The following is a 55,075-nucleotide window of genomic DNA, read 5'->3' on the forward strand; positions in this document are numbered from 1 at the left end:
CCCGCGGTGGCAGCCCTCGTCGTGACGTTCGTGATGCGCGTCCCCGCACCCGGGCAGCGTGCCCGCTTTCTCGGACTGTGGCCGCTGCGCCCAGCGAAGCGCGTGATCTGGCTCATGGTCGCGGGCTGGCTGGTTCCGCCGCTGCTGGTGGGTCTCGGCGTCCTGCTCTCCGCCGCGCTCGGCTTCGTACAGCTCGATCTGACGTTCGCGGCCTTCGCCGCCGAACTCGAGAAGGCCGTGCCCGCTGGCACTCCGCTTCCTCCCGTCCAGATCATCGTGTTCGCCCAGCTCGCGATGATTCCCGTCGGTGGACTGTTCAACAGCCTCTTCGCATTCGGTGAGGAGCTCGGCTGGCGTGGGTGGTTGCTCCCGGCGCTGCGTCCGCTCGGCACCTGGCCAGCGCTGATCCTCAGCGGCGTGATCTGGGGCGTGTGGCACAGCCCGATCATCCTGCTCGGCTACAACTTCGGGCGCACCGACATCACCGGGGTGCTGTTCATGATCGGCGGGTGTGTGGCCTGGGGTGTTCTGCTCGGCTGGCTGCGACTGCGGTCGGCATCGGTGTGGCCCGCGGTCATCGCGCACGGCTCGCTGAACGCCGCTGCGGGCATGATCGTGATCTTCGCCGCTGCACAGCCGGATCTCGCTCTCGCCGGACCCCTGGGGGTCGCAGGATGGATCGTCGCCGCGCTCGTCGTGATCGTGCTCGTACTGACCGGTCAGTTCCGGCAGCAGCCAGAGCTCGCCGACGCCCCAGGCCGTCTGCTCTCCGCCCCGCGGTCTTGACTGACGGCGGTGGCGGGGGTTGGCTGAAGCCATGGAATCCACCCCCGCCGCCTGGTCCGAAGCAGACTCCTTCCTCGCCGAGACGCTCGTCGGTCCAGACGCGGAGTTGGAGGCGGCGCTCACCGCGCAGCGAGCCGCGAGTCTGCCCGAGATCGAGGTCGCGCCGGTCGCCGGCAAGCTGCTGAACCTGCTCGTCCGCATCAGCGGCGCGCGTCGGGTTCTCGAGATCGGCACCCTCGGCGGCTACTCCACGATCTGGCTTGCCAGGGCCGTCGGCTCCGAGGGGCGGGTCGTGACGGTCGAGGCGGAGTCCGAAAACGCGGCGGTCGCCCGCGCCAGCATCGACGCCGCGGGCGTCGGAGACCGCGTCGACATCCGGGTGGGCAGGGGAGCGGACGTGCTTCCGACCCTGGTCGGCGGATTCGACCTGGTGTTCATCGACGCCGACAAGGAGTCGAACACGATCTACCTCGACTGGGCGGCGAAGCTCGGTCATCCCGGCACCGTGATCGTGCTCGACAACATCGGGCGCGAGGGCGAGATCGTCCGCGACGATTCCGACGATCCCAAGGTGATCGGCACCCGAGAGGGACTCCGGATGCTGGGGGAGGACGCGCGCTTCGACGCCACGGCCCTGCAGACCGTGGGCGCGAAGGGCTGGGACGGCTTCGCGATCGCCGTGGTCGTCTGACGTCGGCGGGGTCAGGGACCGCGGTCCGCACCTCTCAGGCGAGTCCCTGAGCGTGTCGGGAGGCCGGGCTAGACTGGGCGCGGATCGACGACGCTCCACACAACGTTTTCCCCCTGAGCAAGGAGCACATCAGTGGCACTGATCGAGGCTGTAGGCGCACGCGAGATTCTCGACTCGCGCGGAAATCCGACCGTTGAGGTGGAGGTCCTCCTCGACGACGGCATCGTGCAGCGGGCGGCCGTTCCGTCCGGCGCATCCACGGGCGCGTTCGAGGCGTACGAGCTGCGCGACGGAGACAAGAGCCGCTACGGCGGCAAGGGTGTGCTCAAGGCCGTCGAGGCCATCATCGACGAGCTGGGACCGGCCATCGAGGGTGTCGAGGCGAGCGAGCAGCGCATCGTCGACGAGATCCTGATCGAGGTCGACGGCACCGAGAACAAGAAGCGCGTCGGCGCCAACGCCATCCTCGGCGTGAGCCTCGCAGTGGCCAAGGCCGCAGCCGACTCGGCCGACCTCCCGCTGTTCCGCTACCTGGGTGGCCCGAACGCGCACGTGCTGCCCGTTCCGCTGTTCAACGTCATCAACGGCGGCGAGCACGCCGACAACGGCATCGACATGCAGGAGTTCTTCCTCGCCCCGATCGGTGCGGAGACCTACTCCGAGGCGCTCCGCTGGGGCGTCGAGACTTACCACGTGCTGCGTGCAGAGCTCAAGGCCGCCGGCTACGCGACCGGCCTCGGCGACGAGGGCGGCTTCGCCCCCGACCTGCCCAGCAACCGCGAGGGCCTCGATTTCCTGGTCAAGGCGATCGAGAAGGCGGGCTTCACGCCCGGCACCGACATCGCGCTCGGCCTCGACGTCGCAGCGACCGAGTTCTTCAAGGACGGCGTCTACCGCCTGGACAACAAGGACTGGGACGCCGCCGCTCTCACCGAGTACTACGTCGGACTCGTCAACGACTTCCCGATCGTCACGATCGAAGACGCGCTGGCCGAAGACGACTGGGACAACTGGAAGCACCTCACCGACGCCCTGGGCTCCAAGGTGCAGCTCGTCGGCGACGACCTGTTCGTCACCAACCCGGCACGTCTGGCCGACGGCATCAAGCGCGGTGTCGCGAACTCGCTGCTGGTGAAGGTCAACCAGATCGGCACGCTCACCGAGACGTTCGACGCGGTCAGCCTGGCGCAGCGCTCCGGCTACACGGCGATGCTCTCGCACCGCTCGGGTGAGACCGAAGACACCACGATCGCCGACCTGGTCGTCGCGACCAACGCCGGTCAGATCAAGGCGGGCGCTCCTGCTCGCAGTGAGCGTGTCGCCAAGTACAACCAGCTCCTGCGCATCGAGGAGGAGCTCGGCGATGCCGCGGTCTTCGCCGGTCGCTCGGCGTTCCCGCGCTCGCAGCGCTGAGCGCACCGCAACATCGAACAAGCCGCCGATACGGCGGTGAACACCGCCGCTGAAGCGGCACGACGAAGGAGGAGCCGTGGCACGACGACCGGCTCCTCCTTCGCCGTCTCCCGCGCCGAAGGCAGCTCGGCCGTCGGGGAAGACGACCGCGAAATCGAAGAAGGCGTCCGCGCCCGTCTCGACGACGAAGGCTTCGGCCAAGACTCGTGGCGAGGCGCCGCGCGTCGATGTCCGCGAGTGGGCCTCCGGCATCCGACTCTCAGCGTTCTCCGTCATCATGCTCTCGCTGGTGGTGCTGGGAGCCTGGGTGCTCGTGCCGACACTCGGCACCTTCATCGACCAGCGTCAGAAGATCGCCGCTCTCGAGGCCTCGGTGCAGGTGAGCGAAGACCAGATCGCGGCGCTCGTCTCCGAGCGCGAACGCTGGAACGACCCCGCGTACATCACGACCCAGGCCCGCGAACGTCTTTATTACGTGAAGCCCGGCGAGGTCGTCTACCTGATCGACAACGATCTCGACCCGGCAGCTCTGCCTCGGGAGCCGGAGCCGGTGAGCGACACGCTCGAGGAGAAGCCGGCCGACTGGATGCCGCAGCTGCTGCGCACCCTCGTCGCGACAGGCCTCAGCGACACGGCAGCCGTCGCCCCCTGAGAATCGGCTCCGAGCATCTTCCCTGGCGGCTCCCCTACGCTGGTGGGGTGACCACGCCGCCGTTCCCTGCACCCACTCCCGCCGAGCTCGCCGTCGTATCGGCTCAGCTCGGTCGTTCCGCCCGCGGTGTGGTGGGCATCGCGGCCCGTTGCACCTGCGGCAACCCGACTGTCGTCGCGACCACGCCACGGCTGCCTGACGGCACGCCGTTCCCGACGTTCTACTACCTCACGCACCCCGCAGCGACGGCGGCGATGTCGACCCTCGAGGCCACTCAGGTGATGCCGGAGCTCGCCGCGCTCCTCGTTGACGATGAGGAGGTGGCAGCCGCCTACCTCTCAGCCCATGAGGCGTACCTCGCCGACCGTGCGCAGTTCGGAGAGGTCTCCGAGATCGACGGCATCTCCGCCGGCGGCATGCCTATGCGCGTGAAGTGCCTGCACGCGCTCGCAGGTCACGCCCTGGCTGCCGGTCCAGGGGTCAATCCCATCGGTGATGCCGCGCTCGCGCGCTCCTCGTGGTCGCCCTCGATCTGCCGTTGCGAAGACCCCGGCGCAGCCACCCGCGAAGTGGCGGCGTCCTCGGTATGACCGTCCGCCGGACGCTGCGCAGCGCTGCCGCCATCGTGGTGGTCGCGGCGACTGTGCTGCTCATCGGCGCCACTGCGACTCCGCCGCCGATCCCTGATGATCCGGCTGATCCCGTGCGGGCTTCGGAGTACTGGCTCGACGGCGCGAGAATCCGTGAGGCGTGGCAGACGACCCGTGGCAAGGGTGTGACGATCGCAGTGATCGATACGGGCATCGGCAAGGTGCCTGCGGTCTTCGGCGAGGCGGTGGTCGGAGGTACCGACGTGTCGGGGGCCGGTACGCCCGACGGTCGCACGCCGCTGGGCGCAGTCGACGGAAACCATGGTTCCTGGGTGGCCTCCCTCGCGGCCGGACGCGGTGCACCGGACGGCACCGGCATGATCGGTGTCGCACCGGAGGCCAACCTGCTCTCGATCTCGGTGGGTTTCGGTGCTGCTGCCGCTGTGCCTTTCACCGAGCAGGTCGCGAAGGGCATGCGATGGGCCGTCGACAACGGCGCCGACATCATCAATCTCTCCTTCACCACGAACACCCTCGACTGGGACGAGAGCTGGGACGATGCGTTCCTCTACGCGTTCGAGCATGACGTGGTGGTCGTGGTCGCTGCCGGGAACCGGGGGAGCGGCACGAACATCATCGGGGCTCCCGCGACGATTCCCGGCGTGCTCACCGTCGGCGGCGTCGACCAGACCGGAACGGCGAGCATCGAGGCTTCGACCCAGGGCATCACGATCGGGATCTCGGCGCCCAGCGAGGGCCTCATCGGGGTCTCTGCCGACGGTTCCGTCGTGCCGTGGCGAGGCACCAGTGGTGCCGCCCCCATCGTCGCCGGTGTCGCTGCTCTGATCCGCTCAGCGCACCCCGATATCAAAGCGATCGATGTCATCAACCGCATCATCAAGACCGCGATCCCGGTTCCGGATGCGGCGAAGCCACAGGATCCGCTCTACGGCTACGGGCTCGTGGATGCCGCGGCGGCGATCTCTGCGAACATCGCTCCGGTGAATGAGAACCCCATGGGAGACCTGGCCGAGTGGATCCGCGTCTTCCGTCGAGCCGCCACGGAACCGCAGCCTGAAGCGCCTGTCACACCGGTGGCGGTTGCCCCTCTCCCGGCGGCCGACGCGCCGACCGAAGCCGGTTCACCGTTGCTTCCCAGCGCGGATTCACTGCGCTACGGTACCCTGCCGCTCATTGCGCTCACCGTCCCTGGTATCCTGGTAGCGCTTGGCGTCACCGCAGCTGCCCGGCGCATCCGATCGGCGCGCATTTCCGTACGCCAAACCCCCGACTCCGAGGAGTAGTTCTTCTGTGCCTCAGAACAGCACTGTGCCCAAGATTCTGATCGTCGGTGGAGGGTACGCAGGTTTCTACACTGCGTGGAAGCTCGAGAAGCACCTGCGCAAGGGTGAGGCCGACGTGACCATGGTCGACCCGCTGCCGTACATGACGTACCAGCCGTTCCTCCCCGAGGTCGCCGCAGGCTCCATCGAAGCCCGGCACTCGGTGGTCGCGCACCGCCGTCACCTCAAGCGCACCAACGTCCTCACCGCCAAGGTGACGAACATCAACCACGCGCAGAAGGTCGCAACGATCACGCCGCCCGTCGGTGAGCCGTACGAGTTCGCGTACGACCAGATCGTCGTCACCGCTGGTGCGGTCTCGCGCACGTTCCCGATCCCGGGCATCGCCGACAACGCGATCGGGCTGAAGACGATCGAAGAGGCCGTCGCGATCCGCGACAAGGTGATGTCGAACTTCGACAAGGCCGCGGCGCTCCCGGCCGGCCCCGAGCGCGACCGTCTGCTGACCGTCGTCGTCGTCGGTGGTGGCTTCGCCGGCATCGAGGTGTTCGCCGAGCTGCGCTCGCTGGCCTCGTCCCTGGTGGGCAAGTACCCGCAGCTGAGCTTCGAGGACACGCACTTCCACCTCATCGAGGCGATGGGGCGCATCATGCCCGAGGTCTCGCTGCAGACGAGCGAGTGGGTGCTCAAGGACCTCGCCAAGCGTGGTGCCAACGTGCACCTCGACACGCAGCTGACCAGCGCGGTCGACGGCAACGTCGAGCTCTCCACGGGCGAGGTCATCCCGACCGACGTCATCGTGTGGACTGCCGGTGTCATGGCAAACCCCACCGTCGTGCGCGGCGGAGACCTCCCGGTCGAAGAGCGCGGTCGCATCCAGACCCGCGCCGACCTGCGCGTCGGCACGCCTGAGGCATTCGTCGAGGGCGCCTGGGCAGCCGGAGACGTGTCCGCTGTCCCCGATCTCTCGGGTGGCGGTGTCGGCGGCTTCTGCGTGCCGAACGCCCAGCACGCCGTTCGTCAGGCGAAGCTGCTCGCGAAGAACCTCGTCGCCGTTCTGCGCGGTGAGCTCCCGAAGGACTACTTCCACAAGAACATGGGAGCGGTCGCCGGTCTCGGTCTCTACAACGGTGTCTTCCAGTCCGGAAAGATCGCTCTCAAGGGCTTCGTCGCCTGGGCTGCACACCGTGGATACCACGGCCTCGCGATGCCGACGTGGGAGCGCAAGTTCCGCGTCATCTGGGGCTGGTGGAACAACCTGTGGCTCGGACGCGACCTGGTGAACCTCGAGACCGTGCAGAACCCGCGCTATGTCTTCGAGGAGTTCGCTGCGCGCCCGCGTCCGGCGGCTCCCGCAGCTCCCGCAGCGGACTCTGCTCCGGCCGTGAAGGATGCGCCGGTCGCGAAGGCTGCTCCGGCCGCGAAGAAGACCACGGCCAAGGCTGCTCCAGCAGCGTCGACCGAGGCAGCAGCGAAGCCTGCCGCGAAGAAGCCGGCTGCGAAGAAGGCCCCCGCGAAGAAGGCTGCCGAGCCCGTCGAGGTTGCGGCGAAGTAGTCGACTGATCGAACACCACGATCGGCCCCGTGCGCACTGTGCCGGGGCCGATCGTCGTTTCATCGAGGGAGACTCCGAGGCGACCCATAGGTGCGGCCGGTAGCCTCGTCGGAGCAAGGGGAGTACTCCCGTCTGCAGCGAAGTCGTCACTACGAGCACGAGATCGTGCTCCGGCCCGCTGGCCCGCGAGGGTGGAGGAGACCTTGGCACCCGCATCGCGGGCTGCCGAGAGAACCCTGCCGTCGTTCCGACGTCGTGGATCGCGGTGGTCCGCACCACGAAGGGACGCACTCATGGGAAAGCTCTCCCGCCTGATCGGAATGGCATCCGACGCGCTCGAGAAGAACGCCGGCTCCGGGCGCAACGATCATTCGACTGACGGATCCCGTGCGCAGGACGGATCCCGCTCGACCGACTGGGGAGGCATGCTCCGTGGCGCCGTCGACGCCGTTCGTGGGCAGGGTGACCCAGGGCAGCCGTCGAGCCAGGGCCGCTCCGCGCCGGCAGATCCGTATGCGCCGCCCGCCTCGCCCGGTGAGCGCGCGCGTTCGACGAGCGCGGCACCAGCATCTCCGAATCCGTACGCGCCGCCTGCTCCGGGAGCTCCGCGCGCTTCGCAGACGGCAACCGATGCCGATCGCGCGGCCATCGCCCGCTATGACTACCTGCTGCAGACGGCAGATCCGCAGCGGGTCGAACAGATCCACCGCGAAGCCTTCGCCCGACTGACTCCCGAGCAGCGGACGCTCGTCGAAGCGCGCATGCGAGAGGAGCTCGCACCTACCGAGCGCCCGAGGTCGTCATCGCCCGACGACCTCGCGCGTGCTGCCGGACGTGCGGAAGCCATGAAGCCGGGGCGGATGCGCGGTCTGCTGTCGCGGGTGCGCGGTGCGGGTGCCGGCGGTGCGGCGGTCGCCGCAGGTGGCGCGGCGGTCGGTCTGCTCGGCGTGGTCGCCGGTGGCGCCGTGCTCAGCACGGTGGCCGGACCGCTGCTCGAGCAGGCGGCGAACATCGGCGTCGACTTCGGTGCGTTGGCTGAGGGTATCGATGTCGAGTCCCTTGCATCCGGTCTGGATGTCGAGGGGCTTGCCGGAGGTGCAGGCGACCTGATGGGCTCCGCAGGGGATGCGGTGTCCGGGATCGGTGATGCGGCGAGTGGGTGGGGCGAGCAGCTCGGCAACCTCGGCATCCCCGGCATCGGCGACCTCTTCGGACGCTGAGCGCGGATGGTTCTCCTCACTGCGACCGAGCACGGCTTCACCGGGCTCACCGGGTTCGCCGCCGATGTCCTGACGGCGCTCGGCGACATCGGCGTGGGCGTGCTGGTCTTCCTCGAAGTGCTGATCCCACCGATCCCGAGCGAGGTGATCCTGCCGTTCGCGGGGTACCTCAGCCAGAGCGGACCCCTGAACCTGGGCTGGCTGATCTTCTGGAGCACCCTCGCGTCGTGGCTGGGTGCCCTGTTGCTCTACTGGCTCGGTGCGGCGATCGGTATGGACCGGGCCGTACGAATGCTCGCGGCGACACGGCTGGTGAGTCGTTCCGACCTGGAACGAGGATCGGACTGGTTCGTGCGCAGCGGCGCCTGGACTGTCTTGGTCGGACGGATGGTGCCGGGTGTGCGCAGCCTGATCTCGATTCCCGCAGGCGCTTCCCGCATGAACCTCGTGACGTTCAGCGTCTACACGGTCATCGGCAGCGGGCTCTGGAATGCGCTTCTCCTCGGAGTGGGCGCGGCCCTCGGCACGCAGCACGAACAGCTGGAGGAGTACCTCGGCTACCTCGACTACGCCGTGTACACGGCGATAGCAGTGGCCTTCGTGGTCCTGGTCTTGCGGAGAATCCGGGAGGCCGCGGGGGAGCGGAAGGCAGTCGCCGAGGTCGAGGACTGAGCGCTGTGGTGCCCCCGCTGGGACTCGAACCCAGACTGAAGCGATTTTAAGTCGCCTGCCTCTGCCATTGGGCTACGGGGGCCTCGTCGCCAGCCTATCGCCGCCCTCGGATGCGACGCGGTGCCGCCGAGGGTGATCCGGAGTACGAGGAGGCCTTAGGGTGGGGGAGTGCTCGACCTCATCGACGAACTGAGCCCCGTCCATGGTGCGCCTTCGGTCGCCCCCGAATGGGAGGACCCGGCCCGCTATTGGCCGCGCCTGTCGGCCGTGACGGGACACCTGCCCGCACCGGTCGCAGTGATCGACCGCGAGGCGCTCCGCTACAACGCGATGGACCTCCTGGTGCGCGCGGGCGGCCTCCCCATCCGCGTCGCCTCGAAGTCGGTGCGGGTGCGAGCCGTTCTCGACGCCGTGCTGAAGCTTCCCGGATTCCACGGGATCCTCGCCTTCACGCTCGAGGAGGCGCTCTGGCTCGCCGAGACCCACGACGACATCATGCTCGGCTATCCGACCGTGGATCGTGCGGGTCTGGAACGCCTCTTCGCCGACGAGCAGGCGGCGCAGCGCATCACTTTGATGGTCGATGACCTCGTCCACCTCGACCTGATCGACAGCGTCGCCGGTCCCGGCTCGCGTCCGGAGCTCCGGGTCGCCATCGATGTCGACGCTTCCTGGCGATCCTCGCTCCTCGGCCATATCGGCGTGCGCCGTTCGGCATTGTTCAGCGCGGGAGAAGTGGCAGCCTTCGCCCGAAAGGTCGTCGCACGCCCGGGATTCCAGCTCGTCGGACTGCAGATGTATGACGCTCAGATCGCCGGGCAGGGCGATGACGCAGGGCCGGACGCGCCGCTGATCCGCATGGTGCAGGCACGCTCGCGCAACGAGCTGCGGGAGCGCCGGGCAGCCATCGTCGCCGCGGTCGGCGCGATCGCTCCGCTGGAGATCCTCAACGGCGGTGGGACCGGCTCGCTCGAATTCACCGGGAGCGATGAATCCCTCACCGAAGCGAGTGCAGGCAGCGGGCTCCTCGGCGGCCACCTGTTCGACGGCTACCGCTCCTTCCGCCCCGCGCCGGCATCCGCGTTCGCCTTCGACGTCGTCCGGCGTCCGGCGACCGACATAGCCACGGTTCTCGGCGGAGGGTGGATCGCGTCCGGCCCTGCGCTCGCCTCACGCCAGCCGCGAGCGGTGTGGCCGGAGGGCCTCCACACGCTTTCCCGCGAGGCTGCCGGCGAGGTGCAGACACCGCTCCAGGGTCCAGCCGCGACATCGCTCGGAGTGGGGGATCGGGTCTGGTTCCGCCACGCCAAGAGCGGCGAACCGGCCGAGCGCATCGAGAGCTACCACCTGGTGTCGGGCGACGAGATCATCGACGAGCTGCCGACCTACCGCGGTGAGGGAAAGGCCTTCCTGTGACGCGGATCGGCGGCACCTGGCAGAACTGGGGTCGCTCGGCCTCGGTGCGGCCCGTCCGCGTGGAGCGTCCGCGCAGCCCGGAAGGCGTGCAGCGCGCGGTGGTCGCGGCAGTGAAGCACGGACTCCCCGTCAAGGCCGTCGGCGCCGGACACAGCTTCACCGGAATCGCGGTCGCACCGGGCGTCCTGCTCGAGCTCGATGACCTCCAGGGACTCGTCTCGGCCGATGCCGCCACCGGGCGTGTGACCCTGCTCGCAGGCACGCGACTGCACCGGATCCCCGCACTGCTCGCCCCGTTCGGGCTCGCGATGGAGAACCTCGGCGACATCGACCGGCAATCGATCGCAGGGGCCGTCTCGACCGGCACACACGGTACCGGTGCCGGGTACGGCGGACTCGCCACCCAGGTCGTCGGCGTCACGATGGTCACTGCCGCCGGAGAGTTCCTCCGCATCGACGACCAGCATGAGAGCGACCTGCTTCCCGCGGTGGCGCTCGGGCTCGGTGCCCTCGGAATCATCGTCGAGGTGACCCTCCAGTGCGTCCCCGCATTCGTGATGCACGCGATCGACGAGCCGGTTCCGTTGGACGATGTGCTCGCGACGCTCGACGAGCGCGTCGCCGCATCCGATCACTTCGAGTTCTACTGGTTCCCGCACACGGAAGTCGCACTGACCAAGCGGCAGACGCGTCTGCCGGAGGCGACCGTGCGAAAGCCGCTTCCCGTGGTCGGACGATGGATCGACGAGACTCTGCTCTCCAATGGGGTCTACCGGGCAGTGTGCGCCACGGGCCAGGTCATCCCCGCGATCACACCGTCGTTCAGTCGACTCGCTGTCAAGCTCACGGGGGATCGGGAGTACACCGAACTGTCTCATCGCGTGCTCATCCAGAGCAGGACCGTGCGATTCCGCGAGATGGAATACGCGCTTCCGGCCGAGAACGTCGTGCCTGCCTTCCAAGCGGTGCGCGCACTCATCGCGCAACGGAAGTGGCGGATCGAGTTCCCGATCGAGGTGCGTTTCGCCGCCGCTGACGATCGCTGGCTGTCGACGGCGCATGGCCGTGAGAGCGCCTACATCGCGGTGCACCGCTACTGGCGCGCCGACCCGACCGAGTACTTCGGGGCGGTGGAAGAGATCCTGCTCGAGTTCGGTGGCCGCCCGCACTGGGGAAAGCTCCACACTCTCACCGCGGAGACCTTCCGTGAGCGCTACCCGCGCTTCGACGACTTCGTCGCATTGCGCGATCGGCTGGATCCGGATCGTCGATTCGGGAACCGGTATCTCGAACGCGTCCTCGGCGCCTGATACGACCGCGGCGGCTGCCGCGCATGCCCAGTCCACGTGCAGACTGCGCGTCTAGGATGAGAGAAACACGAGGAAGGGTGGGCCTCTGATGGAATGGCTCGTGCCGGTACTGATCGTTGTCGGAGTGATCCTGCTCGTCGGCATCTATCTCTGGGCCACGTACAACTCGCTGGTGCAACTGAACGTCCGCGTCGACGAGGCGTGGAGCGGTATCACGGTGCAGTTGAAGCGACGAGCCGACCTCATCCCGAACCTCATCGAGACGGTCAAGGGGTATGCCTCCCACGAGAAGGCGGTGTTCGAGAACGTCACCCGTGCGCGCGCCGAGACACTGTCAGCCGGTGGGCCTGGCGAGGCCGGCATCGCCGAGGGGCACCTCCAGCAGGCGCTGCGCAGTCTCTTCGCGGTCGCCGAGGCGTACCCGCAGCTGCAGGCGAGCACGAACTTCCTCCAGGTGCAGCAGGCTCTGGTCGACACCGAAGACAAGATCCAGGCCGCACGCAGGTTCTACAACGGCGGCGTACGCGAGCTCAACACCAAGATCAAGGTCTTCCCGAACAACCTGTTCGCCAAGGGGCTGGGCTTCTCCGAGCGCGAGTTCTTCGAGGTGGCCGACAGCAGCGCCATCTCCGAGCCGCCGCGCGTGCAGTTCTGACGAGACCGTCCGTCACCACGCCGACAGCACGACTCCGTCGGCGGTGAACGACGCCTCGCCCCGCAGGCTCCAGGAATCCGTCCGGTAGGTGACAGTGCGGGCGGCGCCGTCTTGGCCGATGCCGGTCACGGTGGCCACGAGCACTCCACCCTCCGCGGTGAATTCCGTCGACGTCAGTGCGATCGTCGGCGACTCGTCGATGCGGTAGTCGATCTCGGTCACCTCGCGGAACTCCGTGCCCCACGGAATCCGGATGCCACATCCGTCTGGCACTTCGCTGCCGGGCGCAGTACAGGTCTCGAGATGCTCGTCGAGCTGGGTCTGTGCGGCCGTGGTCGCTTCCGGTCGTAGCTCGGCATTCACGGCCGCGGTGACTGCAGCGCCGGGCAGCAACGGCACCGTGGTCGCGCCGGAGAGCAATGCCGACGGTGCGGCCGCTACCGTATAGGCCGCCGGCAGCAGCGCGATCTCCTTGCTGATGGGTGTGGTCGCCGCACCGATCGCGACGTCGGAGCCGATCGTCGACTGGGCGGTCAGCGTGCCGAGGCCTGATTCGTCGACGGTCCAGCGTCCGTCGACCGGAATCAGCGTCAGCTGTGCAGTGCGCTTCTCGCCGTCGAGGCGGAACGTGACGTCGACGTTCGCCGAGTCGCCGTCTTCCCGGACCGTCGTCACCACGGCTTCTTCGATCAGCGCGGTTGCTGAGTCGAAGGCGTCGAGTGCCGTCGCCGACACGGTGATCCCGGTCGCAGCCACGGCATCGGGGTCTCCGGATTCCAGGGCGTGCAGATATCCGAGCGCTGCGTCTTCGGGCGTGGGTGGACGGGTCGTCGACTGCCAGAACCACAGTCCGGCGGCGATGACGACGAGCCCGGCGGCACCGCCGATCAGCCACCACCGACGCCTGCTCATCCGATGCCCTCTCGTGCGTGCACGTGACGGCGAACGGAGGGACCGACCCCCGCGCCGGCCGTCAGCGCCGTATGCAGAGCTGCGGTGGCGTCGCCCCAGCCCGAGACCGATACGTGCTCGAGACCCTGCCACTTCGCGGCGAGAGTCAGTTCGGCGGCGATGGGTTCGGCGTCGCCGGCGCGCGCCTGGGGCTCCCACCAGGCTGACTGCACCTGCAGGGTCGACGTCGAACGATCGGCCTTGAGATCGACCCGCGCGACGATGCGGTCGCCGACGAGAACGGGCAGCGAATAGTAGCCGTATCGGCGCTTCTCAGCCGGAACGTAGATCTCGATGCGGTAGTCGAGCTCGAAGGCGCGGAGCGCCCGATCCCGGAACCACACCACCGGGTCGAAAGGTGTGAGCAGGGCTGCCGTGTCGACCTTGCGGGGGAGGACGGCGTCTCGATGCCGCCAGGCGGGGAGCGGCCGGCCGCCGCGGTCCCAGCCGCGCACCTGCACCGGAAGCAGCTCGCCGGTGTCGACGAGATCGGCGATCGATCGGGCGACGGCGGTGCGATCGCGGATCCGGTAGTAGTCGGCGAGGTCGGATTGCGTCGCCACGCCGCTCGAACGAGCCGCGCGGCGCGTCAGCTCGAGGATCGCGTCGGCACGGGAGATCTGCTGTGAACGGATGCCGTCGGGGATGACGTGCTCGGCCAGGGCGTAGGTGCGCTCGAACCCGCGGCGCCCGCTGATCGCGACGTCTCCGGTTCGCCACAAGTGCTCGAGGGCGAGTTTCGCGTCGTCCCAGTCCCACCAGGTTCCGCGTTCGCGAGGCGCGTCGTCGCGGAGATCGGCCGGGCGCAGCGGACCGCGGGCGCGCAGCTCATCCTGCACCCATCGCACCGTTCGAGCGTTGCTGCTCATCCACGAGTCCTCTCCGGCCCACCGCCTGCGGAAGTCCTCCATGCGGAACTGCCAGAGCGGCCAGTCCTCGATCGGGATGAAGGTCGCCTCGTGGGCGAGGTATTCCACGTAGTGGGTGGTGCGGGAGAGGAAGACGCGGTCGAGCAGCGCGGGCTCGTAGGCGCCGAGGCGGGAGAACAGGGGCAGGTAGTGAGAGCGCGCGAAGACGTTCACCGAGTCGATCTGGAGCACGCCGAGCCGGTCCATGACCCGGTGCACGTGCCGCCCCGAGACCGAGGCCGGACGCGCGCGGGTGAAGCCCTGAGCCGCCAGGGCGATGCGGCGAGCCTGGGCGGAACTGAGGGTATCGGTCACATCGCCAGGGTATCGTCGGCCACCGACACGGGGTGCGGGGGAAAGGATGCGTCCAACGGCATACGGCATGACCGTAGACTTGGGCGATGAGCGAGGACCAGCGACCCCGGCTGCGAGATCTCTTCCGTCCGCGCCCGGTCTCCACCGACCGCACCGTGACGACCGAGGCCGACGAGGCGGTGCCCCTGCCCCTTCGGATCACCGCGAGCTACGCCTGGCGGCTGCTGCTGATCGCGGCGGCCATCGGTGTCTTCATCTGGCTGGTGATGACGCTCAAGCTCCTGGTCATCCCGCTCATGGTCGGCATCCTCATCACCGCCCTCCTGTGGCCGGCGTTCTCGTGGATGCTGCGACGCGGACTTCCGCGCTGGCTGGCGATCGCGATCTCGCTCATCGGAACGGCCGCGATCGTCACGGGACTGATGTGGCTGGTGGTCTGGCAGGTTCGAGAGCAGCTGCCAGACGTGCAGAAGCGCTCGACCGAGGCCTTCGACCAATTCCAGGTCTGGCTGCACGAAGGGCCGCTGAGCCTCTCCGACACTCAGATCGCCAACTTCGTGCAACAGGGTCTCGACTTCCTCACCGAGCAGACGCAGGCGCTGTGGACCGGGGCACTGGCGATCGGCACGACCGTCGGGCATGTGGCGACGGGGGCGGTGCTGGCGCTGTTCATCCTCATCTGCCTCCTGGCCGATGGCGCCGGCATCTGGCGATGGACCCTCCGGATCTTCCCGCGCAACGCCCGCCCGGCCGTCGACGGTGCAGCCCGCAACGGCTGGACCACCATCGTGAACTACGCCCGTACACAGATGTTCGTGGCGACGATCGATGCGATCGGCATCGGGCTCGGCGCATTCCTGCTCCAGGTGCCTCTCGCGCTGCCGGTCGCCGTATTGGTGTTCCTCGGCTCGTTCATCCCGATCGTGGGAGCGGTGGTGACCGGCGCGGTCGCGGTGTTCCTGGCGCTCGTCTACAACGGGCCCTGGATCGCGCTCTGGATGCTCGTGGTCGTTCTGGCGGTCCAGCAGATCGAGGGGCACATCCTGCAGCCGATCCTGATGGGCTCAGCGGTCAAGGTGCATCCCCTCGCCGTCGTCCTCGTGGTTGCCGGAGGCGCGATGATCGCCGGCATCCCGGGAGCTCTCTTCGCCGTGCCGCTCGCGGCCTTCGTGAACGTCGCGGCAGTGACCATCAGCACCGGGTCGTGGCGCACCGGCGCCGGCCCTGGCGGAGACCTTATCTGGAGCACAGTACCGCGCGAGCGGAGACGGAGGAATCGATGAGCGAAGTCCCCAGCCTGACCGAGTTCGAACAAGCAGCTCAGAGTCTGGCTGAGGTGATCTCGCACACGCCGACGCTGCCGTCGCGAGCTCTCTCCGACATCCTCGGAGTCCCCGTCCTGTTGAAGATGGAGAATCTTCAGCGCACGGGGTCGTTCAAGATCCGTGGTGCGGCGTACCGGTTGTCGAAGCTGAGTGCTGAGGAGCGCTCTCGCGGAGTCGTCGCGGCCTCGGCCGGAAACCATGCGCAGGGCGTCGCGCTCGCGGCGCAGGAGCTCGGCATCTCCGCCACGATCTTCATGCCGCTGGGCGTTCCGGTGCCGAAGCTGCTCGCCACGCGTGGCTATGGTGCAGAGGTCGTGCTCGAGGGTGAGACGGTGGCGACTTCGCTGCGCCTCGCCGCCGAGTTCTCCGAGCGCACCGGTGCCATGCTGATCCACCCGTTCGACCATCGCGACGTCGTGATCGGGCAGGGAACTCTCGGGCTCGAGCTGCTGGAGGATGCGCCCGACGTCGACACCGTCGTCCTGGGCATCGGAGGTGGCGGGCTCATCGCCGGTGTCGCCGCCGCCGTGAAGGCGCGCGCCGCCGAGCTCGGGCGCACGGTCCGGATCATCGGTGTGCAGGCGGAGAACGCCGCCGCCGTGCCGCCGTCGCTCGAGGCGGGCGAACCTGTCGACATCGTCACACGTCCGACGATCGCCGACGGCATCCTGGTCGCGCGCCCCGGCGCGATCCCGTTCGAAATCATCAAAGATCTCGTCGACGAGGTGGTCACGGTCTCCGACGACGACCTGGCGCGCGCGATCCTCATCCTGCTGGAGCAGGCGAAGGTCGTGGTCGAGCCCGCAGGAGCCGCCGGCGTGGCCGCGATCCTGGCCGGCAAGGTGTCGGCGACGGGGACCACGATGGCGGTGCTGTCCGGTGGCAACATCGATCCCCTCCTGCTCCAGCGCGTGGTCTCGCACGGGCTCGCGGCCTCCGGCCGCTACCTCACCATCCGCATCCCGTTGCCCGACCGTCCAGGTCAGCTCGCCCGAGTGTCCGAGCTCGTCGCCGAGGCAGGTGCGAACGTGATCGAGGCGATGCACACGCGGCATGGTCACGGACTGCAGATCAGCGACGTCATCCTCGAGCTCAGCGTCGAGACGCGTGGCCCCGAGCATTCGGAGCACACGCTCGACACGCTGCGCCGTGCCGGCTTCGAGCCCATCCTCATCGCCGACTGAGCACGACCGCCCGACCACGCAGAAGCGCCCCCGCGTCCGAGAGGATGCGGGGGCGCTTCTGACGTGGCGGCTCAGCCCGTGTAGGTCTCGACGTTCACGATCTCGACGCTGATCGAGCGGCCGTTCGGAGCCTCGTACGAAGACTTCTCGCCGACCTTGAGGCCGAGGATGGCCTGTCCGAGAGGGCTGGCTTCGCTGTACACGTCGTGGTCGCTGCCTGCGGCGATCTCACGGCTGCCGAGGAGGAAGACCTCTTCGCCACCGGCGACCAGCGCGGTGACCACGGTGCCGGGCTCGACGATTCCGCGGCTGGCCGGAGCCTCGCCGACCTTGGCGGTCTTCAGCAGGCCCTCGAGCGTGCGGATGCGGGCCTCCTGCTTGCCCTGCTCATCCTTCGCGGCGTGGTATCCGCCGTTCTCCTTGAGGTCGCCCTCTTCGCGAGCCGCCTCGATGCGCTTGGCGATCTCGTCGCGGCCGAAGGTGGACAGGTGCTCCAGCTCGGCGACGAGCCGGTCATACGCTTCCTGCGTGAGGAAGGGAACCTGAGCGTCGGTGGACATGACGAAGCTCCTTCTTTCGGTATCCCTCCGACGTGCTGCGGGGGATATGCCAAGACGCCCTGGCACGGTGCCAGGGCGTCGTCTGTCTGGCACGAGTCTAGGCGACCCAGCAGGTGTTCACCAAACCTGTGGTGGCCTCGGCGACGGTCGGGATGGTGACCGATCGCGCCTGCGAGTGGCTGTCTCCGGCCTCGATCTCGACGATCTTCCAGCCGACGACGCCGAACTCCTCATCGAGTGCTTCGACGGCGCACACGACGTTCTTGCCCTGCACGCCGGTGACCTGGAAGCTGATGTTCACGGAGTGCTCGTCGACGAGCTCGAAGCCCAGATCGTCGGCGTCGACGGATGCCATCGACTGGGCGACGGTCATCCAGCTGAAGGCACCGACGATCAGCAGTGCGACCGCGCCGCCGATGATCCATGGCGTCCGCCGTCGTCGGGTTCGGCCATAGCGTTCGTCGAGCTCTTGTGCGGTCGTCACAGGTGGGTCTTCCGGTCGTTAGGCTGGTGTTACCAGGTTATGCGACCTGCGTACGAAAGGTCGATTCATGCTCGCTCTGTCCGAGACCCCGATGCCGACACCGAGCATGACGGTCGATCCGGTGTCCGTCACTCCGGGGTTCGTCGGCTTCGCCGCGATCGTCCTGGTCGTGATCGCAGTGATCCTGCTGATCTGGGACATGAACCGCCGCATTCGTCGTGTCCGGTACCGCGAAGAGGTTCGTGACGAGCTGGATGCCGAAGAGGCCGCGCGGGCCGAGGGCGACACTGCTGCTCCCGGAAAGGGCGCGCCGACCTCCGACGGCCCTGCCGCTCCTGACGTCGACGGCGAGAAGCCCACCCGCTGACCGGCCGTTACGGCGCGCCCAGCGAGGGCGACAGCGGTGCCAGCGCGATGAGCAGGCACGCCGTCCAGTGGCACAGGAACGCGAGCACCGTGCACACGTGGAAGATCTCGTGGAAGCCGAAGTGGCCAGGCCAGGGGTTGGGCTTCTTGAGTGCGTAGACGATCGCGCCTCCCGTGTAGAGGAGTCCGCCCACGATGACCAGCACCATCATCGCGAAGTTGGCGTTCATGAGGTCGACGATGTACATCACCGCGGCCCAGCCGAGCAGCAGATAGAGGGCGACATACAGCCACCGCGGGGCGTTGATCCAGAAGACGCGGAAGAGGATGCCCACCAGCGTTCCTCCCCAGACCAGACAGAGCAGCAGCACGCCCTTCTCCGGCGGCAGTGCCAGGACGGCGAGCGGGGTGTACGTGCCGGCGATGAGCAGCAGGATGTTGGCATGGTCGATGCGCTTCAGCAGCACCTTGACCTTCGGCTGCCAATCGAAGCGGTGGTACAGCGCAGAATTGCCGAACAACAGCAGCGACGTGAGCATGAACACGGCGGAGGCCCATTTCGCCGGTGCGCCGTCGGCCACGATGATCAGCACGATCCCCGCGATGACGGCCACGGGGAAGGTCCCGGCGTGGATCCACCCTCGCCAGGTCGGCTTGATATCGACCGCCGCATCCACTTCCGCAGCTTCCAGCAGAGGCAGCTGGGGGACGTCGGGGCCGGAGGGCTCAGGAGTGCTCACGTGCTCACTCTAAGCCGATGCGCATACCCGGCAGGGCACATATCCTCGGCGTCCGCGCAGGGTGCCGAACGCTCCGGCACGATAGCGTAGGGAGGTGATGTCACGCGAGAGCCCGGGGCGAGGGCCGCTGTATCGGCTCTACACCAACCGGCTGCGCCGCCACCTCGATTCCGCATCGGTGCCGCATCATGTCGCGATGATGATCGACGGCAATCGTCGATGGGCACGCCAGCTCGGGTTGGACACTCCAGCCGAGGGGCATCGCGCGGGCGCTGCGAAGATGCGCGAGTTCCTGGGCTGGTGCGACGAGCTGGGTGTGCGCGTCGTGTCGCTGTACCTCCTCTCCAGCGACAATCTGCGCAAACGCGACTCCGGCGAACTCGCCGACCTCATCGAGATCATCGCCGAACTCGCCGTGGCGGTGTCGCAGGAGGAGAACTGGCGCGTGAAGCATGTCGGTCGCGCCGACATCCTGCCGGACGAACTCGCTCGCGTGCTCGCCGACGCCGAGGAGCGCACGAAGGATCACACGGGTCTGCACGTGAATCTGGCCGTCGGCTACGGCGGGCGCAACGAGATCGTCGACGCGGTGCGCAGCATCATCACGAAGCATGAGGCCTCCGGCGGCACGATGGAGGATCTCGCCGCACACCTGACTCCCGAGATGATCGGCGAACACCTCTACACCGGCGGGCAGCCCGACCCCGACCTCGTGATCCGCACCAGTGGCGAGCAGCGGCTCAGCGACTTCCTCCTCTGGCAGAGTGCGCACAGCGAGTTCTACTTCGTCGAGGCCTTGGGTCCGGATCTCCGTCAGGTCGACTTCCTGCGCGCGATCCGCGACTACGCCGATCGGGACCGGCGCTACGGTCGCTGAGTGGGCACCTGCGGGAGCTGTCCCCGTGCCAGACTGACGCAGTGAGCACTTTCCAGGACTATGTCGACACCTTCGACAACGAGTCCGGCTATCTGAACTGGGCGGCCTTCGGTCCGCTGTCGCCGTCCGTCCGTGAAGAGGTCTTCGCCGACGCCGACCTGCTCGGAAGCGGACGACCTTCCTCTCTCTCCCTGGTCGCCGAGCGCATCGATCAGGCGCAGGAGCTCGTCGCCGAACTGCTCGGCGGAGAAGCCGGCGACGTCACCCTGCAGCCATCATCGACCAACGGCCTCATGCATGCGCTGTTCGGCCTGTCCGGGGCGGTGATCGCGAGCACTGCGGAGTTCCCGAGCGTCAGCCTGACGGTGGAGCGCGCCGCGACGGCATCGAATCACGCCGTGACGCCGCGGTGGATCACGCCGCACGACGGACGGGTGACTCCTGAAGCCATCGCCGAGGCGCTCGATGACGAGGTGGTCGCCCTGGCCGTGAGCCACGTCGACTTCCGCACCGGATACCGCGCGGATCTCGCGGCGCTGCGCGAGGCCATCGGCCCCGATCGTCTGCTCATCGTCGATGCCGTCCAGTCGTTCGGCGTGATCGACGTCGACTACGCGGCCGCCGATGTAGTGGTCGGCCATGGCTACAAGTGGCTGCGCGCCGGCCGCGGCAGCGCGTTCGCATGGTTCTCGCCCCATGCGAGGGAGCGCATCGTCCCCGTCCTCTCCGGGATCACCGGCACGACGGCCAGCGGTCTGTTCGTCGACGAACTGCCGGCGCCCGCGCCATCCGCCCGGGCCTTCACGATCAGTCAGCCGGACACACTCGCCGCCGGTCGACTCGCCATCGGGGTGCGCGACGTACGCGATGCCGGTGTCGCCGCCATCGAGGAACGGGTCGCGGAACACGTCGACACCGTGATCGAGATCGCCGATCGGCACGGAATCGACGTGAGCTCACCGCGTGAGCGCACACAGCGGGCGGGGATCGTCGCGCTCGCCCCGGAGGAGCCCGCGCGGCTGGCCGCCGCCCTCGCGAACGCCGGGATCGTCGTCACGGCTCGCGGCTCCTCGGTGCGGATCGCTCCGCATGCGGGCACGGATGCGGCGACCTTCGACCTCCTCGACGAGACGCTGCATGCATTCGGCAACGAGACGTTCACGAGCGCGTAACGAAACGCTGGCGTGTCGAAATCGGGTTAAGCACCATCACGGTCGTACGTTCTAGGCATCGGGCAAGGAGCCCGATCGAGTCGGCCTCAGGTTGACGGCTCGTGACCCCCTGGTCGACTCGTTCGAATAGCCGGGATTCCCCGGGTCGGGAGTGGGTCGTGACCACACGTACAGCGCAGCAGTCCACCAGCACCGCGCAGCAGTCCACCCGTAAGACATCGAGGCGAGCAACCTCCGCTGATTCTGATCAGGATCTGCGCACCTATGTGCTCGACACCTCCGTGCTCCTGAGCGATCCGCAGGCGTTCTTCCGGTTCGCCGAGCACTCCGTCGTCCTTCCTGTCGTCGTGATCTCGGAGCTCGAGGGCAAACGTCACGATCCGGAGATCGGCTACTTCGCGCGGCAGGCCCTTCGCCACCTCGACGACCTGCGCATCGAGCACGGACGGTTGGATTTCCCGGTCGAGGTCGGTGAGGGAGGGACCCTCCGCGTCGAACTGGCGAACACCGACTCCTCGGTTCTCCCGGCGGGCATCAGGCTCAGTGACAACGACACGCGCATCCTCTCGGTGGCCATGCACCTCGCGCAGGATGGACAGGACGTCACGATCGTCTCGAAAGATCTGCCCATGCGGGTCAAGGCGGCATCTCTCGGCCTGCGCGCCGAGGAGTATCTCGCCGAGCAGGCGGTGGACTCCGGGTGGACCGGCATCTCGACGCTCAATCTCACCGGCGACGACATCAGCGACCTGTACGAGAGCGAGGTCGGCATCAGCGAGGAGGCACGCGGGCTGCCGGTGAACACCGGACTGATCATCCACTCCGAGCGCGGCTCCGCGCTCGGCCGGGTCACCGGCGACGGCGAGTACCGACTGGTGCGCGGCGACCGAGACATCTTCGGGATGCACGGCCGTTCGGCAGAGCAGCGTATCGCGATCGACCTGCTTCTCGATCAGGAGGTCGGCATCGTCTCCCTCGGCGGACGCGCCGGCACCGGCAAGTCGGCGCTCGCGCTCTGCGCAGGACTCGAGGCGGTGCTGGAGCGGCAGCAGCAGAAGAAGATCATCGTGTTCCGGCCACTGTTCGCCGTCGGTGGGCAGGAGCTCGGCTACCTCCCCGGTGACCAGGGCGAGAAGATGGGCCCCTGGGGGCAGGCGGTGTTCGACACTCTGGGTTCGGTCGTCTCCGGCAACGTGGTCGAGGAGGTCATCGAGCGCGGACTGCTCGAGGTGCTCCCGCTGACCCACATCCGTGGTCGTTCACTTCACGACGCTTTCGTGATCGTCGACGAGGCGCAATCGCTCGAACGCAATGTGCTCCTGACGGTGTTGAGCCGCATGGGCCAGAACTCGCGCGTCATCCTCACCCACGACGTCGGCCAGCGGGACAATCTCCGCGTCGGCCGGCACGACGGTATCGCCAGCGTGATCGAGACGTTGAAGGGACACGACCTCTTCGGTCACGTGACCCTGACGCGCTCCGAGCGCTCGGCGATCGCAGCCCTCGTCACCGAGCTCCTGGAGGGTGGAGAGCTCAGCTGACGACGGATGACAGCGGATGCGGCGTGGGCAGAGCTCCGCGGCATCCGCTGTTTCGTGCGTGCGCGGTGGGTGCGCGGGCCCGGAGACGAAGGATGCCGCGAGGAACGAGTCCTCGCGGCATCCGGTGATGCGTGTGGGCGGATCAGCCCGGGTGCGTCATCGACAGGAGGTCGAGCTTCTCGTCGAGCTGCTCGAGGGTGAGGTCGCCGCGCTCGACGTAGCCGAGGTCGATCACGGCGTCGCGCACCGTGATGCCCTTGGCGACCGAGTGCTTGGCGATCTTCGCCGCGGCCTCGTAGCCGATGAGCTTGTTCAGCGGCGTCACGATCGAGGGGCTCATGCCCGCGAATGCGGCAGCGCGCTCGACGTTGGCCTGCAGGCCGTCGATCGTCTTGTCGGCGAGCACGCGCGAGGCGTTCGAGAGCAGACGGATCGACTCGAGCACGGCCGTGCCCATGACCGGGATGGCGACGTTCAGCTCGAAGGAACCGGAAGCGCCGGCCCAGGCGACCGTCGCGTCGTTGCCGATCACGCGGGCGCACACCATCAGCACGGCCTCGGGAACGACCGGGTTGACCTTGCCGGGCATGATCGAGGAACCCGGCTGCAGGTCGGGGATGCGCAGCTCGCCGAGTCCCGTGTTGGGACCGGAGCCCATCCAGCGCAGGTCGTTGTTGATCTTGGTCAGCGAGACCGCGATCGTGCGCAGTGCGCCGGAGGCCTCGACCAGGCCGTCGCGGTTGGCCTGCGCCTCGAAGTGGTCCTTGGCCTCGGTGATGGGCAGCTCGGTCTCGGCCGCGAGCAGCGCGATGACCTTCTGCGGGAAGCCGAGGGGCGTGTTGATGCCGGTGCCGACCGCGGTGCCGCCCAGCGGAACCTCGGCGACGCGGGGGAGGGCCGACTGCACGCGCTCGATGCCCAGGCGGATCTGACGGGCGTAGCCGCCGAACTCCTGGCCCAGGGTCACCGGTGTCGCGTCCATGAGGTGGGTGCGGCCGGACTTGACGGCGTCCTTCCACAGCTCAGCCTTCGCCTCGAGGGCCACGGCGAGGTGGTCGAGCGCGGGGATGAGCGTGTCGATGAGCGCCTGGGTGACCGCGATGTGCACCGAGGTCGGGAACACGTCGTTCGACGACTGCGAGGCGTTGACATGGTCGTTGGGGTGGACGGTCGCACCGAGGATGCGCGTCGCGAGGGTCGCCAGCACCTCGTTCATGTTCATGTTCGACGAGGTGCCGGAGCCGGTCTGGTATGTGTCGACCGGGAACTCGGCGTCGAAGGTGCCTGCGGCAACCTGGTCGGCAGCCTGGGCGATCGCGTCGGCGATGGCCCCGTCGAGGGTGCCGAGCTCCTTGTTGGCGAGCGCTGCTGCCTTCTTGATCCGGGCCAGGGCGGCGATCTGCGTCGATTCCAGCCCCTTGCCCGAGATCGGGAAGTTCTCCACGGCGCGCTGCGTCTGCGCTCCGTAGAGCGCATTCACGGGCACCCGCACCTCACCCATGGTGTCGTGTTCGATGCGGTACTCGGTGTCGGTCATTCCGAACCCTCCTTGGTTGCGGGGTCAGTCCCCTGGATAACGGCGTCATCGGTGTCGATCCCGACCGTGATCACGGGCACGGCGGTGCCCTCGGCCAGACGGTAGTTGGCGCCGACGATGCCCAGGCGGCCGGCACCGACGGCATTGCTGATGACCTCGGACGACTGCAGCAGATCGCTCACCGTGTTGCGCAGGTGCTCGATGCCGACGAGTTCCGAGTCGATGTCGGCGACGGTGGTGCCGCCGTTCTCGGCCAGGACCTTCCGTGCCGCAGGGACGATCGGTGCGATCAGCTTCCAGATGTGCGGAGGCAGGGGAGCGGCGTCGATCGCCGTGCCGTCGATGGCGGCGCGTACCGCTCCGCAGGAGTCATGTGCGAGCACCACGATCAGCGGCACCTCGAGCATCGCGACGGCATACTCGAGGCTCGCGACGATCGACTCGCCGATGACCTGTCCGGCGTTGCGCACCACGAACAGGTCGCCGAGGCCCAGGTCGAAGATGATCTCGGCGGCGAGACGCGAGTCGGAGCATCCGAACAGCGTCGCGACCGGATGCTGCGCGGCGGTCAGATCTTTGCGTCGCGCGACGTCCTGGTTGGGGTGTCGCGGCTCATCGCTGACGAAGCGACGGTTGCCCTCCTGCATCTGCTGCCACGCGGCGGCAGGGGTGAGCGGGTGCGTCATGAAGCCTCCGAGATGGTGCGGATCTGCGGAATGAGAGACTCGGCGAGTTCGGCGGTCGAATCGGCCGAGCGCGAGCCGTAGAGCAGGATGTAGTCGTCGCCGGCCTGTGTGCCGACGGCGTAGGTGACGTTGGCGTTGGATTCTGCGCTGCCCGGCTTGTAGACGTCCCAGTCGAGGCCGCCGATGCGCACCGTGTCGGTCGGAGCGATGCCGTTCAGGCGTTGCGGCGCCCACGAGGAATCGGCGTCGAAGGCCTGCGTGACCTTGATGAAGCCGCGCTCCTTGTCGGACTTGGGGGCGAGAGTGACCTCCCACACGACGGTCGCGCCACCCTGCATCTCTGCGCCGTTCGCACGCCAGAAGTCGCCCAGCTCGGGGATGAGGACAGGGCTGTCCATCGAGGACTCGACTCCCGCGGCGATCCCGGCGACGTCGAGAGGCTTGGGCTGCACCGGCTCACCGCGAGGGACCGCGAAGATGATGACGGCGACCACGGCGACGGTGACCAGCAGGGCGGCGATGAGGTTCCGGAAAGTCTGGCTGGAGCGGTACGCCTTGCTGGAGGCTGCCTTGCGGGCGGCTGTTTCGTCGGCGGTCTCGGGGCGGCCGAGCTCGGCGATGATGGGGGGCTGCTTGCTCATGACTCTCCAGCCGGGGCATCGGCGTCGGACGCTGCGGCTCGCGCGGCATCCAGTCGGCGCTTCGCACCGAGGAGCCACTCCTCGCAGCGGGCTGCCAGTGCTTCGCCGCGCTCCCAGAGGGCGAGCGAATGCTCGAGGGTCGGGGATCCCTGTTCGAGCTCCGCGACGACCTTGACCAGCTCGTCACGGGCCGCCTCGAACGACAGCGTGTCCACGGGGGTGTCGTTCAGGGCGCTCACTCCTCCATCTTACGTCGTGCGTCGCCGGCGCTCGGCTCAGACGTCTTCGGCGATCTCGCCCTCGGAGCGGGCGGTCAGTGAGCCCCGGTCGAGGGTGATCGTGAGCGCGCTCCCGGCCGGAGCATCGGCGGCGTCGCGCAGGATGACGCCGCCGTCGAGGTGGGCGATCGCATAGCCGCGTGCGAGTGTCGCTGCGGGGGAGAGTGCACGGAGCGACGCGCGAAGCTCGCCGGTGCGGCGTCCGGCTTCGTCTATGTGTCTGCTCACTGTGTCCCGGCCGCGGGCGAGCAGGAGCCAGGTCTCCTGGGCGCGTGCATCGATGATCGGGGCGGGGGAGCGCAGGACAGGGCGCGAGCGCAGCTGATCCAGCTGGGCGATGTCGTGTGAGAGGCGCTGTGTGAGGCGCGTGGTCGCGCGGGAGCGCAGCTGCGCGATGAGTGCACGCTGCTCTCCGACATCGGGCACCACACGCTTCGCGGCATCGGTCGGTGTCGATGCCCGGAGGTCGGCGACGTCGTCCAGAAGCGGATGATCGTTCTCATGCCCGATCGCGCTGACGACGGGAGTCGATACCGCCGCGACCGCTCGCACGAGCTTCTCGTCGCTGAAGCCAAGGAGAGTCTGCGGATCGCCGCCACCGCGAGCGATGATGATGACGTCGACCTCGGGGTCGGCATCGAGTCGAGCGAGGGCTGCGAGGGTGTCGGGCACGCAGCGCTCGCCCTGCACGGCGGCGTACTCGGTGCGGAAGCGCACCTGCGGCCAGCGCAGCTCGGCGTTGCGATGCACATCCTTCTCGGCGTCGGAGCGTTCGCCGGTGATCAGTCCGATCACGTGCGGAAGAAACGGCAGGCGCTTCTTGCGGGAGGGGTCGAACAACCCCTCCTGTCGCAGCTGCACGCGAAGCTTCTCGAGGCGCTCGAGCTGATCGCCCAGCCCTACATGCTTCATCGCCGAGACCGCGAAGCTGAAGTCGCCGGCCTTGACGAAGTAGTCCGCCTTCACCGCGGCCACGACATGATCGCCGACCCCGATATCGGAGGGGATGCGCCCGCGCACGCTCGACCACACCCGGATGGAGATCTGCGCGTCGGAGCGGGTGTCCTTCAACCGCGCGAAGACGTTGCCCGCGCGCACGTTCCAGGAGGTGATCTCGCCCTCGACCCAGACGGTGTTCCACCGCGCGATGAAGTCGCGGATGGTCGCGTTCAACCTCGTTACAGAGGTGGGTGCATCGGCACTGGAATCGCGGGGTGCGACGGAGTCGGCCGGCGGCGTCTCGCCCTGGCCCGTCGTCGCTTCGAAGACTGTCATCCGCTCCCGTTCCCGACCCCTGAACCTCTCCGGCCCCGCACAGCTGCGCGACGGTAGAATTCAAGGGTGACTTCGACTGCCGTTCATCTCCCCGTGCCCCGCCTTCCACGAGTGCGTGCGGCGGCCGGGCGGCTTCAGGATAACCCGGTGGCCGGACACAAGCGGGTTCTGCTCGCCGCACCGCGTGGATACTGCGCCGGTGTCGACCGTGCCGTCGTGGCCGTCGAGAAGGCGCTCGAGCGCTATGGCGCCCCCGTCTACGTGCGCAAGCAGATCGTGCACAACATCCACGTCGTGACCGAGCTCGAGACGAAGGGTGCCATCTTCGTCGAAGAGGTCGACGAGGTCCCCGAAGGAGCGCACGTCGTCTTCAGCGCGCACGGTGTCTCGCCTGCGGTCGTCAACGCAGCCTCCGATCGCGGACTCCACGCGATCGATGCCACCTGCCCGCTCGTCACCAAGGTGCACCGCGAGGCCGTGCGCTTCGCACGAGACGACTTCGAGATCCTGCTCATCGGCCACGAGTGGCATGAGGAGGTCGAGGGCACCGCAGGTGAGGCTCCCGATCACGTCACCGTCGTGAACTCACCGGAAGAGGCCGACACGGTCGTCGTGAAAGACCCGAGCAAGGTCGTCTGGCTCTCGCAGACCACCCTCTCGGTCGACGAGACCATGGAGACGGTCAACCGCCTGCGCGCGCGCTTCCCCGACCTGCACAACCCGCCGTCCGACGACATCTGCTATGCCACGCAGAACCGCCAGGTCGCGATCAAGAAGGTCGCCGCCGGAGCCGACCTCGTGATCGTCGTCGGCTCTTCCAACTCGTCCAACAGCGTGCGTCTGGTCGAGGTCGCACTCGAATACGGGGCGAAGGCCGCCTATCGGGTCGACTACGCCGAGGAGATCGAGCAGGAGTGGCTCGACGGTGTCGAGACCGTGGGCGTCACCAGCGGTGCATCCGTGCCCGAGGTGCTGGTGCGCGAGGTGCTCGATGCGATCGGCGATGCCGGCTACCGCGATGTCGAAGAGGTGAAGACGGCAGAGGAAGACCTGATGTTCTCACTGCCCAAGGAGCTCCGTCAGGACTCTGCAGGTCAGCGTGATGCTCGGGCTCTCGGCGGTCGTGCTTCTGGAGGAGGCGCTTAGCGTTGAGCGCCGCGGAGGCGGAGCCCACCCTCATCGGGTCGGTGCAACGCGCGCTGCGACTGGTCGACATCGTCGCCAACTCGCCCCGCCCGCTTCCGCCGAAGATGCTCGCGGCGATCACCGGTCTGACCCCCGGGACCACCTACAACCTCGTCCGCACCCTCGTTCACGAGGGTTACCTCACCTCTGAGCCGGACGGGCTCCTGCTCGGCACCCGGTTCCCCTCCTTCCAGCAGCAGATCGGCGCGCGGGGCGTCTTCCTCGCTCGGGTGCGGGCGGCGCTGCGCGAAGTGACGGAAGATGTGGGTGCGACGGCGTACCTTTCGCGGTTCGACGACGGGGAGATGCACCTGGTCGACATCGTCGACGCGGTCCGCAACCCCCGGATAGAGCTGTGGGTGGGACTGCAGTCCAGCGCGCATGCGACCGCGTTGGGGAAGCAGATCCTCGCGGACCTGCCAGCGGCCGACCGGCTGGACTACCTCTCCAGGCACCGACTGGTGGAGCTCACGGCGCGCACGATCAGCGATCGTCGGACGCTGTTGACGCAGCTGGAGCGATCGCCGGGGTGGGCGATCGATCAGGAGGAGTACGCGATCGGCGCGACGTGCGTGGCCGTGCCGGTGATCGCTCCCGGTATCACCGCGTCGCTGGCGATCTCGCTGCCCGCGGATCGCGCCGTAGTCAACCGTGAGCTCGTGTCGACCCTCCAGCGCACGGCCAGACGGCTCTCGCTGCAACTGGGGGCAGACCTGCTCGGCGGCGGAGACTCCGGAGCAGAGTTCACTATCTGAAGTAAGGCCCCTGGTGCTTCGGCATGCGTTTTCCTACTATGTAGAGAGTAGCGGCATACATGAACGCTACCGATCGCCTCAAGCGTCCCCAGCGCTGGCGGTCAATCTGGATGAGGAGCGTCCCCAGCGCACCACATCCGCGGCCCCGAGAAGTCCCCACTTCTCCGGGGCCGCTATCGTCTGCGGGCTTCACACGCTGTGAGCCGGCCCGAGGTTGTGCCGTTAGCATTGCGGGATGACCGATCAGCGGCCCCAATACGGCGAACTCGCGACCCCCGAGGAGCAGCGACGAGCCGCAGGTCTGCCGCCTCTCGAGGAGATCGTGGTCGAGCCGCTCGCTGCCGCACCGGCTACGAATTCAGCGCCGGCTTCGAGTTCAGCGCGAGTGGAGCAGGCGGCGAGCGAGCCTTCCACGAATCGGTCTCACCCGATCGACCGCTTCGTGACGATCGCGATGCTCGCCTACGGGTTGATCAACATCGTCATCACGGGCTTGTCGTACCTCGACCTGCCGAGCGTGATGAACGAGACCATGAAGGTCCTCGGCATCGAGGGGGAGTTCACCAACTTCGCCCAGGGCAAGACCTGGGGAACCATCGCCGCAGTCCTGCTCGCCGTCGGATGGTCTGTCACCGCAGCGCTCTCGATCCGACGTCTGCGTCGGGGGCGTATCACCTGGTGGATCCCGATCACGGGCGCGATCGTGACCATGATCGTGGTGTCGATCTGCATCGCGGTGCCGATGATGAACGACCCCGCTTTCATCGCCCATCTCGAGCAGATGACGACTCCCTGACCTCACCCCGTTGCTGTCTGCTCGGCGGGGCATCTGAGACACGCAGGAAGGGCCCGGCAATCATGCCGGGCCCTTCCTCATGTCTCGCGACGGATCAGCTCTTGGACTGGCCGTAGGAACCGAGCTGACGGGTCGACTCGACCACGCGTGCAGCCATAGCCGTCTCGGCGACCTTGCCCCAGGCGCGCGGGTCGTACTGCTTCTTGTTGCCGACCTCGCCATCGACCTTCAGGACGCCGTCGTAGTTCTTGAACATGTAGTCGGCGATCGCACGCGTGTACGCGTACTGGGTGTCGGTGTCGATGTTCATCTTGATGACGCCGTTGGCGACCGCGAGGGCGATCTCTTCGTCCGTGGAACCCGAGCCGCCGTGGAAGACCAGGTCGAGGGGCTTCGCACTCGTGTTGTACTTCGCGGCGACCTGGGCCTGGATCTCGCCGAGGAGCTCAGGACGCAGCTTCACGCCGCCGGGCTTGTAGACGCCGTGCACGTTGCCGAAGGTGAGGGCCGCGATGTAGCGTCCCTGCTCACCGAGACCGAGTGCCTGCACAGCCTGGTCGACGTCGGCGAAGGTCGTGTAGAGGGCGTCGTTGGAACCCTCGTGCTGCACGCCGTCCTCTTCGCCGCCGACGACGCCGATCTCGACCTCGAGGATGGCATTGATGTTCTTCATGCGGGGGAGGAGATCCTTCGCGATCTCGATGTTCTCCGCGAGGGGAACTGCCGAGCCGTCCCACATGTGGGACTGGAAGATCGGGTTGCGACCCGCCTTGACCTCTTCCTCAGAAGCGGCGATCAGCGGCTCGACGAAGCCGGCAAGGGCATCCTTCGGGCAGTGGTCGGTGTGCAGTGCGACCGTGACCGGGTAGTTCTTCGCGACCTCGGTCGCGAAGCGGGCGAAGGCGAGAGCCCCCGTCGCGCGAGCCTTCACGGTCTGGCCTGCGAAGTAGTCGGCGCCACCCGTGGTGACCTGGATGATGCCGTCGGAGCCGGCCTCGGTGAGGCCCTGGAGGACGGAGTTGATCGTCTGCGAGCTGGAGACGTTGAATGCGGGGTACGCGAAGCCGCCGGCCTTCGCGCGGTCGAGCATTTCGGCGTACTGATCCGGGGTGGCGACGGGCATGAGAACTCCTGCGATAGGGGAAGCCGGGACAATTGCCACTCTATCGGGGCGTGCGCGCTGGTACCGAAGCCGGAGGCTCGCCTGTGCGCCACGGCATCTGTTCAGTTGTTAAGAATCGCAATTCCTTCTTCGGATCCTCCCCGAAAACCGGGCTGTTCGGAATCGTGGATGACTAGGCTGACCGCATGGTGAGTCTGACAGCGGATCTGAGCCCTCTTCGTCCCGACCGTAACCTCGCGATGGAGCTGGTGCGTGCGACCGAGGCAGCGGCCATCCGCGCGGTGCCGTTCATCGGGCGCGGCGCGAAGGAGGCAGCCGACGGTGCTGCCGTCGACGCCATGCGCGCGTTCCTCGGCACGGTCGACTTCCAGGGGCGGGTCGTGATCGGCGAGGGCGAGAAGGACAACGCCCCCATGCTCTTCAACGGCGAGGTCGTCGGCACCGGCCGCGGGCCGCTGTGCGACATCGCGGTCGACCCGATCGATGGCACTTCCCTCACCGCTGCGGGCCGACAGAACGCCCTCTCGGTGATCGCCGTCTCAGACCGCGGCACGATGCTCGACGCATCAACGGTCTTCTACATGGACAAGCTCGTCACCGGCCCGGCAGGAGTCGGGGTCGTCGACATCCGCCTGCCCATCGGCGAGAACATCCGCAAGCTCGCCGGTGCGCTCGACAAGCCGGTCGATGAGATCGTCGTGTCCGTGTTGAACAGACCGCGTCACGAGCAGCTGATCCAGGAGATCCGCGATGCGGGCGCCGGCACTCGCCTGATGAGCGACGGCGATGTGGCCGGCGGCATCAACGCCGCGCGTCACGACGCTCGCACCGACATGTGCGTCGGCGTCGGCGGCAGCCCGGAGGGCATCGTCACCGCCTGTGCGATCAAGGCGCTCGGCGGACACATCCAGGGGCGTCTCTGGCCGCGTGACGACGATGAGCGCCAGCGCGGGATCGATGCAGGTCTCGACATGGACAAGGTCTACGAGGCCGACGACCTGGTGCAGGGGAACAACACCATCTTCGTCGCCACCGGCGTCACCGACGGGCAGCTCGTGGCCGGCGTGCGCCGTGAGCGCGGCTTCGTGTACACCGAGAGCGTCGTGCTCCGTGGTGCTTCCGGAACCCTCCGCCGCATCGCCTCGGAGCATCTCGTCTCGAAGTGGCTGTGATCGTTCGCACGATTCGCGGCGCCTGACGATCGGCGGCGAGAACTGCGGCATCGTTATCGAGCCGGTATCGCCTCGCAGTGGCACGATCCACGGTTCTCGGGAGCGCCGTGTCACAATTGTCACTGGGTTTGTCGCCGTCGACGGAGCCGCCAGGCACCGCAGGCACAGGAGGGCGAACAGATGGCAACGCAGCACACGAGTGGTTCGAAGACCGCCCCGACGAAGATCGTCACGACGAACACGGGGCGCATTCTCCGTGTGAGCGCCGATGCTGAGTCTGTGGCCCCTATGCCTTCGGTCACGGCTCCGGCCGCCCCGGTCGTCGACCCCGCGCGCCGCGCCGACGTGCTCTTCCGCGTCCGCCGCGACGAGGGTCACGAGATCAGTGCATGGTGGATGATCGGGGCCTTCCTCGCCACCAGCGGTCTCGTCATCCTGCTGCTCAGCGGCGTCCCTGGCATCGCCTGATCGACTCGCCGCCGGCTGTTCGCGGAATCGTCGCATCGCCGTTCGGACCCTGAACCGCAGTCGACCGCGTCACTCTTCGTCGAACCGAAGCCGCACGTCGCCCACATCTGCACGGGCTGTCGCGGGCCGCGTGCTCTCCGGCTCGAGTGCGTTGCCCTCCGCCGCATAGTCGCGTGGGGCGTCGTCTTCCGCCGCGATCAGCTCCGGTGCGGTGAATCGTCTGGCTGCACTCGTGGCCACCGCGGGAGCCGTCGCGAGAGCAGACGCATCGACGCCGGGGAACTGACGTGCGGTGACGAGCACACGAGTCTCGAGTGATCCCGCGAATCGGTTGTAGCTGTCGACCGTCCGCTCCAGGGCACGGCGCAGATCGTCGGCGTGTCCGGCGAGAGTACCCAGGCGGTCGTACAGCTGCGTTCCCAGGGCGAGCAGGGTGCGTGCCTCGGTCGACACCTCTTGCTGCGTCCAGGTGAAGGCCACTGTCTTCAGAACCGCCCACAGGTTGACGGGGGAGGCGAGCGCCACCCGTCGGCTGAAGGCGTAGTCGAGGAGGGTCGGGTCTTCATCGATGGCCGCTGACAGTAGAGACTCGGTCGGCAGGAAGCAGATGACGAACTCGGGACTCGCGTCGAGACCGATCCAGTAGGCCTTCTTGGCCAGTGCATCGATGTGCGCGCGGACAGCCTTGACGTGCTTCTGCATCAGGCTGCGGCGCTGCGGCTCGTTGGCGTCGCCGCCAGGGAGTGCGGAGGCCTCGAGGTACGCGTCGAGGGGGACCTTGGCGTCAACGGCGATCGAGCTGCCGCCCGCGAGCCGGATCACCATGTCGGGCCGTCCCTGTCCGCGGTCGGACGAGATCGTGGCCTGCAGGTCGAAGTCGATGTGCCGTGTGAGGCCCGCTGCCTCGACCACGCGGCGTAACTGGGTCTCGCCCCACACGCCGCGCGTGGCGGTGGAGCGCAATGCACCTGCGAGTGACTCCGTGGTCGCTCGCAGCGCCTCGTCGGACTCTTGAGCGCGGCGCAGCTGTTCTTCGAGCGTGCCGAACTGCGCGTGCCGCTCCCGCTCGATGGCGGTGACCTTGGTCTGCATCTGCTGCAGGCTCTCCCTGACCGGTGCCAGCGCCGTCAGCACGGCGTTCTGCTGCTGCACCCGCTGCGCCTCGGCGCGCTGCTCGTCTCGTGCATGTTCGACGGCGTCGCGATACAGGTCGTACTGGCGGTCGCGGTCATCGCGGGCAGCCGCCAGCTCGGCCTGAGTGCGTGCGAGATCAGCGGCCCCGCGCCCGGCACGCAGGAACCAGCCGATGGCGACACCCGCCGCGAGAGCGACGAGGAGAAGAACGACAGCCAGAGCATCCATGTGTTCATGATGCGGCCGGCATCCGACATTCCGAGGCCGCCGCGCACAGACGCGGCGCGGAGGGTCAGGCGACGGCGCGCTCCAGCGCAGGCACGACGGGTGCCACGGGGGCGGTGACGCGCAGGCTCAAGGCATCGGCGAGCGCGAAGACATCGGCCGCGCCTGCCCTGGCTGCCGCGTCGATGACAATCTGGGCACAGGCGCGGGCGTCGGCGAGGGCATCGTGGTGCGAGAACTCCTCGAACCCGGCGGCCGCCGCGGCGATCGGCAGACGGTAGGAATCGAGCGTGTACGTCTTGCGGGCGACCTGCAGGCTGCACAGTGAGCGGTAGGGCGGGCAGAGCTGCCCTGTCGCCTCCGAGGCGCGACGCAGCACGTTGAGGTCGAAGCCGGCGTTGTGGGCGACGAGCACGTCTGCTCCGGCGAAGGCACACAGGCGGTCGAACTGGTCGACCCAGGTGGCAGCGGAGAGCACGTCTTCAGGCTGGATGCCGTGGATGCGCACGTTCCATTCCTGGAACTCGTCGTGTCCGGGTGGGGGCTGGATCAGCCATCCGGCGGTGGCGACGACCTCACCGCCGCGCACACGGACGAGTCCGACGGAGCAGGCGGAGGCCGGACTGGAGTTCGCGGTCTCGAAGTCGATCGCAGTGAAGTCCAGTGGCACATCCCCACTTTCCCCCGCGTGCTCGGAGACGGGTCGGAGACTCGCCGTATGCTGGCGACATGGCTGAGGACATGGCGACGTCGTTCGGAGCGCAGGCCGGGGATTACGAGCTCGGCAGGCCCGAATACCCCTTCGAGGCGGTGGCCTGGATGCTCGAGCAGATGCCGGCTGATTCCCGCCGTGTCGCCGATGTCGGCGCCGGAACGGGCAAGCTCACCCGGGTGCTCGCCCAGGCGCCCGACGCCGAGGTCGTCGCGATCGACCCCGATCCGGAGATGCTCGCCACCCTCCGTGGCGCGGTGCCGGGAGTTCCCACGTTCGTCGGGACGGCGGAGCAGTTGCCGCTGCCGGATGCGAGCGTCGATGCGGTCGTGCTGGGGCAGGCGTGGCACTGGGTCGATCCGGTCGCGGGGTCGGCCGAGATCGGTCGCGCGGTGCGCAGCGGGGGAGTGCTCGGCCTCATCTGGAACATCCGCGACGACCGCGTCGAATGGGTACGGCGGCTCACCGAGATCATGCACGGCAGCCACGCCGAGATCATGCTCGCCGAGGGAGACCCGGTCCTCACCGCTCCGTTCGGCCCGCTCGAGCAGGAACGCTGGGAATGGGTGCGGCCCGTCACACGAGACGTGCTGCACCGGATGGCGGCATCGCGCAGCTACATCATCACCGCTCCGGATGAGGAGAAGGCACGCATCCGCCGTGACCTGGACGAGCTGTTCGACGAGCTCGACCTGCACGGCGGCGCGACGATCGACCTTCCCTACGTGACGAGGGCGTACCGCGCTGTGCGTGACTGAGGTACAGCCTTCCGTGGGACACCCAGCGCCAGCCAGGTAGACTCGTGCCCCGTGGCTCTCACTATCGGCATCGTCGGCCTGCCCAACGTCGGCAAGTCCACCCTCTTCAACGCACTCACCAAGAACGACGTGCTCGCGGCGAACTATCCGTTCGCGACGATCGAGCCCAACGTCGGCGTGGTGAACCTGCCAGACCCCCGCCTGGAGAAGCTCGCGGAGATCTTCGGCAGCGAGCGGATCCTCCCCGCAGCGGTGTCGTTCGTCGACATCGCCGGCATCGTGCGCGGTGCGAGCGAGGGGGAGGGGCTCGGCAACAAGTTCCTCGCGAACATCCGTGAGGCCGATGCCATCGCGCAGGTCGTCCGCGGATTCGCCGACGATGACGTCGTGCACGTGGACGGCGCGGTGAACCCCGCTTCCGACATGGAGACGATCAACGCGGAGCTCATGCTCGCCGACCTCGAGACCGTCGACAAGGCGATCAGCCGCTACGAAAAGGAAGTCCGCGGCAAGAAGATCGAGCCCATCGTGCTCGAGACCGCGAATGCCGCGAAGGATGCTCTCGAGCGCGGCGTGCTGCTCTCCGCCTCCGGCATCGACCTGACACCGATCCGCGAGCTGGGTCTGCTCACCGCGAAGCCCGTCATCTTCGTCTTCAACGTCGACGAGGCCGTGCTGACGAACGACGCGCGCAAGGCTGAGCTCGCAGCCCTGGTCGCCCCGGCGAAGGCCATCTTCCTCGACGCGAAGATCGAATCCGAGCTCATCGACCTCGACCCCGAGGACGCGGCTGAACTGCTCGCCTCGACCGGACAGGACGAGTCCGGCCTCGATCAGCTCGCCCGCATCGGCTTCGACACTCTCGGCCTGCAGACGTACCTCACCGCAGGCCCGAAGGAAGCTCGCGCCTGGACGATCCCCAAGGGCTCGAAGGCGCCGCAGGCCGCCGGTGTCATCCACACCGACTTCGAGAAGGGCTTCATCAAGGCCGAGATCGTCTCGTTCGACGACATGGTCGAGACCGGTTCGGTCGTCGAGGCCCGCGCCAAGGGCAAGGCGCGCCTCGAAGGCAAGGACTACGTCATGCAGGACGGCGACGTGGTGGAGTTCCGCTTCAACAACTGAGCGGGACAGCGTGATCGAAGGCAGACGCCTGAGGTCATATTTTGAGGAAGATGCCATCTATGTCCAGCTCAGGCAAGTTGGCTATGGATCGTCGTGCCCATTCCGGGTCGATCACAGCTTGAGCGTGTGTGATCTGAAGTTGGGCTTCTTTCATTGTGTAATGGAGCAGCTCCGTCCAGTAGACAAGTTCTACGTTTCGTCTCGAGCTCCTGACGGCCCTCAAGAAGGCCGTGGCGCTTTGATGCAAGCTATCCATGCATTCATACGCTGGCATGTAAAAGCCCACAGGTCGTGGGCCATGGAGGAAGACGCCCAAGGAGTCCGCGGCGGCTGACTTCATCGATCCGCTATGCGATGCATGAACGTGGTGACTGGCGTTCGAAAAGCGGGAGCTTGATACGACATTTCCGTATGCTCTGCTTATGTCCGCGTATGTTACCCGACGGTTGTCGAAGGCCGGCGATGCCCAGCCGTATGGTCTGGCCATGGAGACTCCATGTCGCTGGATGACGCGCTGATACTGCTTATCTATTATTTGGATCGTCTCAGCAGTGAGGCCGCGAATATGGCCGTCCTCTTTCCGTCGCCACATTTCCACATGGTGACTTGCCTCGAATCGTTTTGCGATCTCGGTGCTGCTCCGCTCGATGAACGTTGCAATGACGCCGAGCTCGACTACGGTCCGCATGCGGGCTTCAGCGCCGTCCGGAAACCCGCGTTCGAGCAATGCAAAGGTTTCGTTGGTTGCGGTCATGGCCCGTTGGAGTAGTCCTGCCAAAACCTCTGCTTTCCGACGTGGGCGCCCCTGCTGGAGCCAGCGAGAGCCCGCGGACGCCAATACATGGCCGCAGATTGATAGATAGGCCGAGACGAAGTCCAATGATTCGTCTAGAAGCTCAGCGACCGAGTCGCTTACCAGGTCTGGAAACGCACGTGCGGCCGAGCCAAGCTCCGCGAGGTCCTCTGGAAGATACCAGTCCAGATTCTCAAGAAAGTCACGGGCCTTTTCGCGCGGATCAGCGTTCGGAGTTCGACGACTGTAGGAGGTGATACTCCCCGCGATTCTCTGCGAGAGTTTTTTCAGAAGCGCTCGCTCAAGATCGACCATCTTCACTGCCGGATCTGCTTCGGCTGACCGCCTGTCTCCTGCAGATGTCCTCATGGCTGAAGTATGCCGGTTTTGCGCAACTGTATGTTCGCGATCGGCAGCGCCCGCGCTCGGGTGGGAAGCTTCGAAGTTAGTGCTCGGCGTATCGAAAGAACGCAGAGCAGCCAACGGTCTCACGACTACGCAACGTGGTGGAGGTCCGCTTCAACGACGAGAGCTGTCGTCTCGTGGTAGGTCGGGCTGAGCGGCACTGTGGCTGCATACGTCCCGTCAGCACGGACTATTGAGTCGCCCCAGGTGTTATCGATTTCGAGGCTATGGAGAAGTGGCTCGGCGCCTGCGGGTGTTGGCCGTTTAGCGGACGAGGCGTACCGCCGATTCATCAGTAACGGCTGAACACACAGTTCCTGTACGGTGAGAGCGCCAGAAGATTGCTGGCGTCGGGAGCCCCGGGGGACGATATGAGCAGCATCGAGGGCGTGGACTACACGAACTGGGATTGGCTGCCGCGGGCGGCCAGTGAGGTCGAGAGCTACGTTCTGCGATTGCTAGCCGAGTCCGGCGTCGAGCCGCACGACGTGTCCGCGCGAGCGAAGTCGATAGCGTCGTTCCAGCGGAAACAAATCGCGAAACAGTACCCCGACCCCATCGGACAGATCACTGACATCGTCGCGATCCGGATCATCACCTACTCGAACACCGATCGGGATCGAGCCCGAGAACTAATCCGTTCCCGATTCGCTGTCCTGCCGGGAGAGGATCGGAACCCAGGCGAGGAAAAGCCGCCGCACCTGCGCGGATACGACTGCCTGCACATCGTCGTCTCGGGGGAAACAGACGACTACGACTCTGATTGGGTAGTCTCCGGGGGTGATCTCGAGCGGTACTTCACGACGTTTGGGGGGCTCGAGATCCAAATCCGCACAGTGGCCGGCCACGCGTGGGCGGAGTTCGAGCACGCAAGGCGCTACAAGGGCGCTCAGTACAATGCGATCAGCGAGCAAGACCAGGGGACGATAGATCAGCTGTTCGGCGCGGCGTCCGACGCACGACGCGCGCTCGACGAGACCTTCGTGGCAATCGATCGGATTCTTGCTCGACCGACCGTAGATATCGAAAGCGCGCACATCGAGACGCGCGTCGAGCCGGACCCCGCGCCGGGGGAGGTTGCATCAACCGCCCTGGATGCAGTCACGCTCTCACAATTCATGAAGACGCGGTTCCCGAACGACTCCGACGGGAGCGATAAGGGCGTTAGTTTCGGAATCGAACTAGCGCGAGCAACCGGCATAGATACCGTCGAGGCCTTGGAAGCGGCGTTGGAAGATGTAGATAGCGACCAGGTGCGCGCCCTAATGGAGTCAGGTGTGTCTGTCACTCGGGTACGGCGCCTGGACGACGAACTTCTCGCGCACTTCGGGCAGGACTACATCAACAAGACCCAGCACGCGGGGTACGGGAAACACCGAGCACTGCAGCTTGAGTGGCGCTATGACCGGTTGCGAGGAAAGACTCGGTACAGGACATACTTGCTGCTCGGAGAAGCACGTCCGACCGAACTTGAGGCAGGGCCCTACACTGCGGTTGGTGCGCTTCGCGAAGTTGCACGACTACTAGCGCACGCGCGTGGGGTCGATACAGTTCTCACGTCAGGACTGATCGCCTCGGAGCCGAACCTTCCGCCGGGTGCCCGGGCGAAGAAGATCGCACTGGAAGGCGACGCGGCGCTCTGGGTCGCGTCGAACCTGAACCGAGAGGCGTCCGAGCAACTGATGCTTCAGCTATTGGATCGGGCGCGCCCCGTTGATCTACGGATCGCGCGCGGGGATGTGGTCGTCGCTGACGGTCAAGCTGTACATCACCGCCAACAGGTTGATGGGCATTGATCAGGCCGAAACAGAACACTCAGGTAGTGCGTCCAATGTCAGGAGCTGTGGATGGGTGATGATTCGCCAAGCGGGTCCCTGACGTCGGATCGGAGACGAAACACACTCCTCATCCGCATCTGCCTGATCATCGTGATCCTCGGGCTCGTCGTGAGCGGGGTTACCGCCTTCCCCCTGCGCGAAGAACTGATGCTCGGGCGCGACATCCTCAACAACACGGGCCTGAGCGCGACGTTCCCAGACCTCGCCTTCTGGGTGCACAGGGTCGCAGAAGGACTCGACATCACGGGCACCGACTACCCGTTCCTCGCCTACGGAACGGACTGGCTGGCATTCGCGCATCTGGCGATCGCGGTCGCCTTCGTCGGGCCGCTCATCGATCCGGTCCGCAACGTCTGGGTCACCATCTGGGGTCTCATCATGTGCGCGGGCATCGTTCCGCTCGCACTGATCGCCGGTGCGATTCGCGGCCTCCCGCTCGGCTGGCAGCTCATCGACATCTCCTTCGGCGTCGTCGCGGCCGTGCCTCTCACCATCGCGCTCGTGCTGACGCGCCGGCTCGCGAGAGCGAAGGCCGCCGCCCTCTGAGAGAGTGCGTCCGCGTGCCACCCCCGTGGGGTGACAGGATTGACGGATGACCGCAACACTCGTGGCCCAAGGGCTGGCCGGCGGGTACGGCCACCGCACCCTGTTCGACTCGCTCGACCTGACCGTCACCGCGGGTGATGTGGTCGGCCTCGTCGGAGCCAACGGAGCCGGGAAGTCGACCCTTCTCAAGCTGCTGGCGGGTGTCGACGAGCCGCAGGCCGGCACGATCCGGCTCGCACCGGCAGATGCCTTCGTCGGCTGGCTTCCCCAGGAGCACGAGCGGATCGTCGGTGAGAGCGTCGCCGACTACATCGGCCGTCGCACGGGCTGCACGGCCGCGACCGGAGACATGGATGCCGCCGCTGCTGCCCTGGGCGACCCGAGTCTTGCTGCTCCCGGCACAGACCCCGCCGACACGTACTCGGTCGCGCTGGATCGCTGGCTGGCGAGCGGTGCCGCCGACCTCGATGAGCGGCTTCCCGTCGTGCTCGCCGAGCTCGGACTCGACCTGGGCGACGACCCGGCCGACGCCCTGATGACCGCTCTGTCAGGCGGGCAGGCGGCCCGCGTCGGTCTCGCCGCGTTGCTGCTCTCGCGCTTCGACATCGCGCTGCTGGACGAGCCGACGAACGACCTCGACCTCGACGGGATCGAGCGGCTCGAGGCATTCGTGCGGGGGCTCCGCGGCGGTGTCGTGGTGGTGAGCCACGACCGTGAGTTCCTCGCCCGCTGCGTGACCAGGGTGCTGGAACTCGATCTCGCGCAGAACAGCAACCGGGTGTTCGGCGGCGGCTATGATGCGTACCTGGAAGAGCGGGCCACGGTCCGTCGCCACCAGCGTGAGAAGTACGACGAGTTCGCCGACAAGAAGGCCGACCTCGTCTCGCGCGCCCGCACGCAGCGGGAGTGGTCGAGCCAGGGCGTGCGCAACGCGATGAAGAAGTCTCCCGACAACGACAAGATCAAACGCAAGGCCTCGGCCGAGTCGAGCGAGAAGCAGGCGCAGAAGGTGCGTCAGATGGAGAGCAGGATCGCCCGACTCGAAGAGGTCGAGGAGCCGCGCAAGGAGTGGCAGCTCGAGTTCACGATCGGTTCGGCGCCGCGTTCCAGCTCAGTCGTGTCGACGCTGAGCTCGGCCGTGTTCCGGCAGGGATCCTTCCAGCTCGGCCCGGTGTCGCTCCAGGTTAACGCGGGGGAGCGGATCGGCATCACCGGCCCCAACGGCGCGGGGAAGTCGACGCTGCTGCGAGGGCTGCTGGGGCGGCAACTTCCCGACGAGGGAACGGCGAGTCTCGGCGCGAGCGTGCAGATCGGCGAGATCGACCAGGCCCGTGCACTGCTGGTCGGCACGCAGCCGCTCGCCGTCGCCTTCGAGGAGCTCGTTCCGGAGATGGCGTCAGGCGAGGTCCGTACCCTCCTCGCGAAGTTCGGACTCAAAGCCGATCACGTGACACGCGCCGTCGATGAGCTCTCGCCGGGTGAGCGCACGCGCGCGGGTCTGGCACTGCTGCAGGCACGCGGCATCAACCTGCTCGTGCTCGACGAGCCGACCAACCACCTCGACCTGCCCGCGATCGAGCAGCTCGAACAGGCACTCGAGTCCTACGAGGGAACGCTGCTGCTGGTCACCCATGATCGGCGGATGCTTGCGACCGTGCAGACCGACCGGCAGTGGCGGGTGGAGGCCGGGCAGGTCGTCGAGGTATGACGAGCTTCGTCATCGACAATGTCCCGCACGAGAGTCTGACCAGGAACGACCTGGCACGGCTGCGGGCGCTGTTCGACGCCGAGTACTTCTCCGAGTTCGGCGTGTGGGATCCCGATCAGCCCTACGGCTATGCACCCCATGACTTTCACCTCATCGCCAGACTCGGCGACGACGTGGTGGGTCACGTCGGTTGGGCGCGGCGGACGATCGGCGTCGGTGCGGCGGAGGTCGTGGTCGCGGGTGTCGGTGGGGTGCTGATCTCCCCGCGCGCACGAGGGCGGCGTGCCGGTGCCCGACTCATGGCGCACGCAGCCGCATCGATGGCGGATAGCGGGGACATAGAGTTCGGCTACCTCGGGTGCCGTGAGGAGGTGGTCGCCTTCTACGAGTCGTGCGGGTGGCACCGCGTCTCCGCAGCGGAGCACTCGATGGATCGCGCCGGTCAGCCCACCACGCAGCCTCCGGGGCTGCCGATTCTGACACTTGCGCTCGATTCCCCACCGCGCAGGTGGCCCGAGGGCACGATCGATCTTCGCGGACGGGCCTGGTAGCCGTCAGCCGAAGCTGATCCGGCGTCCGCGTCTCACTGACCGCCCGCTCGGGATACGCTGGAACACGGCGGCTCCGGCCGCGGTTCGGTCGCTGGCGTCCGCCGTGGACGTTCCGCCTGAGTACCTGACACCGAAGGCACGAGGAGATTGACGCCGATGACCGACACCCAGATCTTCGAGCCCGACGGCCGCGCGATCCCCTTCGTCGATGAGGGTGACGGGCCCGTCAAGCTCGTCCTCATCCAGGAGCGCGATCTGGCGGCTGATGTTCTCGGCGTCGTCGCGCACTACCTCGCTGAGGAAGCGGGCTTCCACGTGCTGCGGATCGGCCACCGCGCCGAGACCAAGCATGAAGAGGTTTCCCTCGACGACCGGGTCGAAGATGCGCTCGCCGTGATCGATCACGTCGGACTGGGCGACACCTGGATCGGTGGTCATGGCTTCGGTGGCACCGTCGCGCGGGCCTTCGCCCTGGCGCACGCCGATCGCGTGAACGGTCTGGCGCTGCTCGCTGTCGAAGAGAACGACACCCCGCTCGCACCGGTCATGCCGGTTCTGATCATCCAGGGCACGGGCGACTTGGTCACTCCGTTCGCCAACGGCGAGCAGCTGCAGTCCACGGCACCGGAGCGCGCGAGCGTGAAGAGCATCGACGGTGCAGATCACCTGTTCCCGATGACGCACCCGATCGAGACCGCGGTCGTCATCGAGGAGTACCTCGACTGGGACTGAGTCCCTAGCGGCCCCGTTGCTCTAACGGCCTGTTGCTCTAACGACCCTGTCGCTTCTTGTACGGCTTCGGCTGCCCCTTCACCGCGGGGGTGCGACCCTTGCCCTTCGATGCCCTGGCCTTGCCTCCCGCAGGAGCGGGCGCGTTGCGAACCGGCTCCGGAGCTGCAGCGACCTCGGCCTTCGCCTCCACCAGGAGGAGTTCTCCGACGGCGGTCAGTCTCGTCTGACCTTCACGATGGATGACCGGGTGCCCGATCTCTTCCTCGATCTTGTCGATCGACGTGTAGAGCGAGGCCAGGGGGATGCCGAGCTTCTCGGCCGCCCGCGGAAAGTGCTGCTCCTCTGCAAGGACGACGAAACGGCGGAGCAGGGAGATCTTCACGGTGGCCTTTCGACGGTTCGCACGAGATTGCGAAGCCTCTCCAGGTTACGCGGTCTACACAAACGGATGCCGCGACCGAGTCGGCCGCGGCATCCGGAATTCTTCGGTCAGGCGACCTGTGGCATGACCGCGAAGGACACGGAGCCTTCGTCGTCGACGCCGGCATCGAGGATCTTGTCGTCGAGCGCCGCCACAGCGGACTCATCGAGGAAGAGGCGGGTGCCTGAGATCTCGACGACCTGATCCTGGGGCTCCGGGTCCGCAGCGACGAGCACGGCGAGACGCGCACCGCCTTCTGCGCCCTGTGGCTCGGTGGAGTGGATGCGGAGCCCCGCATCAGGGGCGTCGGTCTGACGGCTCACGAGGGTCGTCACGATGGCGGAGGCGTTGTCGGTGAGGGTGAGCACGAGACTCTCCTTCCGGTTGGGGCATGCCACGGTCGCGACATGTCCGGGCTACGATGCCCGACCTCGGAGATCGGCTCAACCCCCTTGCGCGGATTCGGAGGAGGCTCTTACCCTGCTCGCAGCTGCTTGCGCAGAAACACCTGCTCGGTACCGTCGCCATCGGGAACACGCTCGTGCTCCTCGTACCCGCAGGACTCGTAGAGGCGGATGTTCGCCTCGCTCAGGCTTCCGGTGAAAAGCTCGGCGACATCCGCCCCCGATTCCTTCTCGGCGCTTTCGAGCAGCAGCTTTCCGATTCCCTCGCCCTGCATGTCGGGAGCGATCGCGATCCTGCCGATCAGGAGCAGACCGTCCCTCACGACGTAGCGGATCGCGCCGACGAGGCGACCGTGGATGCGCGCGGTCAGTCCGGACTCGGATCGGAGCTCTGCCTCCAGTTCCGCGAGCGTCTGCGTGAGTGGCGGCATGTCGACGCCTCCATAGATCGCCGCCTCCGACACGAAGGCCGCGCGCTGCACGGTCAGCACCTCGCCGGCGTCGTCGTCGCTGATGGGGGAGATGGTGATCTCCGGGTGTGTTGTGCGGTGGCCTTGGTTCACGATGTCTGCGTCACTCACTCGAGTCACATTCCGGGTTGCGTCCGCTCGGTGTCAACCCCCTCGCCCGGGTTCGCGGCGCGAGCTAGCGTCACCGGCAGGAGGTCACACCATGGCTGAAAGCACGACGACCAAGAAGACCGGCGGCTCGACGAAGGGCGCGGCGAAGACGACCAGACAGCAGAACGCCGAGAAGGGGTTCACGGCCTCGACGACGTTGGCGAACAACCTGCAGGCGGTGCTCGTCGACCTGTTGGATCTGGCGATCCAAGGAAAGCAGGCGCACTGGAACGTCGTGGGGCGCAACTTCCGCGACACGCACCGTCAGCTCGACGAGATCATCGACGATGCACGGACGTTCAGCGACACGATCGCAGAGCGCATGCGCGCCCTGCATGCCGTTCCCGACGGGCGCAGCGCAACCATCGCGAAGACCACGTCGCTTCCTGAGTTCCCCGCGGGCGAGGTGTCGACGACGGAGACGATCGACCTCGTCACCGAGCGCCTCGAAGCTGCGGTGGGAACGGTGCGCGACGTGCACGACGCCGTCGACGAAGAGGACCCGACCTCGGCCGACCTCCTGCACGCCATCATCGAGCGGCTCGAGCAGTTCGCCTGGATGGTCAGTGCGGAGAACCGGAGCCCAGCGGGACGCTGAGCGTCCTCGCTCCCGCGAAGAACCGCGTCATTCCGGCGCGGTTCCGCGGGTGAGGGGCTTGCCCCGCATGACCCGAGGCAGTGCCACCCACAGGGCTGCCACGAGAACGAGCGCGGCGACGAGAGCGATGATCCCCGCGGTGCGGTTCACCGTGAAGTCGACGATCAGGGTGGTCACGCCGATGGTCAGGGCACCGATCACGATCAGGTCGGTGCGCACGATCCGGGCGGCGATGCGGACGAGGTCGGGCTTGCGACGACGCCCGAACAGTGCCCGATGCATCCCCACCGGTGCGAGGGCGAGGATGGTCGCCACCGCCGCGAGAGCGACGAGGACGACATACAGATCGCGCTGGAGCTCGTCCATGTCGGTGAATCGCGGTTGGAAGGCGACGGCGAGGAGGAACCCGGTCAGGATCTGCGTACCCGTCTGCATGACGCGCAACTCCTGCAGCAGCTCGTCCCAGTTGCGATCCGCGCGCTCGTTCGCGGTCTCGTCCCGCCCGTCGGCACGGTCGTCGAGACCGTCCTCACGACCAGATGGTTCTGATGTCATGCACTCAGTGTGGTTTCCCCGCTCGGGTGCTGTCCAGACGTGTGCCCCCGCAGAACGAAAGAAGGCATGATGACGCTCCCGCCGATCCGCGACTGGTGGACCGAACTCACTGACGAGGGACGCCGAGCGGTGCTCGACAGCGAGACCCCGCATCTCGATGAGGCGGTGCGCGAGGAGATCCGTGTGATCACCGGTGCCGTGGTCGGCATGGTGGAGCCCCTCAGCGACGACGACCTCGAGTACGCTCGCGCGCACGCCGCGCCGGAGGGCTGAGCGCCCCGGCTGTGCCGCTTATGCGGCGTCGGGCTCCGTCGTCTCCGACCCCTCTTCGCGGAGCCGCGGCTCCGTGCGACGTTCCGGGCGGACTCCGGCCTTGTCGGCGTAGAACGCACGGATCCGGTCCATGTCTGCCGCGACATCGCCGGTCAGGTCGATCGTCGGGCCCAGGCCGCTCGTCATGGTGGTTCGATCGACGAATCCCAGGGTCACCGGCATGCCCGTCTCACGTGCGATCCGGTAGAAGCCCGATTTCCAGTACTCATTGCCCCCTCGGGTTCCATCGGGCGTGACGACGAGGCCGAAGACGGTGCCGTCATGGACCTGCCCGACGACGTCTTTCACCACGCGCGCAGGGTCAGTGCGATCGACGGGGATGCCGCCGAGGCGCCGCATGATCGGGCCTCGCCAGCCGCGGAAGAGGCTCTTCTTGCCGAGCCAGTGCACGTCGATGTCGAGCCGCCATGCGATCGCGAGCATCAGGACGAAATCCCAGTTCGAGGTATGGGGCGCCCCCACGAGCACGGTCGGGCGGGTCGGTGCAGCCTCGCTCACGAGCGTCCATCTGCTGAACGCCCAGAACATGCGGGCGAGAACTCGTTTGACCATGGATCAACCGTAGGGGAGAACGGCTGTTCGCCCGCTGTCGACGTACCTCGGGCGGGTTCGGCGCCACCCGCTCTGCGCAGGCGTACGATCGAGGGATGAAGAAGATGCAGCAGGACTCCGTGCAGCAGGACGCGCCCATCGGGCTGCAGCCGCTCCTGGACTCCCTGAACCTGCTCGAGGGCGACGCCGCCGGCTATTGCAGCAATGGCGTCTGCCAGTTCCCCGCCCCGAAGAGCGAGTAAGAGGCAGACGCCATCGCAGGCCGTCTACGGGCGGTCAGTGGCCGCCGTGGAAGCCCTCGCCGGCGTCGTCGGCGGGCTTGCGGACGAACGGGCTGAGCGCCACCGCCGCGAGCGAGATGATCGCCGCGATCAGGAATGCCATGCGTGCGCCGGGAGCACCGGCGACCGCGGTCGACAGGCCCTCCTGCTCGCCCGCGTGCAGGATCGACGAGTACGTCACCAGCAGCAGCGCCACACCGGCAGCGCCGCCGACCTGCTGCAGCGTATTCAGCACCGCCGACCCGTGCGAGTACAGCGAGCGCTGGAGCGAACCGAGCGATGCGGAGAACAGCGGCGTGAACGACATCGCGAGTCCGACGGACATGACGGCCTGCACGATGATGAGCACCCACCACACGGTGTGCTCGCCGACGGTCGAGTAGTAGAACAGCGCAGCGGAGACCATGATCGTGCCGGGGATGAGCAGCGGGCGGGTGCCGCGCGCATCGTAGACGCGCCCCATGATCGGACCGAGCAGACCCATCAGCAGTGAGCCTGGGAGCAGGATCAAGCCGGACTGGAGCGGGTTGAGGCCGGCCACGTTCTGCAGGTACTGCGGAAGCAGTGTCAGGGTGCCGAACATCGACAGCGCCAGGATCGACATGATGATCACGGACAGCGTGAAGTTGCTGGAGCGGAACACGCGCAGGTCGAGCAGAGCATCGTCGATGCGCTGCAGCACGAGCTGACGCCAGACGAACAGTCCGAGCGACACTGCGCCGACGACCAGCGAGATGATGCCGGTGGTCTCGCCCGATCCACCCTCGCCGCCGAACTGGCTGAGTCCGAACACGATGCCGCCGAAGCCGAGAGCGGCGAGCGGGATCGAGAGCACATCGAGCGGCACCTTGCGGGTCTCGCCGAGGTTGGTCATCCACTTCACACCCATGAAGAGTGCGATGAGGGAGATCGGGAGGATGATCGCGAACAGTGCGCGCCAGCTGGCGAGCTCGAGCACCGCACCGGCAAGGGTCGGACCGATAGCCGGGGCGAGCGAGATGACGAGACCGACACGGCCCATCATGCGACCACGGGACTGCGGCGGGACCACGTTCATGATCGTCGTCATCAGCAGCGGCATCATGATGCCGGTACCTGCCGCCTGGATCACACGGCCGACGAGCAACACGCCGAAGCCGGGCGCGACCAGTGCGACGAGAGTGCCGAGTGAGAAGGCGATCATCGCGGCGATGAACACCTGGCGGGTCGTGAACCGCTGGAGGATGAATCCGGTCGTCGGGATGACCACGGCCATGGTGAGCATGAACGCACTGGTGAGCCACTGGCCGAGCTCGGGCGGGATGCCGAGATCAGTGTTCAGATGCGGGATCGCGATCCCCATCGTGGTCTCGTTGAGGATGGCGACGAAGGCGGCGACGAGCAGCAGCCAGATCACCCGCATGTCCTTGCGTGAGATCTCGCCCCCTGCCGGTGCGGGGGTCGTCGAGATGGAGCCGGTATCGACGGCAGACATGGGCGGCCTCCAGGGCGAAGAAGAAGTGGAAATCGCGAGAGTTCGCAAGAGTCATTCAGCGTAACGGCCACCACGGACATTTCATTCCGAACTCACAGATATCCGCTGACGGCGGAGACACCGGCCCTCGATGTCGTCACGCCTGAGTACGCTGGCGCCATGAGTATGGGTGGCGGTATGGGCGGCGGGCAACGCGGCGGCTTCCGCGGGGTCGACGAGGGTGCACAGCGCAAGCTCAACGCCGAGGCCCCGCGCATCAGCGGCCTCGGAACGCGAGTGGTGTCTCTGTTCCGTCCTTACAAGTGGCGCATCGTCTTCACCGGCATCCTCGTCGTCATCGGTGCAGCCATCGCCGTGGTCCCTCCTCTAATCGTGCAGCGCATCTTCGACGACGCGCTCTTCCCGGTCGCCGGAGGAGGCCCGCACCTCGAGCTGCTGGGCTGGCTCGTCGCCGCGATGATCGGGTTGTTCTTGATCTCCGCCGTCCTCGGAGTCGGGCAGACGTGGCTGACCTCGACCGTCGGCAACAGCGTCACCGGCGACCTGCGCGTGAAACTGTTCGAACACCTGCAGGCGATGGAACTCGGCTTCTTCACGCGCACCAAGACCGGAGTCATCCAGTCCCGGCTGCAGAACGACGTCGGCGGCGTCTCAGGGGTGCTGACCAACACCGTCACCAGCATCCTCGGCAACGTCGTGACCGTCATCGCCTCGCTCGTCGCGATGATCCTGATCGACTGGCGTCTGACGCTCATCGCGGTGATCATGATGCCGTTCCTCATCTTCGTGCAGCGTCGGGTCGGTCAGGTGCGGGCGCGCATCGCGGGGGAGACGCAGGAGTCGCTGTCAGAGCTCACCTCCATCACGCAGGAGACCCTGAGCGTCTCGGGCATGCTGCTGTCGAAGGCCTTCAACCGCCAGCGCACCGAGTCGGCGCGCTACCAGGCCGAGAACCGCAATCAGGTGACGTTGCAGGTGCGCCGGGCCATGAGCGGGCAGGGATTCTTCGCGGTCGTCCAGGTGCTGATGGCGAGCGTGCCGGCGGTCATCTACCTCGTCTCCGGTTACCTGATCGCCGGGGGCACCGGGGCGATCACCGCGGGAACGGTCGTCGCCTTCACCACGGTGCAGGCGCGACTGCTCATGCCGCTGATGGGGCTCATGCGGGTATCGCTCGATCTGCAGACGTCGTCTGCTCTGTTCGCGCGCATCTTCGAGTACCTCGACCTGGTGCCGGAGATCGAGGATGCACCGGACGCGATCACGGTCGACGAAGCACCGGGACCGAGAGGGCGCCTGGAGTTCGCCGATGTCGTGTTCCGCTATCCGGACGCGTCGGTCGACGCCCGCCCGACGCTCGACGGGGTCTCGTTCGTGGCGGAGCCGGGGCAGCATGTCGCGTTCGTCGGGCCGTCTGGTGCGGGCAAGACCACGATCCTCTACCTGGCCCCACGACTGTATGAGTCGAAGGGCGGCGCCGTGCTGTTCGCCGGTGCCGACGTGCGCGCGCTCACGCAGGAGTCGATCATCGACCACGTCGGCATCGTGTCGCAGGAGACGTACCTGTTCCACGCGACGATCCGCGAGAATCTTCGCTACGCCAAGCCCGACGCCACGGAGGAAGAGCTGATCAGGGCGTGCACGGCCGCCAACATCCATCACATCATCGCCGGGTTCGAGCAGGGGTACGACACCGTGGTCGGTGAGCGCGGATACCGGCTCTCCGGCGGCGAGAAGCAGCGCATCGCGATCGCCCGTGTGCTTCTGAAAGACCCTCCGGTACTCCTTCTCGACGAGGCCACCTCCGCGCTCGACACCGTCTCGGAGCGTGTCGTGCAGGAAGCGCTCGACGAGGCGGCGAAGGGGCGCACGACTCTGTCGATCGCGCATCGGCTCTCGACTGTCATGGGTGCGGACATCATCCACGTCATCGAAGCGGGCAGGATTGTCGAGTCCGGCACGCATCCCGAGCTCTTGGCACTGGGCGGACTCTACGCCGAGCTCGCCGCCCAGCAGGTGGCGGCGTCGCGCGTGCTCGACACCGAGGTCGCGCTCGAGGAGGCCGCGACCGGTGGCATCCGTGCGCCGCTCGCAGATCGCCGTGCCGATCGGGCGCCCGTCGACTCCGCCGGTGCCGACGCGGTAGCCGCGATAACCGCGGCAGTGCCCCTGCTCGCCGAGCCCCGCCCCGACGAGCGGGTCTATCCGCCTGAGCCCTGAGCCTGAGCCCTGGGCCCTGCCGTGTGCAGGTGTCTGGCTCAGTGCACCGACAGCCCGCCGTCGACGAACAGTGAGTGACCGGTGACGTAGCCTGAGCCCGCGCCTGCGAGGAAGACGGCGGCGCCGGCGAAGTCGCTCGGCAAGCCGTTGCGGCCGATCATCGTGCGAGCGGCGAGCTCCGCGATCTTCACCGGATCCTGCTGCAGGCGGGCGTTCAGCGGGGTGAGCACGAACCCGGGAACCAACGTGTTGCTCGTCACTCCGGTGCCACCCCAGGCTTCGGCCTCTGAGCGCATCAACGATTCGACCGCGCCTTTCGACGCACCGTAGACGCCACTGCCGACGAACGCGCGGTGGGCCTGCTGGGAGCTGATGTGGATGAGCCGGCCGTACCCGCGTGCAGCCATGCCCTGCGCATACCGTTGGCCGAGCAGGAACGGTGCGAGGGCGTTGACCGTCATGGTCGCATCCCAGTCGGATTCGGTGATCTCCGCGAACGGCGGGCGGATGTTGATCCCTGCGGAGTTCACCAGGATGTCCGGTTCGCCGAAGGGCTCGACGGCTGCATCGGCGACGGCGTGGATTCCGTCCCGCGTGCTGAGGTCTCCGACGACCCCGGCGACACGACAACCGTGCCCGCGCAGCTCGTCGACGGTCTCCCGGATGCGGTCCTCGCCGCGGGCGACGACGACTGTCGCTGCTCCGGCGCGAGCGAGTGCGGTGGCGATGCCACGGCCGATGCCGGAACTGCCGCCGGTCACGACCGCGGTGCGGCCTTCGAGGGAGAAGAGGGAGGCGATGTAGTCGCTCATGGGGTCACCGGGGTCCGTCGATCAGGGGAGCAGCGTCACCACGCGAGCGCGGCGGCGATGGCGGGGTCGGGCACGGCATCCGCGAACTCGGGGAGTGCCCGCAGCTCGGCGATGAAAGTGTCGACCTCGGCCGCGTAGGCCGGGTCGGGGTGGCTGTTCGCGATCTCGAGAAGCGGCGCGACGTCCATCGCGAGGATCAGTTCGATCCGGGCGGTGACCGACGCGCGCGCCCCGGCTTCGTGCAGCACCCGGATGCCCCCACGAAGAGCCGTCAGATAGTCGCGCAGCACCGGCAGCTGAGCCTTGCCCTGCGTGATCGAGGTGCCGTCGGCCCGGAGGCGCCACTGCACCACGACGTCGGGGATCACATCGAAGGTGCGTGCTCTGGTGTACATGAGCTGTGCGACCACCTGATCCTCGTACGCGACGCCCTCGGGGAAGCGGAGGTCGTGCCAGAACGCGGTGCGGCTCACCTTCGACCACGCGACGATGTTCGACACCGCCTGCGGGTGGGCGGCGAGAGTGGTACCGAGCCTCTCCGGGGCCGTCGCCGCCGCCACCCAGGGCTGCACGCGGCCGGCGACGTATCCCACGCCCTGCGCACGCGAGCGCACGTAGGCGCCGGCGACGAAGTCGCTCCCGGTCTCCTCGAGAGTCCCCGTCATCCGGGCCAGGGCATCCGGAGCCAACTCGTCGTCGGCGTCGAGGAACCCGAGATACCCGGTGTCGACACGCTCGAGCCCGATGTTTCGAGCGGCGCCGAGGCCGCGGGATGCCGCATGGTGGATCGTCGTGAACCTGCTGTCGACGACTGCGGCCGCGTCGAAGATCGCTCCCGTCTCATCTGTCGAGCCGTCGTCGATGAGGATCGCATGCCACCGCGACTCGGTCTGCGCGCGGAGGGATTCGAGTGCTGCCGGAGCGAAGGCGGCGATGTCACGCCCTGGAACGATCAGCGTCACGATCGGGGCGGAGGCGGTCACCAGCCGAGTCTATGGCCGTGCATCATCCCCGGGCCGCGCGCACGGATTCCGCGACGAGTGCTGCCAGCCGCTCCGGAGCATCTTCGGGCAGCGTCTCGCGTCCGAAGGTGAATCGGACGGAGGTCTGCGCCACCTCAGCGGGCACGCCGCAGGCGAGGAGGACGTGCGAGGGCTCGTCGCTGCCCGCAGCGCACGCCGAGCCGCTCGACGAGATGACCCCGCGGCGCTCCAGCTCGAGGAGCACGGACTCTCCGCTGGTGCCGGCGAACGTGAAACTCGCGGTCCCGGGAAGGCGCTGCACGGGGTCGCCGGTGAGCGCGGCCTCGGGGACGCCGGCGAGCACCAGGGAGATGAACCGCGCCGTGGCGGATCCGACGCGAGCGCTCACGGCTTCCCGTTCATGTTCTGCGAGCTCCAGGGCAGTCGCGAGCCCGACGGCCCCCGCCACGTTCTCGGTGCCGGAGCGTCGTCCGCGTTCCTGACCGCCACCGTGCAGCAGCGGCTCCACGGGCACGCGTCCGCGCACGGCCAGGGCGCCGATGCCCTTCGGTGCGCCGAGCTTGTGTCCGGCGATCGACACGGCATCGGCTCCGAGCCCGCTCAGGGGAAGCCACCCGGCAGACTGCACCGCATCCAGGTGCAGCGGCACGCGGGCGGCTCGTGTGACCGCTGCCAGCGCCGCCACGTCCTGGACCGTGCCGATCTCGTTGTTCGCGTGGCCGATCGAGACCAGGGCGGTGTCGTGCATGATCGACTCGGCGACGGACTCCGCTGCGATCCGGCCACCGGAGTCGACCGGCAGGAACGTGACCTCGACCGCATGGAAGCGTCTCAGATAGTCGGCCGATTCGAGGATCGACTCATGCTCGATCGGCGAGATCACCAGATGCCGTCGCCCCGCCTCCAAGGCCGCGAGCACGATGCCCTTCACCGCGAGGTTGTTCGCTTCGGTGCCCCCTGCGGTGAACACGACATCACCCGTTCGCATCCCCAGCACGCGGGCGACCCGCGCACGGGCGTCGTCGAGAGCGCCCGCCGCGGCTTCGCCCGCCGTGTGATGGCTGGACGGGTTGCCGAAGACTCCGGTGAGATATGGACGCATCGCTTCCAGCACCTCCGGTCGCACCGGGGATGTCGCGGCATTGTCGAGATAGAGCATGTCGAGGTAGAGCATGTGCTCAGTCGATCCGCAGATCCAGGCCCAGGTCGAGTGCGCGCGCCGAGTGGGTCAGCGCGCCGACCGAGATCACATCGACGCCGGTGCGGGCGATGTCGCCGACGGTGTCGAGACTCACTCCTCCCGATGCCTCGACCGTCGCCCGGCCGTCGATCAGCCGTACTCCCTCACGAAGATCGTCGAGGGAGAAGTTGTCGAGCAGCACGGTGTGGGCGCCTCCGTCGAGGACCGCCGGGATCTGGTCGAGACGGTCGACCTCGACGACGACGTGCGTCGTGTGCGGCAGCTGCGACAGAGCTTCGCGCAGCGCCGTCGCGAGGTCGAGCCCCGAACGCATGAGCACGGCGAGGTGGTTGTCCTTGGCCATCACGGCATCCGACAGTGAGTAGCGGTGGTTGCGGCCGCCGCCCGATGCCACCGCGTGCCGTTCGAAGGCGCGCAGACCCGGGGTCGTCTTGCGGGTGTCGGCGATACGCGCATCCGTGCCGTCGATCGCGGTCACGTAGGCGGTGGTGAGAGTCGCGATGCCGCTCATCCGCTGGGTGAAGTTCAGCGCCACGCGCTCGGCGGTGAGGATGCTGCGCGCCGAGCCCGAGACGGAGGCGAGGACGTCGCCCGCCGCGAAGTCATCGCCGTCGCCGACATGGAGGTCGACCGCGAGGGCCGGGTCGGTGAGCAGGAAGGCCGCGGTGAAGACCTCTCCACCGCTGAAGACCCCAGGCTCGCGTGCGACGAGATCGGCGGTGGCGGTGGAGTCCGCGGGCAGCAGTGTCGTGCTGGTGAGGTCGCCCCAGGGAGCATCCTCTTCGAGAGCGGCGCCGACGACGCGGGTGAGGGTGGCTTTCGTGAGCATCAGACGGTCTCCAGGATCGATGGACGGGACTGCGGCGTCGGGGTGTCGCCTGGCGGGCGGGCGTCGATGCGATGGTGGGCGCCGATCGACTCGGTGCGGGTCAGCGCCGCCGCGGCCGTCGCTTCGGCGAGGAGCAGCAGGTTCGCGTCCTCATGCGCGGCGACGGTCGATGGATCGGGGGTCGACGCAGCCCACGCACGTACGGTGTCGAGCGCATGCGCGAGCCCGTCGTCGGTGCGCAGCAGTCCGACTTCATCCCACATGAGCTGTTGCAGGTCGGCGCGGGAGAAGGCGCCAAGGGCTTCTCGCCGCTGCGTTCCTCGTACGGAGATCGGAGGGAGGGGCGAAGTCGAGCGGGTCCGGTCGTCGAGCGAGTGCGGCGGGACGGAGCGCTCTGTGGTCAGCGCGGCAGCGGCGCGAGCCCCGAACACCGCGCCTTCGAGCAACGAGTTGGATGCGAGCCGGTTGGCTCCGTGAACGCCCGTGCGAGCGACCTCGCCGACAGCGAAGAGTCCGGGAAGCGTCGTCCGGCCGTCGAGATCGGTGACGACACCGCCCATCAGGTAGTGCGCAGCCGGTGTGACGGGAATCGGTTCGCGCGACCAGTCGAAACCTCGTTCCCGCGTCACTCGGTCGATGGTCGGGAAGCGTCGTGCGAGAGT

Annotated in this window: 59 protein-coding genes and 1 tRNA gene (2 of these 60 only partly in view); 34 read left to right on the top strand and 26 right to left on the bottom strand. The window is 67.4% G+C overall.

The genetic code is table 11. The annotated features are described in order from the left end of the window. The 9 genes from CQ040_RS05255 to CQ040_RS05295 all read left to right on the top strand — a co-directional run. On the top strand, positions 1-786 hold the 3' portion of the coding sequence (locus tag CQ040_RS05255) for a CPBP family intramembrane glutamic endopeptidase (protein WP_105526666.1). 165 nt of this gene lie to the left of the window's left edge; only the last 786 of its 951 coding nucleotides appear in the window; its start codon lies off the left edge, out of view; it ends in the stop codon at positions 784-786. 31 nt (positions 787-817) lie between these two features. After that, a complete protein-coding gene (locus CQ040_RS05260) occupies positions 818-1,477 on the top strand; it encodes an O-methyltransferase (protein WP_105526665.1) in 660 nt (219 codons plus the stop codon). A gap of 132 nt (positions 1,478-1,609) precedes the next feature. Then, positions 1,610-2,890 (top strand): phosphopyruvate hydratase, encoded by a 1,281-nt coding sequence (eno, locus tag CQ040_RS05265; protein WP_105526664.1) that lies wholly within the window; start codon positions 1,610-1,612, stop codon positions 2,888-2,890. Between the two features lie 76 nt (positions 2,891-2,966). Next, entirely contained in the window at positions 2,967-3,542 is a 576-nt protein-coding gene (locus tag CQ040_RS05270) for a septum formation initiator family protein (RefSeq protein WP_181156750.1), read from the top strand. 47 nt (positions 3,543-3,589) lie between these two features. Next, complete coding sequence (locus CQ040_RS05275) at positions 3,590-4,132, top strand: DUF501 domain-containing protein (protein WP_105526663.1); 543 nt, start codon at positions 3,590-3,592, stop codon at positions 4,130-4,132. Next, positions 4,129-5,436, top strand: a complete 1,308-nt coding sequence (locus CQ040_RS05280) for a S8 family serine peptidase (RefSeq protein ID WP_105526662.1) — start codon at positions 4,129-4,131, stop codon at positions 5,434-5,436. The genes CQ040_RS05275 and CQ040_RS05280 overlap by 4 nt, the downstream gene beginning before the upstream one ends. Positions 5,437-5,461: 25 nt before the next feature. Beyond that, positions 5,462-6,991: an NAD(P)/FAD-dependent oxidoreductase gene (locus tag CQ040_RS05285; RefSeq protein ID WP_105526738.1), complete on the top strand. Its 1,530-nt coding sequence runs from the start codon at positions 5,462-5,464 to the stop codon at positions 6,989-6,991. Between the two features lie 293 nt (positions 6,992-7,284). Further along, on the top strand, positions 7,285-8,211 hold the full coding sequence (locus CQ040_RS05290) for a cation-transporting ATPase (protein ID WP_105526661.1): 927 nt from the start codon (positions 7,285-7,287) through the stop codon (positions 8,209-8,211). 6 nt (positions 8,212-8,217) lie between these two features. Beyond that, complete coding sequence (locus CQ040_RS05295; RefSeq protein ID WP_105526660.1) at positions 8,218-8,883, top strand: DedA family protein; 666 nt, start codon at positions 8,218-8,220, stop codon at positions 8,881-8,883. A gap of 6 nt (positions 8,884-8,889) precedes the next feature. On the opposite strand, the gene CQ040_RS05300 is transcribed toward CQ040_RS05295, so the two are convergent. Then, positions 8,890-8,965: transfer RNA gene (locus CQ040_RS05300), tRNA-Leu, on the bottom strand. A gap of 86 nt (positions 8,966-9,051) precedes the next feature. Between CQ040_RS05300 and CQ040_RS05305 the strand changes: the two genes are divergently transcribed. The 3 genes from CQ040_RS05305 (at position 9,052) to CQ040_RS05315 (ending at position 12,264) form a co-directional block, all read left to right on the top strand. Beyond that, positions 9,052-10,299, top strand: coding sequence for an alanine racemase (locus CQ040_RS05305; protein ID WP_105526659.1), 1,248 nt, complete (start codon positions 9,052-9,054; stop codon positions 10,297-10,299). Further along, positions 10,296-11,609 (top strand): D-arabinono-1,4-lactone oxidase, encoded by a 1,314-nt coding sequence (locus tag CQ040_RS05310; RefSeq protein ID WP_105526658.1) that lies wholly within the window; start codon positions 10,296-10,298, stop codon positions 11,607-11,609. The genes CQ040_RS05305 and CQ040_RS05310 overlap by 4 nt, the downstream gene beginning before the upstream one ends. A gap of 88 nt (positions 11,610-11,697) precedes the next feature. Then, positions 11,698-12,264: a LemA family protein gene (locus CQ040_RS05315; RefSeq protein WP_021199536.1), complete on the top strand. Its 567-nt coding sequence runs from the start codon at positions 11,698-11,700 to the stop codon at positions 12,262-12,264. Positions 12,265-12,276: 12 nt separating this feature from the next. Here CQ040_RS05315 and CQ040_RS05320 read toward each other — a convergent pair whose 3' ends face one another. After that, complete coding sequence (locus tag CQ040_RS05320; protein ID WP_105526657.1) at positions 12,277-13,176, bottom strand: hypothetical protein; 900 nt, start codon at positions 13,174-13,176, stop codon at positions 12,277-12,279. Beyond that, positions 13,173-14,438 (bottom strand): winged helix-turn-helix domain-containing protein, encoded by a 1,266-nt coding sequence (locus CQ040_RS05325; protein ID WP_105526656.1) that lies wholly within the window; start codon positions 14,436-14,438, stop codon positions 13,173-13,175. The genes CQ040_RS05320 and CQ040_RS05325 overlap by 4 nt, the downstream gene beginning before the upstream one ends. An 86-nt stretch (positions 14,439-14,524) precedes the next feature. Between CQ040_RS05325 and CQ040_RS05330 the strand changes: the two genes are divergently transcribed. After that, entirely contained in the window at positions 14,525-15,721 is a 1,197-nt protein-coding gene (locus CQ040_RS05330) for an AI-2E family transporter (RefSeq protein ID WP_028503802.1), read from the top strand. Beyond that, positions 15,718-16,947: a threonine ammonia-lyase gene (gene ilvA / locus CQ040_RS05335; protein WP_028503803.1), complete on the top strand. Its 1,230-nt coding sequence runs from the start codon at positions 15,718-15,720 to the stop codon at positions 16,945-16,947. The genes CQ040_RS05330 and ilvA overlap by 4 nt, the downstream gene beginning before the upstream one ends. 71 nt (positions 16,948-17,018) lie before the next feature. Here ilvA and greA read toward each other — a convergent pair whose 3' ends face one another. Together greA and CQ040_RS05345 are read right to left on the bottom strand one after the other, a co-directional pair. After that, positions 17,019-17,507 carry a transcription elongation factor GreA gene (greA, locus tag CQ040_RS05340; protein WP_028503804.1) on the bottom strand — a complete coding sequence of 163 codons (489 nt, stop codon included), beginning with the start codon at positions 17,505-17,507 and terminating at the stop codon, positions 17,019-17,021. 97 nt (positions 17,508-17,604) lie between these two features. Further along, the gene (locus tag CQ040_RS05345; RefSeq protein WP_105526655.1) at positions 17,605-17,991 is read right to left on the bottom strand and encodes a DUF4307 domain-containing protein; all 387 of its coding nucleotides are present in this window, start codon (positions 17,989-17,991) and stop codon (positions 17,605-17,607) included. 67 nt (positions 17,992-18,058) lie between these two features. Between CQ040_RS05345 and CQ040_RS05350 the strand changes: the two genes are divergently transcribed. After that, positions 18,059-18,358: a hypothetical protein gene (locus CQ040_RS05350; RefSeq protein ID WP_105526654.1), complete on the top strand. Its 300-nt coding sequence runs from the start codon at positions 18,059-18,061 to the stop codon at positions 18,356-18,358. A 7-nt stretch (positions 18,359-18,365) separates the two neighbouring features. Here CQ040_RS05350 and CQ040_RS05355 read toward each other — a convergent pair whose 3' ends face one another. Then, positions 18,366-19,097 carry a hemolysin III family protein gene (locus CQ040_RS05355; protein WP_105526653.1) on the bottom strand — a complete coding sequence of 244 codons (732 nt, stop codon included), beginning with the start codon at positions 19,095-19,097 and terminating at the stop codon, positions 18,366-18,368. A 97-nt stretch (positions 19,098-19,194) separates the two neighbouring features. On the opposite strand from CQ040_RS05355, the gene CQ040_RS05360 reads away from it, so the two are divergent. From CQ040_RS05360 to CQ040_RS05370, 3 genes are all read left to right on the top strand, one after another. Next, on the top strand, positions 19,195-19,974 hold the full coding sequence (locus CQ040_RS05360; protein ID WP_028503808.1) for an isoprenyl transferase: 780 nt from the start codon (positions 19,195-19,197) through the stop codon (positions 19,972-19,974). A gap of 41 nt (positions 19,975-20,015) precedes the next feature. After that, complete coding sequence (locus CQ040_RS05365; protein ID WP_105526652.1) at positions 20,016-21,146, top strand: aminotransferase class V-fold PLP-dependent enzyme; 1,131 nt, start codon at positions 20,016-20,018, stop codon at positions 21,144-21,146. A 158-nt stretch (positions 21,147-21,304) separates the two neighbouring features. Further along, complete coding sequence (locus tag CQ040_RS05370) at positions 21,305-22,687, top strand: PhoH family protein (RefSeq protein WP_028503810.1); 1,383 nt, start codon at positions 21,305-21,307, stop codon at positions 22,685-22,687. 142 nt (positions 22,688-22,829) lie between these two features. Here CQ040_RS05370 and CQ040_RS05375 read toward each other — a convergent pair whose 3' ends face one another. From CQ040_RS05375 to xseA, 5 genes are read right to left on the bottom strand one after another with little or no spacing between them, the layout of a single operon-like run. Next, on the bottom strand, positions 22,830-24,224 hold the full coding sequence (locus tag CQ040_RS05375; protein WP_105526651.1) for an aspartate ammonia-lyase: 1,395 nt from the start codon (positions 24,222-24,224) through the stop codon (positions 22,830-22,832). Further along, positions 24,221-24,910: a carbonic anhydrase gene (locus CQ040_RS05380; protein WP_105526650.1), complete on the bottom strand. Its 690-nt coding sequence runs from the start codon at positions 24,908-24,910 to the stop codon at positions 24,221-24,223. Before CQ040_RS05380 ends, CQ040_RS05375 begins: the two co-directional genes overlap by 4 nt. Beyond that, on the bottom strand, positions 24,907-25,551 hold the full coding sequence (locus CQ040_RS05385) for a DUF4245 family protein (RefSeq protein ID WP_105526649.1): 645 nt from the start codon (positions 25,549-25,551) through the stop codon (positions 24,907-24,909). The genes CQ040_RS05380 and CQ040_RS05385 overlap by 4 nt, the downstream gene beginning before the upstream one ends. Continuing rightward, positions 25,548-25,790 (bottom strand): exodeoxyribonuclease VII small subunit, encoded by a 243-nt coding sequence (locus tag CQ040_RS05390; protein ID WP_028503815.1) that lies wholly within the window; start codon positions 25,788-25,790, stop codon positions 25,548-25,550. The genes CQ040_RS05385 and CQ040_RS05390 overlap by 4 nt, the downstream gene beginning before the upstream one ends. 36 nt (positions 25,791-25,826) lie before the next feature. After that, positions 25,827-27,104: an exodeoxyribonuclease VII large subunit gene (gene xseA, locus CQ040_RS05395; protein WP_105526648.1), complete on the bottom strand. Its 1,278-nt coding sequence runs from the start codon at positions 27,102-27,104 to the stop codon at positions 25,827-25,829. Positions 27,105-27,197: 93 nt separating this feature from the next. Here xseA and CQ040_RS05400 point away from each other — a divergent pair, with 93 nt between their 5' ends. The 3 genes from CQ040_RS05400 (at position 27,198) to CQ040_RS05410 (ending at position 29,840) form a co-directional block, all read left to right on the top strand. Then, positions 27,198-28,250, top strand: a complete 1,053-nt coding sequence (locus tag CQ040_RS05400) for a 4-hydroxy-3-methylbut-2-enyl diphosphate reductase (protein WP_374954128.1) — start codon at positions 27,198-27,200, stop codon at positions 28,248-28,250. Positions 28,251-28,252: 2 nt separating this feature from the next. Beyond that, on the top strand, positions 28,253-29,044 hold the full coding sequence (locus CQ040_RS05405) for an IclR family transcriptional regulator (protein WP_105526647.1): 792 nt from the start codon (positions 28,253-28,255) through the stop codon (positions 29,042-29,044). A gap of 235 nt (positions 29,045-29,279) precedes the next feature. Continuing rightward, positions 29,280-29,840 carry a DUF6264 family protein gene (locus CQ040_RS05410; protein ID WP_105526646.1) on the top strand — a complete coding sequence of 187 codons (561 nt, stop codon included), beginning with the start codon at positions 29,280-29,282 and terminating at the stop codon, positions 29,838-29,840. Positions 29,841-29,934: 94 nt separating this feature from the next. On the opposite strand, the gene fbaA is transcribed toward CQ040_RS05410, so the two are convergent. Then, complete coding sequence (gene fbaA, locus CQ040_RS05415) at positions 29,935-30,963, bottom strand: class II fructose-bisphosphate aldolase (protein ID WP_105526645.1); 1,029 nt, start codon at positions 30,961-30,963, stop codon at positions 29,935-29,937. Positions 30,964-31,148: 185 nt separating this feature from the next. Between fbaA and glpX the strand changes: the two genes are divergently transcribed. Together glpX and CQ040_RS05425 are read left to right on the top strand one after the other, a co-directional pair. Continuing rightward, entirely contained in the window at positions 31,149-32,135 is a 987-nt protein-coding gene (gene glpX / locus CQ040_RS05420; protein WP_028503821.1) for a class II fructose-bisphosphatase, read from the top strand. Positions 32,136-32,315: 180 nt separating this feature from the next. Beyond that, entirely contained in the window at positions 32,316-32,603 is a 288-nt protein-coding gene (locus CQ040_RS05425) for a hypothetical protein (RefSeq protein WP_105526644.1), read from the top strand. 69 nt (positions 32,604-32,672) lie between these two features. Here the strand turns inward: CQ040_RS05425 and CQ040_RS05430 are convergent, their stop codons facing one another. Beyond that, positions 32,673-33,965: a DNA recombination protein RmuC gene (locus tag CQ040_RS05430; RefSeq protein ID WP_105526643.1), complete on the bottom strand. Its 1,293-nt coding sequence runs from the start codon at positions 33,963-33,965 to the stop codon at positions 32,673-32,675. A gap of 64 nt (positions 33,966-34,029) precedes the next feature. Beyond that, positions 34,030-34,632 carry a 3'-5' exonuclease gene (locus tag CQ040_RS05435; RefSeq protein ID WP_105526642.1) on the bottom strand — a complete coding sequence of 201 codons (603 nt, stop codon included), beginning with the start codon at positions 34,630-34,632 and terminating at the stop codon, positions 34,030-34,032. 59 nt (positions 34,633-34,691) lie between these two features. Here CQ040_RS05435 and CQ040_RS05440 point away from each other — a divergent pair, with 59 nt between their 5' ends. Both CQ040_RS05440 and ychF read left to right on the top strand, forming a co-directional pair. Further along, positions 34,692-35,432, top strand: coding sequence for a class I SAM-dependent methyltransferase (locus CQ040_RS05440; protein WP_105526641.1), 741 nt, complete (start codon positions 34,692-34,694; stop codon positions 35,430-35,432). 51 nt (positions 35,433-35,483) lie between these two features. Beyond that, positions 35,484-36,557, top strand: coding sequence for a redox-regulated ATPase YchF (gene ychF, locus CQ040_RS05445; RefSeq protein WP_105526640.1), 1,074 nt, complete (start codon positions 35,484-35,486; stop codon positions 36,555-36,557). A 34-nt stretch (positions 36,558-36,591) separates the two neighbouring features. On the opposite strand, the gene CQ040_RS20420 is transcribed toward ychF, so the two are convergent. Then, entirely contained in the window at positions 36,592-37,719 is a 1,128-nt protein-coding gene (locus CQ040_RS20420; RefSeq protein ID WP_146113881.1) for a DUF5677 domain-containing protein, read from the bottom strand. A 407-nt stretch (positions 37,720-38,126) separates the two neighbouring features. Between CQ040_RS20420 and CQ040_RS05455 the strand changes: the two genes are divergently transcribed. The 5 genes from CQ040_RS05455 (at position 38,127) to CQ040_RS05475 (ending at position 43,130) form a co-directional block, all read left to right on the top strand. Continuing rightward, positions 38,127-39,551: a GTP pyrophosphokinase family protein gene (locus CQ040_RS05455; protein WP_105526638.1), complete on the top strand. Its 1,425-nt coding sequence runs from the start codon at positions 38,127-38,129 to the stop codon at positions 39,549-39,551. A gap of 51 nt (positions 39,552-39,602) precedes the next feature. Next, on the top strand, positions 39,603-40,139 hold the full coding sequence (locus tag CQ040_RS05460; RefSeq protein ID WP_105526637.1) for a hypothetical protein: 537 nt from the start codon (positions 39,603-39,605) through the stop codon (positions 40,137-40,139). A 46-nt stretch (positions 40,140-40,185) separates the two neighbouring features. Further along, positions 40,186-41,847 carry an ABC-F family ATP-binding cassette domain-containing protein gene (locus CQ040_RS05465; protein ID WP_105526636.1) on the top strand — a complete coding sequence of 554 codons (1,662 nt, stop codon included), beginning with the start codon at positions 40,186-40,188 and terminating at the stop codon, positions 41,845-41,847. Beyond that, positions 41,844-42,398, top strand: coding sequence for a GNAT family N-acetyltransferase (locus CQ040_RS05470; protein ID WP_105526635.1), 555 nt, complete (start codon positions 41,844-41,846; stop codon positions 42,396-42,398). The genes CQ040_RS05465 and CQ040_RS05470 overlap by 4 nt, the downstream gene beginning before the upstream one ends. 156 nt (positions 42,399-42,554) lie before the next feature. Beyond that, a complete protein-coding gene (locus CQ040_RS05475; RefSeq protein WP_105526634.1) occupies positions 42,555-43,130 on the top strand; it encodes an alpha/beta fold hydrolase in 576 nt (191 codons plus the stop codon). Positions 43,131-43,167: 37 nt separating this feature from the next. Here CQ040_RS05475 and CQ040_RS05480 read toward each other — a convergent pair whose 3' ends face one another. The 3 genes from CQ040_RS05480 to CQ040_RS05490 form a co-directional block, all read right to left on the bottom strand. Next, the gene (locus tag CQ040_RS05480; protein WP_105526633.1) at positions 43,168-43,512 is read right to left on the bottom strand and encodes a LysR family transcriptional regulator; all 345 of its coding nucleotides are present in this window, start codon (positions 43,510-43,512) and stop codon (positions 43,168-43,170) included. A 107-nt stretch (positions 43,513-43,619) separates the two neighbouring features. Then, on the bottom strand, positions 43,620-43,919 hold the full coding sequence (locus tag CQ040_RS05485) for a Fe-S cluster assembly protein HesB (RefSeq protein ID WP_028503835.1): 300 nt from the start codon (positions 43,917-43,919) through the stop codon (positions 43,620-43,622). A gap of 107 nt (positions 43,920-44,026) precedes the next feature. After that, positions 44,027-44,536: a GNAT family N-acetyltransferase gene (locus CQ040_RS05490; RefSeq protein ID WP_258131490.1), complete on the bottom strand. Its 510-nt coding sequence runs from the start codon at positions 44,534-44,536 to the stop codon at positions 44,027-44,029. A 91-nt stretch (positions 44,537-44,627) separates the two neighbouring features. Between CQ040_RS05490 and CQ040_RS05495 the strand changes: the two genes are divergently transcribed. Next, a complete protein-coding gene (locus tag CQ040_RS05495) occupies positions 44,628-45,173 on the top strand; it encodes a Dps family protein (RefSeq protein ID WP_028503837.1) in 546 nt (181 codons plus the stop codon). A 27-nt stretch (positions 45,174-45,200) separates the two neighbouring features. Here CQ040_RS05495 and CQ040_RS05500 read toward each other — a convergent pair whose 3' ends face one another. Then, positions 45,201-45,728, bottom strand: a complete 528-nt coding sequence (locus CQ040_RS05500) for a DUF6328 family protein (protein ID WP_105526632.1) — start codon at positions 45,726-45,728, stop codon at positions 45,201-45,203. Positions 45,729-45,797: 69 nt separating this feature from the next. Here CQ040_RS05500 and CQ040_RS05505 point away from each other — a divergent pair, with 69 nt between their 5' ends. Further along, positions 45,798-46,001 (top strand): hypothetical protein, encoded by a 204-nt coding sequence (locus tag CQ040_RS05505; RefSeq protein ID WP_146113880.1) that lies wholly within the window; start codon positions 45,798-45,800, stop codon positions 45,999-46,001. Positions 46,002-46,019: 18 nt separating this feature from the next. Here CQ040_RS05505 and CQ040_RS05510 read toward each other — a convergent pair whose 3' ends face one another. Then, a complete protein-coding gene (locus CQ040_RS05510; protein ID WP_105526630.1) occupies positions 46,020-46,613 on the bottom strand; it encodes a 1-acyl-sn-glycerol-3-phosphate acyltransferase in 594 nt (197 codons plus the stop codon). 95 nt (positions 46,614-46,708) lie between these two features. Here CQ040_RS05510 and CQ040_RS20630 point away from each other — a divergent pair, with 95 nt between their 5' ends. Beyond that, a complete protein-coding gene (locus CQ040_RS20630; protein WP_181156746.1) occupies positions 46,709-46,855 on the top strand; it encodes a hypothetical protein in 147 nt (48 codons plus the stop codon). Between the two features lie 34 nt (positions 46,856-46,889). Here the strand turns inward: CQ040_RS20630 and CQ040_RS05515 are convergent, their stop codons facing one another. Further along, on the bottom strand, positions 46,890-48,368 hold the full coding sequence (locus CQ040_RS05515; RefSeq protein WP_105526629.1) for an MDR family MFS transporter: 1,479 nt from the start codon (positions 48,366-48,368) through the stop codon (positions 46,890-46,892). 165 nt (positions 48,369-48,533) lie between these two features. On the opposite strand from CQ040_RS05515, the gene CQ040_RS05520 reads away from it, so the two are divergent. Continuing rightward, a complete protein-coding gene (locus tag CQ040_RS05520; RefSeq protein ID WP_105526628.1) occupies positions 48,534-50,588 on the top strand; it encodes an ABC transporter ATP-binding protein in 2,055 nt (684 codons plus the stop codon). 38 nt (positions 50,589-50,626) lie between these two features. Here CQ040_RS05520 and CQ040_RS05525 read toward each other — a convergent pair whose 3' ends face one another. The 5 genes in view from CQ040_RS05525 to nadB are tightly spaced (at most 35 nt apart) and all read right to left on the bottom strand, a layout consistent with a single transcriptional unit that may run on beyond the window. After that, positions 50,627-51,400, bottom strand: coding sequence for an SDR family NAD(P)-dependent oxidoreductase (locus tag CQ040_RS05525; protein WP_105526627.1), 774 nt, complete (start codon positions 51,398-51,400; stop codon positions 50,627-50,629). Between the two features lie 35 nt (positions 51,401-51,435). Beyond that, entirely contained in the window at positions 51,436-52,383 is a 948-nt protein-coding gene (locus CQ040_RS05530; protein ID WP_105526626.1) for a glycosyltransferase family 2 protein, read from the bottom strand. Positions 52,384-52,405: 22 nt separating this feature from the next. Then, positions 52,406-53,542 (bottom strand): cysteine desulfurase family protein, encoded by a 1,137-nt coding sequence (locus CQ040_RS05535; RefSeq protein WP_105526736.1) that lies wholly within the window; start codon positions 53,540-53,542, stop codon positions 52,406-52,408. 19 nt (positions 53,543-53,561) lie between these two features. Continuing rightward, positions 53,562-54,413 carry a carboxylating nicotinate-nucleotide diphosphorylase gene (gene nadC, locus CQ040_RS05540; protein WP_105526625.1) on the bottom strand — a complete coding sequence of 284 codons (852 nt, stop codon included), beginning with the start codon at positions 54,411-54,413 and terminating at the stop codon, positions 53,562-53,564. Next, positions 54,413-55,075, bottom strand: the 3' end of a protein-coding gene (gene nadB, locus CQ040_RS05545; RefSeq protein WP_105526624.1) for an L-aspartate oxidase. 888 nt of this gene lie beyond the right edge of the window; only the last 663 of its 1,551 coding nucleotides appear in the window; its start codon lies beyond the right edge, outside the window; the stop codon is at positions 54,413-54,415. The genes nadC and nadB overlap by 1 nt, the downstream gene beginning before the upstream one ends.

This window comes from Microbacterium sp. MYb54, assembly GCF_002979515.1.
GTDB lineage: Bacteria > Actinomycetota > Actinomycetes > Actinomycetales > Microbacteriaceae > Microbacterium.

What these genes read in the sequence shown, in the direction of transcription:
- CQ040_RS05350 (WP_105526654.1), top strand. Translation starts at nt 18,059, where the DNA reads ATGCTCGCTCTGTCCGAGACCCCGATGCCGACACCGAGCATGACGGTC.
- CQ040_RS05375 (WP_105526651.1), bottom strand. Translation starts at nt 24,224, where the DNA reads ATGACCGACACCGAGTACCGCATCGAACACGACACCATGGGTGAGGTG.
- CQ040_RS05495 (WP_028503837.1), top strand. Translation starts at nt 44,628, where the DNA reads ATGGCTGAAAGCACGACGACCAAGAAGACCGGCGGCTCGACGAAGGGC.
- CQ040_RS05510 (WP_105526630.1), bottom strand. Translation starts at nt 46,613, where the DNA reads ATGGTCAAACGAGTTCTCGCCCGCATGTTCTGGGCGTTCAGCAGATGG.
- CQ040_RS05380 (WP_105526650.1), bottom strand. Translation starts at nt 24,910, where the DNA reads ATGACGCACCCGCTCACCCCTGCCGCCGCGTGGCAGCAGATGCAGGAG.
- CQ040_RS05465 (WP_105526636.1), top strand. Translation starts at nt 40,186, where the DNA reads ATGACCGCAACACTCGTGGCCCAAGGGCTGGCCGGCGGGTACGGCCAC.
- CQ040_RS05455 (WP_105526638.1), top strand. Translation starts at nt 38,127, where the DNA reads ATGAGCAGCATCGAGGGCGTGGACTACACGAACTGGGATTGGCTGCCG.
- nadC (WP_105526625.1), bottom strand. Translation starts at nt 54,413, where the DNA reads ATGCTCACGAAAGCCACCCTCACCCGCGTCGTCGGCGCCGCTCTCGAA.
- CQ040_RS05440 (WP_105526641.1), top strand. Translation starts at nt 34,692, where the DNA reads ATGGCTGAGGACATGGCGACGTCGTTCGGAGCGCAGGCCGGGGATTAC.
- CQ040_RS05460 (WP_105526637.1), top strand. Translation starts at nt 39,603, where the DNA reads ATGGGTGATGATTCGCCAAGCGGGTCCCTGACGTCGGATCGGAGACGA.
- CQ040_RS05525 (WP_105526627.1), bottom strand. Translation starts at nt 51,400, where the DNA reads ATGAGCGACTACATCGCCTCCCTCTTCTCCCTCGAAGGCCGCACCGCG.
- greA (WP_028503804.1), bottom strand. Translation starts at nt 17,507, where the DNA reads ATGTCCACCGACGCTCAGGTTCCCTTCCTCACGCAGGAAGCGTATGAC.
- CQ040_RS05410 (WP_105526646.1), top strand. Translation starts at nt 29,280, where the DNA reads ATGACCGATCAGCGGCCCCAATACGGCGAACTCGCGACCCCCGAGGAG.
- CQ040_RS05360 (WP_028503808.1), top strand. Translation starts at nt 19,195, where the DNA reads ATGTCACGCGAGAGCCCGGGGCGAGGGCCGCTGTATCGGCTCTACACC.
- CQ040_RS05280 (WP_105526662.1), top strand. Translation starts at nt 4,129, where the DNA reads ATGACCGTCCGCCGGACGCTGCGCAGCGCTGCCGCCATCGTGGTGGTC.
- xseA (WP_105526648.1), bottom strand. Translation starts at nt 27,104, where the DNA reads ATGACAGTCTTCGAAGCGACGACGGGCCAGGGCGAGACGCCGCCGGCC.
- CQ040_RS05470 (WP_105526635.1), top strand. Translation starts at nt 41,844, where the DNA reads ATGACGAGCTTCGTCATCGACAATGTCCCGCACGAGAGTCTGACCAGG.
- CQ040_RS05330 (WP_028503802.1), top strand. Translation starts at nt 14,525, where the DNA reads ATGAGCGAGGACCAGCGACCCCGGCTGCGAGATCTCTTCCGTCCGCGC.
- CQ040_RS05500 (WP_105526632.1), bottom strand. Translation starts at nt 45,728, where the DNA reads ATGACATCAGAACCATCTGGTCGTGAGGACGGTCTCGACGACCGTGCC.
- CQ040_RS05430 (WP_105526643.1), bottom strand. Translation starts at nt 33,965, where the DNA reads ATGGATGCTCTGGCTGTCGTTCTTCTCCTCGTCGCTCTCGCGGCGGGT.
- CQ040_RS05515 (WP_105526629.1), bottom strand. Translation starts at nt 48,368, where the DNA reads ATGTCTGCCGTCGATACCGGCTCCATCTCGACGACCCCCGCACCGGCA.
- CQ040_RS05315 (WP_021199536.1), top strand. Translation starts at nt 11,698, where the DNA reads ATGGAATGGCTCGTGCCGGTACTGATCGTTGTCGGAGTGATCCTGCTC.
- glpX (WP_028503821.1), top strand. Translation starts at nt 31,149, where the DNA reads ATGGTGAGTCTGACAGCGGATCTGAGCCCTCTTCGTCCCGACCGTAAC.
- CQ040_RS20630 (WP_181156746.1), top strand. Translation starts at nt 46,709, where the DNA reads ATGAAGAAGATGCAGCAGGACTCCGTGCAGCAGGACGCGCCCATCGGG.
- CQ040_RS05505 (WP_146113880.1), top strand. Translation starts at nt 45,798, where the DNA reads ATGACGCTCCCGCCGATCCGCGACTGGTGGACCGAACTCACTGACGAG.
- CQ040_RS05260 (WP_105526665.1), top strand. Translation starts at nt 818, where the DNA reads ATGGAATCCACCCCCGCCGCCTGGTCCGAAGCAGACTCCTTCCTCGCC.
- CQ040_RS05475 (WP_105526634.1), top strand. Translation starts at nt 42,555, where the DNA reads ATGACCGACACCCAGATCTTCGAGCCCGACGGCCGCGCGATCCCCTTC.
- fbaA (WP_105526645.1), bottom strand. Translation starts at nt 30,963, where the DNA reads ATGCCCGTCGCCACCCCGGATCAGTACGCCGAAATGCTCGACCGCGCG.
- ilvA (WP_028503803.1), top strand. Translation starts at nt 15,718, where the DNA reads ATGAGCGAAGTCCCCAGCCTGACCGAGTTCGAACAAGCAGCTCAGAGT.
- CQ040_RS05425 (WP_105526644.1), top strand. Translation starts at nt 32,316, where the DNA reads ATGGCAACGCAGCACACGAGTGGTTCGAAGACCGCCCCGACGAAGATC.
- CQ040_RS05320 (WP_105526657.1), bottom strand. Translation starts at nt 13,176, where the DNA reads ATGAGCAGGCGTCGGTGGTGGCTGATCGGCGGTGCCGCCGGGCTCGTC.
- CQ040_RS05520 (WP_105526628.1), top strand. Translation starts at nt 48,534, where the DNA reads ATGGGTGGCGGTATGGGCGGCGGGCAACGCGGCGGCTTCCGCGGGGTC.
- CQ040_RS20420 (WP_146113881.1), bottom strand. Translation starts at nt 37,719, where the DNA reads ATGAGGACATCTGCAGGAGACAGGCGGTCAGCCGAAGCAGATCCGGCA.
- CQ040_RS05290 (WP_105526661.1), top strand. Translation starts at nt 7,285, where the DNA reads ATGGGAAAGCTCTCCCGCCTGATCGGAATGGCATCCGACGCGCTCGAG.
- CQ040_RS05535 (WP_105526736.1), bottom strand. Translation starts at nt 53,542, where the DNA reads ATGCTCTATCTCGACAATGCCGCGACATCCCCGGTGCGACCGGAGGTG.
- CQ040_RS05385 (WP_105526649.1), bottom strand. Translation starts at nt 25,551, where the DNA reads ATGAGCAAGCAGCCCCCCATCATCGCCGAGCTCGGCCGCCCCGAGACC.
- CQ040_RS05295 (WP_105526660.1), top strand. Translation starts at nt 8,218, where the DNA reads ATGGTTCTCCTCACTGCGACCGAGCACGGCTTCACCGGGCTCACCGGG.